The sequence below is a fragment of the Aquibacillus sediminis genome (genome assembly GCF_005870085.1).
GTDB lineage: Bacteria > Bacillota > Bacilli > Bacillales > Amphibacillaceae > Aquibacillus_E > Aquibacillus_E sediminis.
This window is the reverse complement of record NZ_SZNM01000001.1, coordinates 115,344-173,014: the sequence shown is the minus strand read 5'-3', so window position 1 is coordinate 173,014 and position 57,671 is coordinate 115,344. Positions and strand designations below refer to the sequence as shown.

The following is a 57,671-nucleotide window of genomic DNA, read 5'->3' as shown; positions in this document are numbered from 1 at the left end:
TTCTTTTTCCAAAGGAAAAGAAACTTTTGACGGTTCTTTTTATGGTATCGATGGTAAAAAGACACCATTAAGTAACAAAGAAGAGGTTGATCAAGTATTAAATCAGTTGAAAGGTACTGAATTTAAAGTTGAAAACGTAAAGAAAAAAGAGAGAAAACGAAATCCTTCTGCACCGTTTACAACGTCATCCTTGCAACAAGAGGCTGCAAGAAAATTAAACTTTAGAGCTAGAAAAACGATGATGGTAGCACAACAATTATATGAAGGAATCGATTTAGGCCGTAAAGAAGGCGGGATAACTGGTTTAATTACGTATATGAGAACAGACTCAACACGAATTTCCGAAACCGCTAAAACAGATGCAGCCAATTATATTAAAGAAAACTTTGGAGAAGAATATTTGGGTAGTGTGAAGAAAGGAAAAAAATCAGAAGGTGCACAAGATGCACACGAAGCCGTTCGTCCTACTTCTACTTTTCGCGATCCAAAGTCACTAAAAAGTGTCTTATCTCGTGATCAATATCGTCTTTACAAATTGATTTGGGATCGTTTCGTTGCTAGCTTAATGGCACCAGCAATAATGGATACAATGACCGTACATTTAGAGAACGAGGGAGTTCAGTTTAGGGCTTCCGGTTCCAAAATAAAATTCAAAGGTTTTATGAAAGTGTATATAGAAGGTAGCGATGATAATAAAAAAGAAGAAGATAAACTCCTTCCAGATATGGAAGAGGGAGAATATGTGGAAGCTGCAGAGATTCAGCCAAACCAGCATTTCACTCAACCACCTCCACGTTATACGGAAGCAAGGTTAGTAAAAACAATGGAGGAACAAGGAATTGGGCGTCCTTCTACTTATGCACCTACATTAGATACGATTCAACGTAGAGGGTATGTTACGTTGGACAATCGTCGGTTTGTTCCAACAGAATTAGGTGAAATAGTAAATGGGGTAATGAAAGAGTTTTTCCCTGAAATCATCAACCTTGATTTTACCGTCAAAATGGAAGAGGATTTAGATTCAATCGAAGAAGGTAAAGCCGAATGGATCAATATTATCGATGAATTTTACCAAGGTTTTGAAAAGCGGTTAGAAGTAGCCGAAGAGGAAATGGAAAAAATTGAAATCAAAGATGAGCCAGCAGGAATTGATTGTGAAAACTGTGGACATGAAATGGTTTATAAAATGGGAAGGTACGGGAAATTTATGGCATGTTCGAATTTTCCAGAATGTCGTAACACCAAACCAATCCTTAAAGAGATTGGGGTGAAATGTCCCGACTGTAAAGATGGTAATATAGTAGAAAGAAAAACAAAAAAACGTCGTACATTTTATGGTTGTGATAACTACCCTGAATGCGAATTTTTATCATGGGATAAGCCAATCTCTAGACCTTGTCCAAAATGTGATTCGTTATTAGTTGAAAAGAAAAAGAAAAAAGGGACGCAAATTCACTGTACTAAATGTGATTATCAAGAAGAACCGCAAACATAAAGTTAAAAGAGGTTATCCTTAATTGGATTAGTTCTCTCCTATTATAAAAGTGATAGGGGGGAGGAATCCTATAAAGGATGACCGTTTTTTATGTTTGTGTAAAGATCGGATGAAAAAAGTCGTCTCATGAACATAGGATTCCTAATAAGATGGTGCTGCTTAATGGTATTGAGTTTGTTCTAAAGAATAACAACTATAAAATATTAGTCAAAATGTTTAGAAATCTTTTTTTGAGGAATAATAAGAAGTAACATACTATCATTGTTTATAATTGAAACAAACTTAATTTCGATATTGACAATGGTTGGTATTAAAGCTATAATTTCTCTTTGGTAAGCTTAAGTACTTGACAGTGCCTATTCAAAACCTTTTTCTTGAATCTGATTAAAGTGTCAACCATATTATTATCACACATTGAAATTTATAAAAACGTAAGAAATTCACTTAATACATAGGATATTTCAGAATTTTGTTACAATTTTGCAAATTATATTGCGAAATACTGCAAAATTATGATACGATTTAATCGCCTTGGAGAGGTGAGTAGATGGAATGTTTTGAAAAATGTAAAAATGAATTTATTAATTATTTGCAAGTAGAAAAAAATGCAGCTGTTTTAACGATAGAGCATTATGTGAAAGATTTGACAAGCTTTTTTAGTTTTTTAGAACGACAAGGAATCCATTACTTACAAGACGTTACGTATCAAACAATGCGAGTATTTTTAACAGAACTCTATCAAAAACAACTATCACCAAGAAGTATATCAAGGCAAGTTTCAAGTATTCGGAGTTTCTATAGGTATTTAGAAAGAGAAGGAATAGTTGAAACAAATCCGGTTCACCATGTAACCATACCTAAAGCGGGGCAGCCAGTTCCTAACTTTTTTTATGAACAAGAACTGGAAAAACTTTTTGCCGTAAGTGATTTAAATACACCTTTGGGTCAACGAAATCAAGCACTTTTAGAGTTGATGTATGCAACGGGTATACGTGTGAGTGAGTGTGTAGGATTAACAATACCAGAATTAGACTTCGATATGGAAACAATCTTAGTTTCCGGTAAAGGAAAAAAAGAAAGGTATATACCATTTGGTCAGTTCGCACACACAGCAGTTAAAGCTTACATGAATGACGGTCGACCAAAGTTGTTAAAAAAGGGAAATCACGAAACCAATAGGCTTTTCTTAAATGCAAAAGGTACACCTCTTTCACCAAGAGGTGTGCGATATGTGTTAAATCAAATGGTGAAAGATGCTGCGATGACAGAAAATATACATCCACATAAGTTGAGACATACTTTCGCAACACATATGCTAAATAATGGCGCTGACCTTAGAGCAGTGCAAGAGTTATTAGGTCATGAAAATCTATCATCAACTCAAATTTATACACATGTAACGAAGAGTCGTTTACGAAATATTTACATGGATAACCATCCAAGAGCTAATCATCGAAAACAACCATAATGAGGTGAAATTATGAGCGAACAATTCCATGCCACAACAATCTTTGCTGTTCAACATAATGGTCAATGTGCAATGAGTGGCGATGGGCAAGTGACATTAGGAAATGCAGTGGTAATGAAACATAAAGCAAAGAAAGTTCGTAGATTATTTAAAGGTCAAGTGTTAGCTGGCTTTGCAGGTTCAGTTGCTGATGCATTCACTTTGTTTGAAAAATTTGAAGGGAAATTAGAAGCCTATAATGGAAACCTATCTCGTGCAGCCGTTGAACTTGCAAAGGAATGGCGAAGTGACAAAGTGCTACGAAAATTAGAGGCAATGTTAATTGTGATGAATAAACAGGAAATGTTACTTGTGTCAGGGACTGGTGAAGTGATTGAACCAGATGATGGAATTCTTGCTATTGGATCAGGTGGTAATTTCGCTTTAAGTGCTGGCAGGGCTTTAAAGCGGCACGCTACGAACTTAACGGCGGAAGAAATTGCTAGAACATCTCTAGAAATTGCTGGAGAGGTTTGTGTTTTCACAAATGATAATATAACTCTAGAGGTTATTGATTGAGGATAAGGAGGATTAGGTAATGTCAATAAGCATGACTCCTAAGCAAATAGTAGAACAACTTGATCAATATATTATTGGGCAACACAATGCGAAAAAATCAGTAGCGATTGCTTTAAGAAACCGATATAGAAGAATGCAATTGGCAGACAATCTGCGTGATGAAATTGTACCCAAAAATATACTAATGATCGGTCCGACCGGTGTAGGGAAAACAGAAGTTGCAAGAAGATTGGCGAAACTGGTTGGTGCCCCTTTTGTAAAAGTAGAAGCGACAAAGTTTACAGAAGTTGGCTATGTTGGGCGAGATGTTGAATCAATGGTCCGTGATTTGGTTGAAATGTCAGTGCGTATGGTGAAAGAAGAAAAAATGGAAGGTGTCATGGATAAAGCGAAAGAGTTAGCTAATAAAAAATTAGTTAAAGTGATCGTCCCTGAAGCGAAAAAGCAAAACTCATTTAAAAACCCTTTAGAAATGTTTTTTTCACCACAAGCAGAAGAAACAGATACACAAGATCATGATCCATCTAATCAAGAAATTGAGAATAAACGAAAAAGAATTGAACATCAATTAGCATTAGGAGAACTTGAAGACAAAATCGTAACAATCGAAGTTGATGAGCAATCCAATTCGATGTTTGATATGCTACAAGGTTCGGGAATGGAACAAATGGGAATGAATATGCAAGATGCGTTTAGTCAATTCATGCCATCTAAGAAAAAGAAGCGTCGTTTACCTGTTTCTGAAGCACGAAAAGTATTAACACAGCAAGAAGCGCAAAAATTAATTGATATGGATGAAGTGGCCCAGGAAGCAATTACAAAAGTAGAACAATCAGGAATTATTTTTATTGATGAAATAGATAAAGTAGCTGGAAAAAGTGACCAATCTGCTAATGTGTCAAGAGAAGGTGTGCAACGTGATATTTTACCAATTGTGGAAGGCTCGACAGTTGTTACCAAACATGGTCCAGTAAAAACTGACCACGTATTATTTGTTGCGGCCGGTGCCTTTCACATGGCCAAACCTTCTGACTTAATCCCTGAACTACAAGGGCGGTTTCCGATTCGTATTGAATTTGAGAATTTGACCATTGAGGACTTCAAGAAAATACTAATTGAACCTTCTAATGCTTTGTTAAAACAATATCAAGCATTATTAAAAACTGAGGGTATAAATGTTGTATTTACAGACGACGCTATTACAAAACTGGCAGAAGTTGCCTATGAGGTGAACCAGGATACGGATAATATAGGTGCGCGAAGACTACACACCATTCTTGAGAAATTGCTCGAGGAACTATCTTTTGAAGCACCAGATATAACAATGGAAACAATTGAGATTACACGAACATATGTGGAAGACAAATTAAGTTCTATAGCTAAAAATAAGGATTTAAGTCAATATATACTATAACAGGAGAAAGTGATTGGAGGAGCATCATGGAACTATTAGAACGTGCTAGAAAAATTAATTCAATGTTACAAAAAGCTACAGGAAAGTCTGTTAACTTTAATGATATGTCAGCAACATTAAGAGACACCATTACTGCTAATGTATTTATTGTAAGTCGAAGAGGAAAGTTATTAGGATTTGCCATTAATCAACAAATAGAAAATGAAAGAATGAAGACAATGTTAGAAGAAAGGCAGTTTCCTGAAGAGTACACAGATAGCTTATTTACTATTCAGGAAACAACTGCAAACCTTGATATTGAAAGTAAGTTCACCGCTTTTCCAGTAGAAAATAAAGAATTATTTAAAACGGGTTTAACAACGATTGTACCAATTATTGGTGGTGGCGAACGATTAGGTACATTAGTGTTAAGTCGTTTGACAGAAAGTTTCAGCGAAGATGATCTATTATTAGCTGAGTACGGTGCTACTGTGGTTGGAATGGAAATTCTACATGAAAAAACAGAAGAAATCGAATTAGAAGCTAGAAGTAAAGCTGTTGTGCAAATGGCAATTAGTTCTTTATCTTACAGTGAACTTGAAGCAATCGAACATATCTTTGATGAATTAGATGGTAACGAAGGTTTATTAGTTGCAAGTAAAATTGCAGACCGTGTAGGTATTACGAGATCAGTGATTGTTAATGCCCTTCGGAAATTAGAGAGTGCTGGTGTGATTGAATCGCGATCATTAGGTATGAAAGGCACTTATATTAAAGTGTTAAATGGCAAGTTTTTACTTGAGTTACAAAAGTTAAAATCTTCATAGCTTAATAAAAAAGACATTCCTTTATACATTAAAGGAATGTCTTTTCCTTTGCTCCTGTTGTACATCCCATTTAGTTTAGTTGAGCCTTTGTTCTTCATACCAAAAATGGTGGTTTTAGGTAAATGTGATATTAGGCTACTAATTGTTACAGTTATATGTCATAATTGTTACACCGGCGTTTTTCGACAAAAAATAACACGTAATTACCTGTCACTTAGTGCGATAGTCCTTGTAATTCTAACAATTCATCGACAATAGTCACGTTTTGTCGAAACATCCTAGACACACTAGTTGTAATAATTTAAAATACTTGAAGATGATGGGTAATTTATGACTTTAATTAGAGATTGGATGGGATAGACATGTCCTTTTTTGGTAATACAATAAACACCTTACAACAATCGTTGGACTATGCATCTGTGAAAAACCAAACCATTTCAAACAATATCGCGAATGTCGATACTCCAAATTATAAAGCTAAAAATGTAACATTTAAAAATGTGTTAGATGAGAAAGTTGCAAATAACTTTCAAGCCAAAGTGACGCATCCTAAACATATTAAGTTTGGTGATGGTGATGGTGAACAACCATATCAGATTATTTCCAATCCAGGCACTACATATAACAATAATGGAAATAATGTCGATATTGACAAAGAGATGTCCAACTTGGCTAAAAACCAAATCTATTACCAAAGTCTTGTTGATCGAATGAATGGAAAGTTTAATAGTCTTCAGACTGTTATAAAAGGAGGGAGATAATCGTGAGTATCTTTAATGCATTGAATACGAGTTCTAGTGCTTTAACTGCACAGCGTTTACGAATGGATACTATCTCTTCTAACATTGCGAATGCGGAAACAACTAGAGCAACCATCAATGAAGATGGAGAATATGAACCATACCGAAGAAAAATGGTTTCTTTTGAACCCCGGGACCATCAATTTTCCTCCATTTTACAAAGGGCACGGACTGGTAATAATACTGCTGGTTCAGGTGTTCGAGTTCGAGAAATAACTGAGGATGCAGAACCGTTTAAAATGGTATTTAATCCTAATCATCCTGATGCGAACGAGGATGGCTATGTTCAATTACCAAATGTTGATCCGTTAAAAGAAATGGTTGATCTAATGAGTGCAACAAGATCGTATGAAGCAAATGTTACCTCGGTTAACGCAACTAAAAGTATGCTGATGAAAGCTTTGGAGATAGGTAAATAGGGAGTGAGGATTGTATGACAGTTCAAAATATAAATATGTTACAACAACCACTGGTAACTATGAATAATCATCAAAATCAAAAAGTTACCCCTGCAGAAGCACAAACTAATTTTTCAACTAGTTTAAAAACAGCTATTGATCACTTGAATCGCGCGCAGGTTACATCAGATAAAAAAACGGAGGCTCTTGCAAAAGGTGAGATAGATGACTTACATGACGTTATGATTACTGCTCAAAAGTCGAGTTTAACCCTTCAAACGGCGGTTGAAGTGCAACGCAAGGCTGTTGACGCTTATAACGAAATCATGAGAATGCAAGTATGATGGATAGTCATTAAAGCTTCCTTGTTCTAAATTAGTTTGTTTTTTTGGAGGCGAAAGATGAAACAGCAAATAGATTTATATAAAGAAAAAATATTAAACTTTTGGTCAACTCGATCACGCTCTCAAAAAAGAATGTATATTCTATCATTGGTCTTATTTCTTTTTATCGTTATAGGTGGGAGCTTCTTTTTTAGTGGATCGAATATGACACCATTATATAACAATTTATCATTACAAGAGGTCGGACAGATTAAAGAAGAACTTGATTCGCGGGGGGTTAATTATGAATTGGACCAATCCGGGACCGCTATTAATGTTCCTAAAGATCAAGTGGATTCGCTGTTAGTAGAATTGGCAGCTCAAGGTATTCCAAACAGCGGAAACATTGATTATTCTTTTTTTAGTGAGAATACTTCATGGGGAATGACAGATAATGAATTTGATATGATTCAATTGGATACGATGCAATCAGAACTGGCGAACTTAATGACTCGGATTGATGGAATTGAGAACGCTGAAGTGATGATTAACAAACCGCAAGAACCTGTTTTTGTGAGTGAACAAACAGCAGAGGCGTCCGCATCAATTGTGTTGAACACTAAGCCAGGATATCAATTTCAAGATGAGCAGATAAATTCTTTGTATCATCTTGTCTCAAAAACAATCCCAAACCTGTCTACTGATAATATCGTCATCATGAACCAAAACTTTGAGTATTTTGACTTAAATAATTCAAATTCATTCACGAGTGGGGATTCTTACGAAACGCAACAGAATATCAAACGTGATATTGAACGAGATATCCAGCGTCGTGTTCAACAGATGATCGGTACGATGGTCGGTCCGGATAAAGTAATCGCATCAGTAACCGCCGATATTGATTTCACACAGGAAAATAGAGTTGAACAATTGGTAGAAGGCGTTGACGAAGATGGAGTCGAAGGTTTACCGGTAAGCATCGAAACCATTCAAGAAACTTATACCGGAAATAATCCGCCAATTGGTGGTGAAGTGAACGGTGAAGAGGATATAGCGAATTACACGGGGGAGAATGGCGATGGTGATCAAGGTGATTACGAATTAGTTAAGGAATCGGTTAACAATGAGTATAACCGAATTCGGAGAGACATTGTCGAAAGCCCTTATAAAATTCGCGACCTTGGTATTCAAGTTGCTGTCGACAATACAAAAGACCCAGTTGAAAACAGTGAAGAAGTAGAATATTTAACTGCTGAAGAACAAACCACAGTGGAAGAAGGAATTTCTTCGATGCTGGATTCTATTGTAACGACAACTGTTGATAAACAATATGGTCAAGTAGTTGATACAGAAGGAAAGGTTTCGATTGTTTTCCAAGAATTTAGTGATAAACCAACGATGTCATCACCCCCAGTTATGACGATTCCAACATGGGTTTATGGAGTAGGAGCTTTATTGCTCGTTGCAATCTTAGGTTTGATTTGGCAATTAATAAAACGCAAGAAAGTTGAAGATGAGGATGCAGTCTATACCGAGTCATTCCACCAACAAGAAAATGAAATGGAAATTCCAGATATTGAAGATCAGCAAGAAACGGAATCATCAATGAGAAGGAAGCAACTTGAAAAAATGGCCACAGATCAACCAGATGAATTTGCAAAACTATTACGGAGCTGGATAGCAGAGGACTAAGGGGGAGTGATTATGGCTAGACAACAAGGTTCACTATCAGGTAAGCAAAAAGCAGCAATACTATTAATTTCGATGGGGCCAGAAGTGTCAGCACAAGTTTACAAACATTTAACAGAAGAAGAGATTGAAAAGTTAACACTAGAAATTTCTTCTGTGAAAAAAGTTGACCCTAGTCAAAAGGAAGAAATAATGGAACAATTCCATCAAATTGCGCTTGCTCAAGATTATATCTCTCAGGGCGGGATAGGTTATGCGAAATCGATTTTAGAAAAGGCATTAGGAGAGCAGGATGCGTCAAATATTATTAATCGTTTAACATCATCGTTACAAGTGAAACCATTTGATTTCGCTAAAAAAGCTGATCCAATGCAAATCTTAAACTTTATCCAAAATGAACATCCGCAAACAATTGCTTTAGTATTATCGTACTTGGATGCAGCTCAATCGAGCCAAATTTTGTCTGAGTTGCCACAAGAAATGCAGGCAGATGTTGCCAAACGTATTGCTCTAATGGACTCCACTTCACCAGAGATTATATATGAAGTGGAACAAATTTTAGAAAAGAAGCTATCTACAACGGTTACTCAGGATTATACTCAAACAGGTGGTATACCAGCTGTTGTTGAAGTTCTTAATGGTGTAGATCGTAGTACGGAAAGGACCATTCTTGATGCTTTAGAAATTCAAGATCCTGAATTAGCAGAAGAAATTAAGAAACGGATGTTTGTATTCGAAGATATTGTTACATTAGATAATCGTGCGATACAGCGTGTTATTAGAGAAGTAGAAAATGATGATTTACGTCTATCCTTAAAGGTTGCGAGTGAAGAGGTTAAAGAAATTGTCTTTAGTAATATGTCTAACCGGATGGCTGAAACATTTAAAGAAGAGATGGAGTTTATGGGGCCTGTACGACTGCGGGATGTGGAAGAAGCGCAAACTCGCATTGTTTCTGTTATTAGAAGATTAGAAGATGTTGGTGAAATTGTCATCGCACGTGGTGGAGGGGATGATATTATTGTCTAACTTGCATTCGGGAGATGAACATAACAAAAAGGTTATCGGTATAAAACCAATCCAAACAGTGTCAACACCTCTTGAGCAATCCAACACGGATTATGAAGATTCCGTTCCATCAGAAGTGGAGCAACAAATCAAAGAGCTCCACCTACAAGCCAAACAAGAAATAGACAAAGCAAAAAAACAGGCGAAGGAAATAGTTGATCAAGCGAAAAGTCAAATTGATCAAGAGAAACAAGACTGGCAACAGGAAAAACAAGAATGGATTCGACAAGCAAGTGAAAATGGTTTTACCGAGGGGTTTGAAGCTGGAAAACAGCAAGGATTTGAACAATATCAGCAAATGTTAGATCAAGCAACACAACTTATCGATTTAGCGAAGACTGACTATCAACATACCATTGATCAAAGTGAAGACTTGATTCTAGAATTAGGATTAAGGGCGGCTTCGAAAATCTTACATGTACAGTTAGAAAACAATACTACAATGGTTGAACTAGTCAGAGACGTGTTGAAGGAAGTTAAGGAACAACCATTGGTTAATGTAGTAACCAATCCTGAAGATTATTCAATCATACTCGAATACAAGGATGAACTAGTACCGATTATGAAAGGTAGCGGAGAACTATATATTTACCCTGATTCGGGGTTAACCAAAGGTGATTGTATTGTCGAAACACCTTATGGAAAAATTGATGTGAGCATCGATAGTCAATTAAACGAATTGAGGAATAAATTATTTGAGCTTGCACAGGGGGGAAATCGTGAACATTCAAGGATATCTTGATGCCATCGAACAACTTGATACCTATAAACGATATGGGAAAATTCATCGCGTGGTCGGTCTTATGATAGAATCACAGGGCCCGGAAGTAAGTATTGGAGATGTTTGCTATATACACACGGTGAAAAAACAAAAAATCCCAGCAGAAGTTGTAGGATTTAGTGAGCAAAAAGTTCTACTGATGCCATTTTCTTCTATTAAAGATATTAGTCCTGGATGCATGGTAGAAGCAACTGGACAGTCGCTTACGGTGAAAGTTGGGAAAGGGTTGATAGGAAAAGTGATTGACTCCTTGGGGTCTCCTCTAGACGAAACACCTCTACCCAAAGGATTGAATTCTTATCCAGCTGAACAATCACCGCCTAATCCGTTACAGCGCCCGACAATTGCTGAGCCTGTTCAAGTAGGCGTAAGATCAATCGATACACTATTAACAGTAGGTAAAGGTCAACGTGTTGGTATTTTTGCTGGGACTGGTGTAGGAAAAAGTACATTACTAGGCATGATTGCTAGAAACAGTAACGCAGATGTTAACGTGATAGCACTGATTGGTGAACGTGGGAGAGAAGTAAGAGAGTTTATTGAAAAAGACCTTGGGGAAGAAGGTTTAAAAAAATCGGTTGTCGTTGTTGCAACCTCTGATCAACCTGCCTTAATGCGAATTAAAGGGGCTTTCACTGCAACAGCAATATGTGAGTATTTTAGAGATCAAGGGCTACAAGTCAACCTATTGATGGATTCTGTTACCCGTGTGGCGATGGCTCAGCGTGAAGTTGGACTTGCCATCGGCGAACCACCCACAACCAAGGGCTATACACCTTCAGTTTTTGCATTATTGCCTAGTTTGTTAGAACGGACTGGTACAAGTAAACAAGGCACAATTACTGCATTTTATACCGTATTGGTTGATGGAGATGACATGAATGAACCAATTGCCGACACGGCTAGAGGGATTCTGGATGGTCACTTTGTATTAGATCGAAAATTAGCAGAACAAGGTCTGTTCCCTGCTATCAATATATTAAAATCTGTTAGTAGAGTAATGCCAAATATTACGTCAAAACAAGAACAACAATATGCACAAAAAGTCCGTTCTCTATTAGCGACCTATGAGGAAAATCATGAATTAATCCAGATTGGTGCTTATAAGCGTGGCACAAGTCGTGAAATAGATGAGGCTATCAAGTATCATCCTAAAATTACGACTTTCCTAAAACAAACAACAGATGAGGTAGTGACAAGGGAACAATCACTTCAAAACTTAACGGATCTCATAAGTGGGAGTGTTAGTTAATGGCTGACATTGAGACATTTCAAAAGTTATTAGTTGTGCGCGAAAGAGATAAGAATCTTGCAAAAAAAAATTACCAACAATCAGTACAATTCTTTGAAAACTTAGCATCTGAACTTTATCAGTTACTAAAAAATAAGGAAGATGCTGAGAAGGAGTATCAGCAACAATTAGCTAATACAAGTTCTGTAACAATGTTGTCGCATTATTCTTTATATATACAAAGAATAAAAACAAAGATCGGGGAGTTACAATCTTCTGTTAATCAAGCTAGACAAGAAATGAACGATAAACAACAACAACTGACAGAGGCACATATTGAAGTGAAAAAATTTGAAAAAATAATTGAGAAGAAGAGACAAACCGCCACTTTTAAACAGAAACACGAAGAGAATAAATTTATGGATGAAATTACTGTTACACAGTTTATAAATAGTAAAAGATAGGTGAGGGTTATGGCTAGAAATTCGGTTGGTAAGGAAAAGAATAAAGCTGGTGTTTTTCAATGGTTTCTTGTTATCGTGATTCCTCTCCTATTTGCAATCGTATTGGCGATTATCATCTTATCTGTTGCAGGTGTAGATGTGAAAAAACACGCCGAAAACTATGCAAATAATGTACCTTTTATTTCAGGTATAGTAACAACCAATGACGAAAAAATTTATGAACAACAACAAGAAAAATTAAATGACCAACTAAAAGAGAAAAATGAAGAGATCCGGCAACTGAATGGACAGATTCAAGCCAAAGACGGAACAATCGATGATTTAAACGCAGAAGTAGATCAATTAAATGAAGAACTAACACAACAAACACAAGCAAACGAAGATCGTGATGAATTGGTTCAAGAAATTGCAACATCATTTAAAGAAATGGATCCAGAAGCAGCAGCACCAATTATAAACAGTTTAGATAATGAATTATCATTACTTATTTTAAAATCAGTCTCCAGTCAAGAACGGGGACAAATTCTAAGTGAAATGGCTCCAGAAGATGCTGCACAATTAACGAATAATCTCTTAAACTAGTTTGAAAGGCTTTGAAAGGAGGTGAAAAATAAGTGAATGGTATTCAATTTATGTACTCACAGCCAATCCAACAGAACCATCAACCAAAATCGAACAAGGCCGACAGATCTGAATCCGATTCTTTTATGAATTTATTAAGGCAACAAAATAAAAATACGGATAATAGTGATGAAACGGGAAGTTCTAGTTTAACTAGTATGCTTGATCAAATAGAAAGTCTTATAAAAAATATGGCTAATGAGAACAAAGAGAATTTATCTGCAGACATGGAACAACTCTCGAACATGATAAATCAGTTAAGTGAATGGCTTGATGGAGGAGAGTTAACGATAACAGAAGTGAGTGAACTGCTTCATACTGCAGCACAGAATGTTTTAACTCCTGAAGACATTCAAGCATTGCTTGTAAATATAACTGAAAATCAACAAGAGGGTAGTTATTCAGAATCCAAACAGGAGCCACCAATTAAAAACACAATGCTGAACGAAGGATATTTACTGTTTCATAATCAATCAAAACTAGAAGCTTCTAGCAACCAATCAATTGATCAACAAACAATTGCAGAACAATTCTCACAATTGAAGGAAGAGGCTAAGGCATTAATCAAGCAATTTGATACTAATAGTCAGCTTTCAAGGTCAGAGCAAATGAAACTGTTAAAGGTAATGCAACAATGGATTTCACTAGAACAAGCATCTGGCCAAACTACGTCTAATATGATTCAGCAAGGATCAGGCAGTGGCTCTAAAGAGGAGCAGGTTTGGAAACAAATGTTAAATGTTTATCAAATGCGTAACGACCTTCAATCACACAATAAATATCAAGCAAACTCAAGTTTGACTGGTAGTGATATAAGCAAAATGTTAAAGGCTGCGTTAGCTCGATATTCTAATCAAGATGCACCAATTGATAACAATGCTGGCAAAAACACTAATGAGCAGTCGAATAATGGTAATCAGTTTGTATTACAGAATGCAAGCACAAATGGAGCAACTCCGTTCGCTGATGTAAATCTGACTAGTATGCAACAGTCTAAAGTAGAGCAGTTTGTTGTGCATGCAAACCAAACCTCTAATAGTCAAGCAGTTTCACAAGAGAAATTGTTGAATGAGATACAATCTATTATTAAATCTAGTAAATTTTTATCAAATAACGGAACAAACCAACTACACCTTAAACTTCGTCCAGAAAACTTAGGTGATATGATGGTGAAGATGATGCAAGTGAATGGTGAGATGATTGTGAAAATTACAGTTAATTCGCAAATGGCGAAGGATATGTTAGAAGGAAACATGCAACAATTAAGACATATGTTTTCACCACAACAAGTAGTTGTAGAAAAACAGGATATGACTAACCTGCAGCAAGATACTTATCAACCAGAGAAACAAGATCAACATCAATCATTTAATCAATCTAATCAAGAAGATACACAAGATGATTCAAGTAAACAACAAGAAGATGAACAACAAGAGCAAAGTTTCCGTCAAATTTTGTTGAATGAGAAAGTGTAGGTGTCGTTAATGACCAAGATAGACCCATCCTTATATTTGAACAATCAACCAAGAGGCACGACTAATTCAGAGCTAGGAAAAGATGAATTTTTAAAAATCTTGATGACACAATTGCAAAATCAAGATCCGTCGAACCCAATGGAAGATAAAGAGTTTATTGCCCAAATGGCAAACTTTTCAACACTAGAACAAATGACAAATATGTCTTCTTCAATGGATAAACTAGTCGAAAATCAATCCATGTCACCAATTCTTCAATACAGTCACTTAATTGGAAAAGAAGTATCCTATTACAGGGTAGATAAAGAAACAGGTGATGTGAAGGAACCCAAAGAAATGATTACGAGTGTTGTGAAATCAGTTAGTCAGAATGAAGGGCAGGCTGTGTTAGAGTTAGGAAATGACACGAAGATTCAATCGAATGATATAGTCAAAGTGAATGAAGCTCCAAAGCAAGAGCCAATGGAGAATGAAGAGAATAATGAAGCTTCAACTGAATAAAGGAAGGTGAGATGTGATGGATCATCGGATTCAACAATTACATCAACCAACACTGCTTCCAAATGTAAAAACACCTAGAAATGAAAAACAGAAAACACCCGTATCGTTTAAAGATGTTTTGTCACAGGAACAAGATATTAAGGTGAGCAAACATGCCTCTGAACGATTATCGGCTAGGAACATCGAAATAAATGATAATCAATGGCAGAAGATATCTGAAAAGATTGGGGAAGCAAAGCAAAAGGGTGTAACAGATTCCCTTGTGATCACAAATGATGCGGCACTATTAGTAAGTGCAAAAAATAATACTGTTGTTACAGCTATGAACCGTTCTGAAGCGATGAGTAAAATATTTACAAATATTAACGGAACAATTTTAATTGATGAATAGGCTGGACCCATAAAGGGAAGCCGTTGAGTTGCTGAATGAGAGATGCAACTACATAAAAAGATGGAGGGATGATATCAATGTTACGATCAATGTATGCTGGTATTTCTGGTATGAAAGGTTCGCAAACCAAGTTAGATGTTATAGGTAATAATATTGCCAATGTAAATACTTCGGGTTATAAAAAAGGGCGAGTTACTTTTCAAGATATGATGAGTCAAACGATTTCTGGAGCAGAGGGCCCTTTAGGAGATAATGCTCGAGGAGGGATTAATCCTAAACAAGTAGGTCTAGGTACTCAAATAGGAAGCATTGATAATATCCAAACACAAGGGAACAGACAAACAACGGATCGCACCTTGGATTTAGCGTTAGAGGGTGACGGAATGTTTGTTTTAGGTGAGAACCTAGAATTTAACAATAATGGTGAAGTCGAAATTGATCCCGATAATGATCCTTCTACAAAACTTAGTTATTCACGATCTGGTAACTTTTATCTTGATGAAGAAGGTTACATTGTGAATCCAGATGGTAAATATTTATTAGGTGATGCTGATATTTATGATCAAGATGAGGATCCTGATGGGACGTTAGATGGTATAGGAAGAATCAGAGTGCCTGAAGATGCGGAAAGTTTTAGCATTCAAAGTGATGGTACTGTTAGTTATGTCGATAATTCAGGCGATGTGAACGAAGCTGGTCAAATTAGACTTGCTAATTTTTCTAATCCAGGCGGACTTGAAAAACAAGGTTCAAATACCTTCCAATGGACTGAAAATGCTGGTGAAAATGTTACAGAGTTAGCTGATTTAAGGGAGCCCGGACAAGATGGAGCAGCTACTATTGTTTCTGGTGCACTAGAAATGTCAAACGTTGATTTAGCAGAAGAGTTTACAGAAATGATCACTTCTCAAAGAGGATTTCAAGCGAATACGAAAATTATTACGACTTCTGATGAGATCTTACAAGAATTAGTAAATCTTAAACGATAAATAAAGGAGGTGGGGAGTTGGACCCTGTCTAACTCCCTCCATTCATGATCCAAGTTACCCGTTTAAATGGAGAGACGTTTATGTTAAATGCATTATATATTGAACAAGTCCAATCGTTTCCAGATACGACCATCACTTTAACAAACAGCAAGAAATTAGTTGTCAAGGAGACAGAAAAAGAAATATTTTTTTTAGTAACGAGATTCTATCAAATGATTGGGTTACAAGGGTCCAAAATAGAAACAGGTGATAAAGAGTGAGTCCCAAATTATTTAAAGTTATGGTGTCTATTTTAGTAGTCCTTACCATTGCCGGGGTTGTATCATTAGTTCTTATTTTAAATGGATCTGCAAAAGGTAATGGTGAATTGTCTTTAGATAAGAAGGTAGAGTATTCCTTTACAACTTCCGAGATGAATACAGATTTAAAAGATGGTAGTTTTGTTCGAATCCAATTTCAATTTATGATGGACAGCAAGAAGGCAAAGGAAGAAATTCAAAAACGTGAATTTCAAATAAAAAATATTTTAATCAAACAGTCCGTTTCAATGACTGAACAAGACTTTCGGGGTGGCTTAACCGAACTTGAAGAAAAGATGAAAACAGAAATTAATAAATTAATGAATGATGGAAAAGTAGAAGAAGTTTATATCATAAGTAAAATATTACAATAAACTTTTGGTAAAGCTCCCTACATGGAGGTGAGATGACTTGGCGGAAGAAGTTCTATCGCAAAATGAAATTGATGCACTATTATCTGCTCTTTCATCTGGGGAAATGGATGCCAATCAATTAAAGCAAGAAGAAAATGATAAAAAAATTAGGGACTATGACTTTAAACGAGCATTACGATTCTCAAAAGATCAGATTCGAAGTATTTCAAGGATTCATGATAATTTTTCGAGATTGTTAACGACTTATTTCTCTGCACAATTAAGAACATATGTAAGTATTTCTGTTGCATCTGTTGATCAAGTCCCATATGAAGAATTCATACGATCAATACCGACTAAAACGATTTTAAATATTTATAGTGTAGCGCCATTAAGTGGGAGAATTATATTTGAGTTTAACCCTAATATTGCCTATGCCATGCTAGATCGGATGTTAGGAGGTAAAGGGTCTAGTGTCAATAAGATTGAAAACTTAACAGAAATTGAATCTACTATTATGACTCAGTTATTTGAAAGAGCATTAGATAATTTAAAAGAAGCTTGGAGTAGTATGATTGATATTGACCCTCTATTGGAAGACTTTGAGATTAATCCTCAATTTTTACAATTAGTCTCACCTAACGAAACAGTCGTTGTTGTTTCATTGAATACTACGATTGGAGAAAGCAGTGGGATGATTAATATTTGTATCCCACATGTCGTTTTAGAACCGATTATACCGAAGCTATCTGTTCATTATTGGATGCAAAATGAAGGAACAAAAGAAAGTAAACCAGAAGAATATGAAAATTTAACTGCTGGTATTGAAGAGGCCGTAGTAGATGTAAGTGCTCAGCTTGGACAGTCGAAAATAACGATAGATGAGCTATTAAACCTTAATAAGAATGATATTATTGAATTGGAACAACCGATAGATGCACCGCTTAACTTATTGGTTGATCAACAACCGAAGTTCCTAGTACAACCAGGAAAGAAAAAGAAGAAACTAGCAGTACAAATTATTGATGAAGTTGCAACTAAGGGGGGCTAGCAATGAACGATGGTATGTTATCTCAAGAGGAAATTGATGCATTACTAAAAAGTACGGAAGAAGATGATCCGTCACTAGAACAAAACGAAGCTGTTACGGAATTAAATACGGATGACTATCTGACAACAATAGAACAAGATGCTTTAGGAGAAATTGGAAATATTTCATTTGGTAGTTCTGCAACCACGTTATCAACTCTATTGAATCAAAAGGTAGATATAACGACACCAAAAACAGCTATAATAGAGCAGAATAAATTAAGTGAAAAGTTCCCACAACCACATGTTGGATTGGAAGTGAAATATACAGAAGGTTTTTCTGGCACAAATTTGTTTGTCTTACAAACAAAGGATGCCGCAATTATTGCTGATTTAATGTTAGGTGGCAATGGAGAAGTCACATCAGATGAACTAACAGATATTTCGTTAAGCGCTGTACAGGAAGCGATGAATCAAATGATGGGGACCGCTGCAACAAGCATGTCAACTGTATTTAATAAGCGAGTGGATATTTCCCCACCTACGGCTAGTTTGATGGATAATGTTGAATCAAAAATTAATCATTTACCTGAAGAAGATGTACTCGTAGAAGTATCTTTTCAACTAAAAATTGGTAATTTAATTGATTCACATATTATGCAATTATTACCTGTATCTTTTGCTAAAAGTTTAGTGAATGAATTAATGGGTTCTCCTGCTGAAGAGTCCGTACAATCGAACACAGCAGATTCATTTCAGGAATCACCTAAACAAGTAGAAAAACAATATCAGCAGATGTCAGAAAAACAAACACATCAAATGCATCAGCAGACAACAATGCAAGCACAAGAACAACCTAAACAAGAACCTAAACATATAGGAGCAACTTCGGCTCCAGACTCCCAAGTGCAAACAGCTGCCTTTTCTAGCTTTTCAGACGAACAGTTGCCAACGAAAGAAAAGCGCAATTTAGATATGCTACTCGATATTCCATTGAATGTAACGGTCGAACTAGGGCGTACTCAAAAATCTGTTAAAGATATTTTGGAAATGTCATCAGGGTCGATTATAGAATTGGACAAACTAGCAGGAGAACCCGTTGATATTCATGTTAACAACAAATTAATCGCCAAAGGTGAAGTAGTTGTAATTGAAGAAAACTTTGGTGTTCGTGTTACGGATATTGTTAGTCAATCAGATCGATTAAAAAAATTAAACTAACCAAAGAAAGGAAGATTCAGATTGGGGAAAAGAATATTAATTGTTGATGATGCAGCATTCATGAGAATGATGATTAAAGATATTTTAGTGAAAAATGGCTATGAAGTAGTAGGTGAAGCACAAGATGGTGTGCAAGCAGTTGAGAAATATGAAGAATTAACACCAGATTTAGTAACGTTGGACATTACAATGCCTGAAAAAGATGGGATAACCGCACTAAAGGAAATTAAAGCTATAAATCCAGATGCTAAAATTATAATGTGTTCTGCAATGGGACAACAAGCGATGGTTATTGATGCGATTCAAGCCGGTGCAAAAGACTTTATTGTTAAACCGTTTCAAGCAGACCGTGTCATCGAAGCCATACAAAAAGCTTTAGATTGATTTAGGTGTTTGCGATGCTAAAAAAAACTATCATGCTTTTTTTGTTTATGTTCCTAATAGGTGGAATACTTGATTGCTTTACTACCAACGGATATGCCTCAACGACGGTGGATGAATGGTTCAATGATCCACCGGTCGACAATCAAGATGAGGAAACAGGTGTCGAAGTCGAAGGGGATGAGGAGAGTACGCAACAAGGTTCAGAGCCTAGTACTAATCTTGCTAAGTTATTTGTTCAACTTATTTTTGCTTTAGCAATTGTCATTGGACTTATTTATGGATTACTTAAATTTATTGGAAACAAAAGTAAAATGTATCAAAAAGTACGAGCATTAGAAAATGTCGGCGGGATTTCTTTAGGTTCGAATAAATCATTGCAAGTTGTACGAATAGGTGAGCGTTATTATGTTATTGGTGTTGGTGATGATGTTGAGTTGTTATCAGAAATTACCGATGAAGAAACAATAAACGAGTTGATGTCAAACGATAACACATCGGATTTCAATCCACGTACTTTTCTTGCTAGTTTCTTCCCAAAAAAAGAAGATGATGATCATAGCTCAAATAAGTCATCAAGTGATTATCCGAAGTTATTTAAAAATGAATTAAATCAAATGATAGAAGATCGTAAAAAACTAACGGAACGATTGAGAAGTAAGGAAGATTCCAATGAATGAATTTGTAGATATTTTTTCCAACTCAGATCCTGAAAATGTCTCAACCTCTGTAAGATTATTATTATTGATGACCGTCTTTTCATTAGCACCGAGTATATTAATTTTAATGACAAGTTTCACACGCATTCTTATTGTACTATCCTTTGTTCGAACATCTCTAGCAACACAGCAGATGCCACCGAATCAAGTGTTAATTGGAATTGCGTTATTTTTAACCTTTTTTATCATGGCACCAACCTTTAGCGAAATCAATGAAGAAGCTATTGCTCCTCTCTTTAATGAAGAAATTACATTAGATGAGGCCTATGATCAGGCTGCACAACCAGTAAAAGAATTTATGGCGAAGCATACTAGACAAAAGGACTTAGCATTGTTTATGAATTATTCACAAATGGAAAAGCCGGAGACAATACAAGATATCCCGCTGACAACTTTAGTTCCAGCTTTTGCGATCAGTGAACTAAAAACAGCCTTTCAGATGGGATTTATGATTTTTGTTCCGTTCTTGGTTATTGATATGGCCGTAGCAAGTGTACTAATGTCGATGGGGATGATGATGCTACCACCAGTTATGATTTCGTTGCCATTTAAAATACTTTTATTTGTTCTTGTGGATGGTTGGTACTTAGTTACTCATTCACTACTCGGTGGTTTCTAGTCGTAGGATTGTCTTATAGCAACAGTGGAAAGGGGAAAACGAAGTGAGCGGTGAATTTGTAATATCTTTAGCAGAACAAGGCATTTATACCGTTCTAATGGTAGTGGGCCCATTGCTTTTGTTAGCACTTGCTGTGGGGTTATTAGTCAGTATATTCCAAGCAACCACACAAATCCAAGAACAAACGTTGGCATTTATTCCTAAAATCGTTGCCGTATTAGTAGGATTAATATTTTTTGGACCTTGGATGCTTACGAGAATGGTAGAATTTACGAGCAATATATTTCAGAATCTTAATCAGTTTGTAGGTTGAAAACATGCTAGAATTAATCAATATTAACGCTCTACCCGCATTTCTATTAATCTTTATTCGGGTAACTTCTTTTTTCGTAACGCTCCCTATATTTTCTTATCGGAATGTACCGACACATTTTAAAGTAGGTTTTGGATTTTTTTTAGCATGGATTATGTTTTATACGTTAGAAATTCCAACTATTCCATTAGATGAGCAATTTGTACTTTTATTGTTGAAAGAAGTATTAGTAGGATTGATGCTAGGTTTAATAGCCTATATCGTTTTATCTGCTATCCAAATTGCTGGTGGATTTATTGATTTTCAGATGGGATTCGCCATTGCAAACGTTATGGACCCTCAAACAGGGGTGCAAAGCCCTTTAATTGGTCAATATTATTATACGGCCTCATTATTGTTTTTATTAGCGGTAAATGGACACCATTTGTTGATTGACGGTATCTTTTATAGTTATCAAACCATCCCCTTAACGGCTTTTATTCCGTTTGGTAATGAACAAATAGCTGTTTTTATTATGCAAACATTTAACGAAATGTTTATTATTGCATTTCAAATGGCCATTCCGATCGTCGGGTGTTTATTTTTAGTAGATGTTGCTTTAGGGATCATTGCGAGGACTGTTCCCCAATTAAATGTTTTCGTTGTTGGCTTACCATTAAAGATACTTGTATCCTTTGTTGCCATCTTTGTGTCGATGCCTATTTATATGTTATTAGCAAGAAATTTATTTGAAACAATGTTACAAACAATGAGAGGACTTATGCAATTATTTGGAGGTGCTTAGCGTGTATTTACAGCTTGATTTGCAATTTTTTGCAGGTGAAAAAACAGAAAAGGCAACTCCAAAGAAACGTCAAGACTCACGAAAAAAAGGTCAAGTTGCCAAAAGTCAGGATGTAAATACCGCTATCTTGTTGTTTTTTGTATTTATCTTATTCATTGTGATTGGCGGCTATTTGAAAGATAATTTCACAGCTATTTATCAAAAGTTTTTTACGGAATATATTAATTGGGACGTGACAGAAGATTCTGTACACCAAGTATTTGTAGAAAACACGTTCGCAGTTGCTAAAGTAGTGGCGCCAATAATGGCGATAGCTATTGTGGCAGGACTTGCTTCTAACTTTTTGCAGATTGGGTTTTTATTTACAACAGAGCCTTTAAAAATGAAGTTAAATAAAATCGATCCGATACAAGGTGCTAAAAGGATTTTCTCTGCTCGAGCACTAGTTGAATTAGTAAAATCTTTATTAAAAATAGCGGTTGTTGGAACGATAACGTTTTCCATTCTTTGGATGCGTAAAGATCAGATGTTTATGTTGGGTGGTAAAGATATAAATGGTTCGTTGGCGTTCTTTGGGGAAACGACGATCCTTATGGGAATAGCATCAGCTATCGCTTTGCTAATCATCTCTGTGATTGATTATACGTACCAACGATATGATTTCGAAAAAAATATACGAATGTCAAAAAATGATATTAAAGATGAACATAAAAATATTGAAGGGGATCCGCAAATTAAAGGAAAAATTAAAGAAAAACAACGACAAATTGCAATGCGAAGAATGATGAGTGAGATTCCAGATGCTGACGTTGTTATTACTAACCCAACTCACTATGCGATTGCGATTAAGTATGACGAACAAAAAGCGGATGCTCCTTATGTTGTTGCTAAAGGTGTGGATTATGTTGCCTTCCGTATTCGGGAGATAGCTAAAGCAAATGAGGTAATGTTAGTAGAAAATCGACCTTTAGCAAGAGCATTATATGATGGTGTTGAAATTGGTCAAGTGATTGGTGAGGAGTATTTCCAAGCGGTAGCAGAAATCCTTGCTTATGTCTATCAATTGGAAAAAAAGTTATAGAGGGTACGAACTTATAGAGAGAAATACATGAGGTGAAAACATGAAAGCTAAAGACTTATCGGTATTATTAGGTGTTATATTAATTATTATTATGCTTGTGATCCCATTACCAGGATGGTTATTAAGTATTTTTATATTAACAAATATATCTTTAGCTCTTATCGTGATACTTGTTGCGATGAATACTACAGAGACGTTGCAGTTTTCGATCTTTCCATCTTTATTATTATTATTAACTTTGTTTCGCCTCGGTTTAAATGTGTCCACTACACGGTCTATCCTATCTGAAGGACAAGCTGGTGGTGTTGTCGAAACGTTCGGTACATTCGTTATTGGTGATAATCCTTTGGTTGGTTTTGTTGTCTTTGCAATTCTTGTTATTATTCAATTCTTAGTAATTACCAAAGGTAGTGAAAGAGTATCAGAAGTATCTGCAAGGTTTACATTAGATGCGATGCCAGGGAAACAAATGAGTATCGATGCCGACCTGAATGCAGGTTTGATTAATGAATATCAAGCCAAAGAACGTCGTGAAAAAATTGAACATGAAGCTGATTTCTATGGTTCAATGGATGGTGCTAGTAAATTTGTGAAAGGGGATGCGATTGCTGGAATTGTCATTGTTCTCATCAATATTGTGTTTGGCTTAATTATTGGTATGGCCCAAATGGGTATGAGTTTTGGAGAAGCAATTAGTACCTATATGCAGCTAACGGTTGGAGACGGATTAGTCAGTCAGATCCCAGCGTTACTTATCTCAACGGCAACTGGTATTGTTGTTACCAGGGTTGCAAGTGATGGAAACTTAGGTAGTGACGTTACAGCCCAGCTATTCAGATATCCCAAATTATTATACATTGCAGCTGGAACCATTTTCTTATTAGGGTTAACGCCAATTAATTTTCTATTAACATCCTTAATTGCAGGTATTCTAGCATTTGGGGCTTATTGGTTGTCAAGACCTACTACTGCTGATCCAGTGGAAACCGTTCAGGAAGAAGAACAAGAAGAAAGCGAGCAAATGAAGGCGCCTGAAAATGTTGTTGGTTTATTAAGTATGGACCCGATTGAATTTGAGTTTGGCTATGCGTTAATTCCGCTAGCAGATACCAATCAAGGTGGCGATTTGTTAGACCGTGTTGTCATGATTCGGAGACAATTAGCAATTGAAATGGGTATTGTCATTCCGGTCGTGCGAATTCGAGACAATATTCAGTTGAATCCGAATGAATATCGTTTAAAGATTAAAGGAAATGAAGTGGCTAAAGGGGAACTTTTATTGGATCATTACCTTGCGATGAGTCCTGGTATTGAAGAGGATAGTATTGAAGGAATTGATACAACAGAGCCTGCTTTTGGTCTACCAGCAAAATGGATTAGTGAAGAATGGAAAGATGACGCAGAATTATCAGGATATACAGTTGTTGATCCACCGTCAGTTGTTTCCACTCATATTACCGAGTTAATCAAAAAGCATGCTCATGTATTACTTGGTCGACAAGAAACAAAACAATTAATCGATCATTTAAAAGAAACTTATCCAATTCTAGTTGAAGAAGTAACACCAGAGCCATTGTCAATTGGAGATGTACAAAAAGTGTTAGCAAAATTACTAAGAGAAAATATCTCAATCCGAAATCTACCGATTATTTTCGAAACACTTGCTGACTTTGGCAAAATGACGAATGACACGGATCTTCTGACAGAATATGCGAGACAATCCCTAGCAACACAAATAACAAAACAGTATGCACAACAGGAACAACTCAAAGTTATTACAATATCTCAAGAAGTGGAACAAATGGTAGCTGAACATATTCAACAAACAGAACATGGGTCATACTTAGCTCTTGATCCAGAGTCACAGCAGGTGATTATCCGTTCTGTATCTGAAAGTGTGGAACAGTTAACATTACAAGAGGAAACACCAATTATTTTATGTTCACCGTCAATTCGAATGTATGTGAAACAATTGATTGAACGATTTTTTCCACAAGTAGTTGTGTTATCTTATAACGAATTAGAGCCAAATCTAGAAGTACAAAGTGTTGGGGTGGTGAATGTTGCATGAAGGTAAAAAAGTTTGTGGCTCCTACGATGCCAGAGGTAATGAAACATGTTCGCAAAGAATTAGGTGCTGATGCAGTGATTCTCAATTCAAAAGTAGTACACAAAGGTGGTTTTCTCGGATTATTTAAAAAGAGAAACATAGAAGTGATTGCTGCTCTTGATCCTCAGCCAGCCAAAGTTCAACCAAAGGAGTCGGCTAACTTTGAAAAGCGAAATGTAGCTCAATCGTTCCCATCGGTTAGTAAGCCAGATAGTAATGGGAATGCGCAAGTATTAAATGAAGTAAGAGAATTACGAAAGTGGATGGAAAAGAGCACATTTAACCAAGATAACTTATATCCAGTTTCCTTCCAATTCGTCTACGATCGGTTAGTGAGTCAAGAAGTAAAACCAGAACTCGCTAAACAAATAATCGACCCATTAATGGTGGCGGACGATAACGTCTCTTCCGAATTAGAGGTGGAGGCAATTACAACAATGGTTTGTAATGAAATAGAAAAACAGTTACAAGGTAGGGAGTTTGTTGGTATAGATTACAGTAAAAAGATCATTCACTTAGTCGGTCCAACAGGTGTAGGTAAAACGACAACGATAGCGAAACTTGCTGCTAATAGTGTTTTGAAAGATAATAAACGAGTTGCTTTCATAACAACAGATACGTATCGAATTGCTGCAATTGATCAATTGAAGACTTATTCTAAGATTTTAAATATTCCTTTAGAAATTGCTTATTCATTAGAGGATTATCAAAAAGCCTGTGATAAATTTAGAGATTATGATTTAATTCTGGTGGATACAGCTGGAAGAAACTTTAGAAACCAAAAATATGTTGAAGAATTACAACAAATGACCAATTATAAACAAGAGGTAGATACGTACCTAGTTCTATCTTTAACAACTAGATCGAATGATTTAGAAGAGATTGTACAACAATTTCAACATGTACCGATTAAACAGTTTGTTTTTACCAAGAAAGACGAAACACGCACTTATGGTTCGATCTTAAACTTATGTTTAGAGAAAGGAATCGGTGTTGCCTATATTACAACAGGACAAGATGTACCTGATGATATAGCCAATACAACTGTTCCTGAAATTTGTCAAATGATAGTTGGTGAACCTGTTGATGAATGATCAAGCAGCAAAATTAAGAAAACGAATCGAACAATTAAAAGCATATAGACAGGCCAAAACAATTGCAGTTATTAGTGGTAAAGGAGGCGTTGGGAAATCAAATTTTGCTTTGAATTTCTCCTTAACACTATCTAAAAACCAACATAAAGTGTTGTTATTTGATTTAGATATCGGAATGGGCAATGTTGACATACTATTAGGTTTGACCCCTAAGTATTCGATTGTGGATATGTTTGACAAACAGCTATCCATTGATGATGTTGTGGAGATAGCTCCCAACAATTTATCGTATATTGCAGCTGGATCCGGATTGAATGAAATTTTTTCAATAGATGAGGCAAAATTTGAATACTTTCTTAAGCAATTGAACGATCTGATTCACAGTTATGACTATATAGTATTTGATATGGGTGCTGGTGTCACGCAGCAAAGTATCTATTTTATGTTAGCTGCAGATGAGTGTATAATAGTAACAACACCAGAACCCACATCATTAACAGATGCATACGCCATGATTAAGCATGTTACCCATAAAAACAATCAACTTCCACTATTTTTATTAGTTAATCGAGCAATTAACCAAAAAAATGGTCAACAAACGATGCAACGCCTGCAACAAGTTGTCAATAAGTTTTTAGCACGAGATCTTGCACCATTAGGGATCTTACCTGATGATCACACGGTCATGAAAGCTGTCACAAGTCAAACACCTTTTACGTTATATGATCCACATGCACATATTACACGTGCAATGAATCAGATTGTTGATCAATATATAACGAATACAATTAATGTGAATAAAAAAGTTCCTTTCACTTTTATTAACAAACTTAAACAATTTATTAAAGAAAGGTAGTCTTGTATGGATAAAATAAATGTTTTAGTGGTGGATGACTCAGCATTTATGCGAAAAATGATCACTGACATTTTGAACGGGGACCCTCAACTTCATGTAGTTGGAACAGCTAGAAATGGTCAGGACGCATTAAAAAAAATACCCTCTTTACTCCCTGATGTGATCACACTTGATGTAGAAATGCCTGTTATGGATGGATTGGAAACACTCGGACAAATTATGAGCCAATTTTCTATCCCTGTGATTATGTTATCAAGTGTAACAAAAAGAGGAGCTGAAAAAACCATTCAAGCTATTTCTCTAGGTGCCATCGACTTTATAACGAAACCATCGGGATCCATTTCACTAGATATTCAATCGATACAAGCTGAAATTACTACCAAGGTGATTGCTGCGGCTAAATCTAAAGTATCCTCACCCACAGTTAATGACAGTATACAGCTACCGCAATCTAAGCATCAACCAATAGACAGAAGTCATCCGATTGGTAAAAAAGTGATTGTGGCGATTGGTACTTCTACTGGAGGTCCAAGAGCCCTGCAACAAGTACTTACCCATTTACCACAAAACTTCCCAGCCCCTATTGCAATTGTTCAACATATGCCTAAGGGTTTTACGAAGTCGCTAGCAGAAAGGCTTGATTCACTATCCGATATTCATGTTAAGGAAGCTGAAAATGGAGAAGTGTTAGTTAAGGGAACCGCATACATTGCGCCCGGTGGCTATCACTTAGGCGTCAAGCAAATGGGGAGATCATTAATAGCTGAGGTTTATCAATCTGAACTAAGAAATGGCCACCAGCCTTCTGTTGACGTTTTATTTGAAAGTTTAGCACAACAAAAGGTATCTCAAGTATTTGCTGTTGTAATGACGGGGATGGGAGCAGATGGTTCAAAGGGGTTACATACGTTAAAGAAACTTAAACGTGATAGCTTCATAATGAGTGAATCTAACAAAACGGCTGTTGTTTACGGAATGCCCCAAGCGGCTGTGAAAACTAATTTAGTGAATGAAATAGTAGATTTGGACAAAATTTGTAGCGTTTTGGTCGAGAAAATAAACGTTTGAAAGGATAAAGCTGATGACTTATATAGACCAACTATCAAATTATCATTTAGATGTTCTTAAAGAAATAGGGAATATTGGTTCCGGAAATGCAACAACTTCTTTATCAAAATTATTAAATAGAAGAGTAGAAATGAAAGTACCTTCTGTCCGATTACTTGATTTTAATGAAATGATGGATATTGTTGGTGGGGCTGAGGAAATCGTAGTTTCTATATTTCTAAGGTTATCAGGTGATTTTCCTGGTAACATGTTTTTTGTTCTTTCTCCAACGCAAGCAGAATCTTTTGTTCATAAAATAACTGGTGATGTGCAATTTTCATTCGATGATCTTGATGAAATAGGATTATCAGCTATACAAGAGTTAGGTAACATATTAGCTGGCTCCTATTTATCAGCTTTATCTGATTTTACGAAATTGGCGATTCATCCATCCGTACCTTCCTTGACAATGGATATGGCAGGAGCTGTATTAACACAAGGCTTAATAGAATTATCACAGGAAAGTGATTACGCCATCATTATTGATACAATTATTAAAGATCATGACTCCAATCACGATTCAACCAACGGTCATTTTTTCCTATTACCAGATCCAGGGGCATTCAGTAAATTATTTGATGCATTAGGTGTTAGTGAATGAATGCTACAGTGGTAAAAGTGGGAATTGCAGATTTAAAAGTGGCGAAATCACCAGAATTATTACGTACATCTGGTCTGGGATCATGTGTCGGGGTTGTCATTTATGACTTATCATCGAAAATAGCAGGGCTTGCTCATATTATGTTACCAAGTTCTGAACTTTCGAAAGATAAAAACCAAAATCAAATGAAATATGCGGATACAGCAATCGATTTACTTGTGCAATTATTAATCGATCAAGGCGCAAAGACTTATGCAATGAAATCAAAGTTAGCAGGTGGAGCACAAATGTTTACATTTACTTCATCCAATGACACATTGAGAGTGGGAAAAAGGAATACAGAGGCTGTTCTTAAGCGTTTGGAAAAACATCGCATCCCAGTTATTGCAAAAGATGTTGGAGGAAATAGTGGGAGAACAATTGAATTTAATACGGATACTGGAATGTTAAAAATTAAAACAGTAAACCAAGGAATAGGTGAAATATAGGGAATGAATTCGTAAATCGTTTGCGCTTTTATTACCAAACTTTTTAAACGTCTTTTAATAGGTACTGACGAGGTGATTCGATGTCCAATAAAACATCAAGAAAAGATCAACAATTATGGGAAACATGGATGAAAGATAAAAATAATAATGATACTGCGAATCAATTAATTGAATGCTATCTTTATTTAGTTAATTACCACGTTGAAAGGATAGCTGTTCATTTACCTAATAGTGTAAGTAAGGATGACTTAAAAAGCTTAGGGCTATTTGGATTATATGATGCATTATACAAATTTGATACATCAAGGGATCTTAAGTTTGATACGTATGCTTCTTTTCGTATCCGAGGAGCGATCATGGACGGATTACGTAAAGAAGATTGGTTACCTAGATCAATACGAGATAAAGCGAAATCAATTGAGCGTATGTCACATAAACTTGAACAACAACTTCAACGCGAACCAACCTCAAAGGAAATTGCAACCGAATTACAGATGAGTCCAAATGATGTAGAAGAAATCATAAAAGATACACTATGTGCGAACCTTATGTCAATGGAAGAGAAACCGAGTGATCACCATGATTATAAAGAGGGGATTGGTTATTTAATCCCTAATGATGAAAAGAAAAATCCTGAAAATCTAGTAACGAATCAAGAAGATATAGTAGAATTAGAAGAAGCAATTCAAACATTGAATGCGAATGAACAATTAGTTCTTAGCCTGTTCTATAAAGAGGAGTTATCACTAACTGAGATTGGACATGTGTTAGAACTGACGACATCAAGGATTTCACAAATTCATAAACAAGCACTGTTTAAGCTAAGAACTAGATTACCCCGTTAAAATGTTTGAAAATTGATAACAGGGGGATTAGTTATGCAACGTGTAGATGAAATATTTCAATTAAGCCTTTCAAAAGATTTGATGTCCGCTTCACTTGAACTAAAAGAAATAAGCAATCCGTTAACTATTAACGTGACGAAAGGTGAGATAGTAGCATACTTAAAAAATCACAACATTATTTATGGTTTGTTGGATTCAGAAATTGAAAAAATAGTCGATGGTATTCAACCGCATGAATTTCCAATTATAGTTGCAAAAGGTCTTCCCCAAAAACATGGTAAAAACGGACAAATTCATTACTCGGATGTGAAGACAACGAACCTTGTCAATAAAAACCAAAAGCGAAATTTTAGAGATGTAATGATAATTCCTTCTGTTCAAACAGGTGATCAGATTGCACATATTACACCACCAACAAACGGGACAGAAGGAATGGATATTTGCGGAAATATAATTCAGGCAACACCTGGAAAACCTATAAGTATAAAACCTGGAAAGAATGTCAGCTATAATAAAAAGAACCGTGTCTTTGAGGCTACACAAAATGGTCAATTATCGATTAAACATAATCGAATTCATGTTTATCCCTCCTACGAAGTTCATGGCGACTTAGATATGAAAACAGGTAATATAGATTTTGTTGGTTCTGTGACGATTCATGGGAACATACCGACTGGTTATTCTATAACAGCTGCGGGAGATGTGACCATTGAGGGTTTAGTGGAGGCCGCTTCTATAACAGCAGGAGGCAGTATTTATATATCTGAAGGGTTTGTAGGATTAGGAAAAGGAAAACTAATAGCAGGTCAGGATATAAAAGTGAATGATATAAATCAAGGAACAGTCGAAGCGGATGGTAACCTTTATGTCGGAAAATCGATTATACATAGCCATTGCATTGCTAAAAAATCGATCTATTGTCAAAATGGGAACATAATCGGCGGAATTGTTTCAGCTGGAAAACGAATAGAAGCAAAAAATATAGGTAATAAATTAGGGACAAAAACATTGATAGCTATAGGAATTAATAAAAAAGCACAACAGATGGAACAACAACTCATCCAGGAAAAAAAAGAATTGATCGAAACTGAGCAAAAGTTAGTCAAATTAGGTGATCAACTAATAAAAAAACATGCCTTAAGTGGATTGAATCAAAAGGAAAAACTCCTGTTGATAAAGCAACAACGATCAATAAGAGTAACGAAGAAGCAATTGGAAGAAAAACAAGAAGACCTTGTAAATCTAAAAATGATCATGAGTAATCAAGAGGATTTACACCTTGTTGTGAAAGGAACCATTTACCCAAATGTTGAATTATCTTTACATAAGTATAGGAAGTATATTCATACTGTCTATCATTATGTAAAAGCAATCCTAGACAATCAAGAAATTACAATTCATTCGCTTTAATAGCATTTTACTTTAAAAATAAAGGATGCGATATAATGAGTTGGAAATCGGTCGAAATGCAAGTTGCTCTTCCGCGCACACAAGATGCGGGTAAATTACAAGAACAAATGGATCAAAGGGGACAGCAAACACAACATTTACTAGCAAAAGATCAAATTGAACTTGACACAAAAAAACGAAAACGAGTGAATGATTATCAACAAAAGGATGATGTGAACAATAAGCCCCAACGCAATAGGGAAGTGGATCGAGGCACATCGAACACTAATGAGACAAATCAACATGATGAGGAGTTAAACCATCCTTATCTCGGTAAACAAATTGATATTAATGGTTAAAGAGGGATATGATGGTAACATTTATATTGGTGATTAGCTTAATTTTGCACCTCATGACGTTTATTATCATTCGAGTCATGATGACGAAATTAAAGCGAGCAGATCAATTAGCAAAGAAACAAACCCAATCGATGAAGGAAATAGAAGAATTATTCTCGGTATACCTAGTAGAATTAAAAGAGGAAAATCAAAAGCTATTAGATCATTTTCCTGTTAAAGAGCATCAACAACAATCGAGTGAAGAAGATATTATGGAGAAAAAAGCAACAGCGGTGAAGCGTTCTTCTTCCACAGTTCAACGAACCTATAGTTCAAAAGAGAATAAGCGTGACACAAGTCTAAGTAACCAACCAAATAACTATCAACCGCCTCTAATAAATGATAAAGAGGATATTGTCGAACAATCTACTTCGGCAACTGTTTACTCATTATATGATCAAGGATATTCTGTCAATGATATTGCAAAAAAATTAGATTGTGGGAAAACGGAAGTCGAGTTAATGTTAAAATTCTATCGGAAAAACTCATAAAATTGCTTGATTGCTCGAATTATATATGGTATATTTATTTTCGGTGTTAATCACACACGCCTGTGGATTAGGTAAGAGGTGCTAGTCGAATGATTAGTTCTTACGTAAAGATGAAGCAGACGGAGGATAAACCAAAAAATAGGAGGAAAAAAGAATGGCAGTTATTTCAATGAAACAGCTACTTGAAGCTGGTGTGCATTTCGGACACCAAACTCGTCGCTGGAATCCAAAAATGAAGAAATATATCTTCACAGAGCGTAATGGTATTTATATCATCGACCTTCAAAAAACAGTGAAAAAGGTTGATGAAGCGTACAACTATATTAAGGACGTTGCTGCTGATGGTGGTACTGTTCTATTTGTAGGTACTAAAAAACAAGCACAAGAATCTGTTAAAGATGAAGCAATTCGTTCAGGTATGTACTTTGTTAACCAACGTTGGTTAGGTGGTACACTAACAAACTTTGAAACAATCCGTAAACGTATTAATCGTCTTAAAGACATTAAGCGTATGGAAGAAGATGGAACATTTGATGTTCTTCCAAAGAAAGAAGTAGTTGGCTTACTTAAAGAGAAAGAAAGACTAGTTAAATTCCTTGGTGGAATTGAAGATATGAAGAAATTACCAGATGTTATGTTCATTATCGATCCGCGTAAAGAGCGTATTGCGGTAGCTGAGGCACACAAATTAAATATTCCAATCGTAGGAATTGTTGATACAAACTGTGATCCTGATGAGATCGATTATGTGATCCCAGCGAATGATGATGCAATTCGTGCTGTGAAACTTCTTACTTCTAAAATGGCTGATGCTATCCTAGAAGCGAAACAAGGAGAAGTAACAGAAGAGGCTGAAGTAGAACAAGCAACTGAAACCGTACAAGAGTAACAAAGGTTTTAAAGGGTGATAAGAGGGGAACCTTTTATCACCTTTTTTAAAGAATCTTAGGTTGGATATTTTTCCTAAATCAATGAAAAAATGTAAGATTTAACCCACACAAGAATGACGTTGGCACAATTCGGAAATAAATAACATAGATACGAACTGACACATACATGAACCAACATCCCATTCATATGATAATAGGTTAGATTTAAACAAGGAGGAAATGAAAATGGCAGTAACTGCAAAAATGGTAAAAGAACTTCGTGAAAAAACTGGTGCTGGAATGATGGATTGTAAAAAAGCTTTAACAGAAACAGATGGTGACATCGATAAAGCGGTTGATTACTTACGTGAAAAAGGTATTTCAAAAGCGGCTAAAAAAGCAGACCGTATTGCTGCAGAAGGTTCTACACATGTGGAAGTAGAAGGAAATACAGCAGTACTACTAGAAATGAACTGTGAAACAGACTTTGTTACAAAAAATGACCAGTTCAAAGACCTTTTAAGTGAATTAGGTAAGCACTTAGTAAGTCAAAAACCTGAATCTGTTGAAGATGCATTGAAACAAAATCTTCATGGTGATGGAGAAACATTAGAAGAGTATATCAATTCTAATATTGCGAAAATCGGTGAGAAATTATCTCTTCGTCGTTTCACAATCATGGAGAAATCAGATAATGATGCATTTGGTCCATATATCCATATGGGTGGTAGCATCGGTTCACTAGTTCTATTAGAAGGTACGACAGATGAAGCAGCAGCTAAAGATGTTGCGATGCATATTGCAGCTGTAAACCCTCGTTATGTTTCTCGTGACGCTGTATCTGAAGAAGAAGTTGAAAGAGAACGCGAAGTTTTAAAAACACAAGCACTAAACGAAGGCAAACCAGAACATATTGTTGAAAAAATGGTAGAAGGTCGTCTTAGCAAATTCTTCGAAGAAATCTGCTTGTTAGAGCAAAGCTTCGTTAAAGACCCTGACCAAAAGGTTAAACAAGTAGTAGAAAGTAAAGGAGCTACTGTTAAAGGCTTTGTACGTTACCAAGTAGGTGAAGGAATGGAAAAAAGAGAAGATAACTTTGCTGAAGAAGTAATGAGCCAAGTTAAAAAATAATTGAGTTGAAAAGGGGACACAGTGTGTTCCCTATTTTCAAATAGGGGTAGAAGAACTTACTAAAAATTTGTACGAACATGCTACAAAGTCAAAAGTAAGTCTTATGAAAAATTAACTACATATTTTACTGGAGGTAATTATGACAACTGCTCGCTACCGTAGAATTGTGTTAAAATTAAGTGGAGAAGCATTAAGTGGTGATCAAGGATATGGGATTGAGCCTCAAGTTATTCAATCCATTGCCCACCAAGTCAAAGAAGTTGCTGAGTTAGGTGTGGAAGTAGCTGTCGTTGTTGGTGGAGGTAACATTTGGCGTGGTAAAGTTGGTAGTGAGATGGGAATGGATCGCGCTAATGCTGATTATATGGGGATGCTAGCAACTGTAATGAACTCACTAGCATTACAAGATAGTTTGGAAAATGTTGGAATCCCAACTCGAGTACAAACATCGATCGAGATGCGCCAAGTTGCAGAACCATATATTCGAAGAAAAGCAATTAGGCATTTAGAAAAGAAACGTGTTGTAATTTTTGCAGCGGGAACTGGGAATCCATATTTCTCAACAGATACCACTGCAGCATTAAGAGCTGCAGAAGTAGAAGCAAATGTTATTTTAATGGCAAAGAATAACGTTGATGGTGTTTATACGGATGATCCGAAACTTAATAAAAGTGCTGTTAAATACGAAGAATTGTCCTATTTAGAAGTATTAAATGAAGGATTAGGCGTGATGGACTCAACTGCGTCCTCACTTTGTATGGATAATGATATTTCATTACTTGTGTTCTCAATCACAGAGGAAGGGAATATTAAACGAGCAGTAACAGGCGAAAAAATTGGAACTTTAATAAGGGGGAAATAAGCATGTCTGATCAATTAATTAAAGAAACAAGCTCAAAGATGTCACAAGCAGTTCAAGCATTTTCTAAACAACTAGCAACCGTTAGGACAGGTAGAGCAACACCTTCGATCCTTGACAGTGTTGTCGTTGATTACTATGGCGCAACAACACCATTAAACCAGTTAGCTACCATCTCTGCACCAGAAGCACGTTTGTTAGTGATTACACCATTCGATAAATCTGCTGTAAACGATATTGAAAAAGGGATTCAAAAAGCTGATTTAGGCTTGTCTCCATCTAGTGATGGGAATGTTATTCGAATTAACATTCCAGCTTTAACAGAGGAACGTCGTAAAGATTTAGTTAAAGTTGTAGGTAAATATGCTGAAGAAGCAAAAGTTCAAGTGAGAAATATTCGTAGAGATTCTAATGATCAACTGAAAAAAGACGAAAAAAATGGCGATATTACGAAAGATGATCTAAAGGCTTATCAAGATGATGTGCAGAAAGAAACAGATAATCATATTAACCAGATCGATAAGCTTGCAGAAGAAAAAGAACAACAAATCATGGAAGTATAAGGTATTCCCATGTAAATAATAATAAGTTTGAATGGAGACCCTCTTAACCAAAAGGGGGTTTTTGCACGTTAAAGAGAATTGTTCCTCATCATTTTGAATAGTATTACGAAAAGGGGACTTTTTCTTTTTGCGAAAAAGTATTATACTTGCTCGTGTACCTATTCAAAATGATCGGCTTATATATGGAGGATTAGTATGGCCAAGATTAGACTTCCTTTTTTTAATAAAAAAAATGATAAGGAATTAAACTTATTGCCAAATGGTAAAATTCCCGAACACGTAGCCATTATAATGGATGGAAATGGTCGTTGGGCTAAAAAACGTGGATTACCAAGAGTTGCAGGGCATAAACAAGGAATGGATACTGTCAAGACGATTGTGAAGGTTGCAAATAAACATAAGATTAAAGTGCTTACACTTTATGCCTTTTCAACGGAAAATTGGAAACGTCCAAAGTCGGAAGTGGATTTTATTATGAAACTTCCTAAGGAGTTTTTAAATACATATTTACCAGATTTAATGAAAGAGAATGTACAAATTCGTACAATTGGCGATGATGGTCAATTACCACAACATACAATAGAGGCAGTTAAGTATGCCAAAGAGCGAACAAAAGGAAATACTGGATTAATCCTAAATTTTGCCTTAAATTATGGTAGTAGGTATGAAATGGTCGAAGCAATGAAACAATTAGTAATGGATGTTGAGGATCAAAAGTTGCAGATTGATGATATTAACGAAAGTTTGTTTGAAGACTACTTATATACTAAAAATATAAGTGATCCTGATTTATTGATAAGAACTAGTGGTGAACAACGTCTAAGTAACTTTTTATTATGGCAAGCTGCTTATTCAGAATTTTGGTTTACGGATGTGTTATGGCCAGATTTTAGTGCAGAAAAGTTTGAAGAAGCATTGTTCGATTATCAAAATAGAAAACGTCGCTTCGGGTCGATATAAGGTGTGAAAATATGAAAATAAGAATTATTACTGCTATTATTGCCATTGCCTTGTTTTTTCCAATCGTATTTTATGGAAATTGGCCTTTTTATCTTATTATGTATGTAATTGGATCAATTGGCGTATTAGAACTTTTAAAGATGAGAAAGCAAAACATTTATCCCGTACCTACCATTATTACCTTGTTATTGTTATGGTCTTTACTTTTCCCTTATAGTGACAACATAATGATAGGAAACTTTCATTTTACAAAAGTAGAGATCACATTATTAGTGGTATTATTGCTCTTATCCTATACTGTACTACTAAAAAATAAATTTACTTTTGAAGATGCAGGTTTTTTCGTTTTATCAGCTATTTATGTAGGACTTGGTTTTTTTTATTTCATTCAAACAAGAGATGCCGACCAAGGCCTTATCTATATTTTTTACGGGATATTAGTTATATTAGCAACAGATACAGGAGCATATTTTTTTGGACGAGCTTTTGGAAAAAGGAAGTTATGGCCTGAAATAAGTCCTAATAAAACAATAGAAGGTGCAGTTGGTGGTATTCTTCTATCATGTATCATAGCTATTATCTTTCATAGCTTTGTACCTGTTCACTCTTCGACATTCGTCGTTTTAATTGTGACAATTTTAGCGTCTGCTTTTGGACAGATTGGTGATCTTGTTGAGTCAGCTTTTAAAAGGCATTACGAAGTGAAAGATTCCGGGAAAATTTTACCAGGGCATGGTGGAATCTTAGATCGCTTTGATAGTTGGCTGTTTGTATTTCCATTATTGCATTTTATTCAATTTTTTTCATAGGATGAATAGATATAGGAGCGTAAACAAATGAAAAACATAGCATTGTTAGGAGCTACTGGGTCAATAGGTTTACAAACGGTTGATGTGATCCGTCAACATCCAGAACAATTTAAACTGTATGCAATTGCTTTTGGGAGAAACATCAAACATGCTATCCCAATTATACAGGAATTTAAGCCTAAAAAAATTGTTGTACAAGATCAAGAAACAAAGGAAAAACTACAGCATCGTGTGGATGGTGCTCGTATTATTGTTGGGAACGAGGGAATGGTTGACATAAGTATAGATCGTTATACAGATGTATTGGTAAATGCCGTGATGGGGAGTGTAGGTTTACAAGCTACATTAAGTGCAATTCGTGAACACAAGCAGGTTGCTATCGCGAATAAAGAAACATTAGTTACGGCTGGACATTTGGTTATGGATGAAGTTCGAAAGCATCATGTTACACTTTTACCGGTTGATAGTGAACATTCCGCTATTTTTCAATGTTTAAACGGTGAACACGAAAAAACGATTCATAAAATTATTTTAACAGCTTCTGGTGGAAGCTTTCGTGACAAGACTAGAGATGAAATTGCTAATGTAACCGTAAAGGATGCGTTAAACCATCCAAATTGGAATATGGGTGCAAAAATCACAATTGATTCTGCTACCATGATGAATAAAGGTTTAGAAGTAATTGAAGCGCATTGGTTATTTGATCTTGCTTATGACCAAATTGATGTGATTCAACATAAAGAAAGTGTTATCCATTCCATGGTTGAATATATTGATCGAAGTGTTATTGCTCAGTTAGGGTCTCCAGATATGAAAGTACCCATTCAGTATGCTCTTACCTATCCAACACGACTTGACCTTTCACAGACAAAACGATTAAACTTATCGGAAATAGGACAACTTCATTTTAATGAAATGGACATGGAACGATTCCCTTGCCTTCAAATGGCTTATGATGCTGGCAGGAAAGGTGGCACCATGCCAACTGTTTTAAACGCGGCAAATGAAATGGCTGTCGAACTATTTCTTAGAGAAAAGATATCCTTTTTACAAATAGAGGATTTTATCCAACGAGCTATGCAAGAGCATCAAGTTATAAAGTCACCTGACCTAGAAACTATTTTAGCGTTGGATCAACAAACACGACAGCAAGTGATTTCCTATTTAAATTAAAAGGAGAGTGCTAATTTGAATACCATCATTGCCTTTATTTTAATGTTTGGTCTACTCGTGTTTGTTCATGAGTTTGGTCATTTTATTTTTGCTAAACGTGCAGGAATGCTTGTACGTGAGTTTGCAATTGGGTTTGGTCCCAAAGTCTTTTCTTTTACCAAAAATGAAACATTATATACCATTAGATTGCTCCCAATGGGTGGATATGTACGAGTTGCAGGTGAAGATCCAGAGATTATTGATTTAAAACCTGGACAACATATTGGACTTGAATTTACGGAAGATGGTAAAGTAAGTAAAATAATAGTGAATAATAAATCGAAACACCCCAATGCTCACGTGATTGAAGTAGAATACGCAGACCTAGATCATCGGTTACGGATAGAGGGATATGAAGTAGATGAAGATGAAAGACTATCTTTTGATGTTGATCGACAGGCTGTATTTGTACTGGATGAAACAGAAACACAAATCGCTCCTTATGATAGACAATTTGCTTCTAAAACAATTGGACAACGTGCGATGCAATTATTCGCGGGTCCAATGATGAATTTTATTTTAACCATTGTTATTTTTGCAATACTTGGGTTTATAAATGGGATTCCAGCTGATACTGCACGAATCGGTGATGTAGTGGAAGATAGTCCTGCACAGGAAGCAGGATTCCAATCAGGTGACGAAGTGGTACAAATTGAAGGTACCCCAATAAATAAGTGGGAACAATTTCAACAAATTGTCCAAAATCATCCTGGTGAGGAATTAGGAATGACAGTAAATCGTAATGGCGAAAGAATTGATTTGGCAGTGGTACCTAATAGTGTAGAAGCTCAAGATATGGAAATTGGCCAAGTTGGCGTAACAGCTGAACTAGAAAAATCAGTAATAAAATCTATTCCGTATAGTATTGAAGAAACTTATTTTTGGGGTAAATTGATCCTTACTAATTTAGGAATGTTGGTAACAGGACAGTTTTCCATTGATATGTTATCAGGTCCTGTTGGAATTTATGATGCAACAGACCAAGTGGTAAAAACAGGGTTTATGAATTTCTTGACATGGACTGCTGCATTAAGTGTTAACTTAGGAATCATTAATCTATTACCATTACCAGCATTAGACGGTGGTAGGTTGCTGTTTGTTGGCGTTGAGGCTGTTCGTGGGAAACCAATTGATCCACAAAAAGAAGGTGTGGTTCACTTTATAGGTTTTGCTTTACTGATGTTACTAATGATTGTTGTCACATGGAATGACATACAACGACTATTTTTGTAAAAGGCTTAGTTAAATTAGTTTAAAGAGGATCTTTCCTCCTTTTTAAACACGCACTAAAAGATATGGAGTGAATATAGGATGAAACAAAGTCAATCGCTTATACCAACACTTAAGGAAGTACCTGCAGGAGCAGATATAAAAAGTCATCAATTATTACTCAGAGCAGGTTTCATCCGACAAACTGCTTCTGGTGTCTATAGCTATTTACCATTAGGAAAACGAGTGTTGCGGAAAATAGAAGAGATCGTAAGGGAAGAAATGGATCAAGCTGGTGCAAATGAAATGTTAATGCCTGCCTTACAACCAGCAGAGATTTGGAAAGAAACAGGTAGATGGGATGTTTATGGTCCTGAACTGATGCGACTGCAGGATCGCCATGAAAGAGAATTTGCTTTAGGACCAACACATGAAGAAGTAATCACTAGTCTAGTGAAAGATGAAGTGAAAAGTTATAAAAAATTACCACTGACCCTATACCAAATTCAAACAAAATATCGGGACGAACAACGCCCTCGATTCGGTTTATTACGAGGACGTGAATTTGTCATGAAAGATGCATACTCCTTTCATGAAACATATGAGAGTTTAGATGAATCCTACCAACTCATGTATGACACCTACTCTAAAATATTTAATAGGTGTGGATTAGACTTTCGTCCTGTTATTGCAGATTCAGGTGCAATGGGTGGGAAAGATACCCATGAATTTATGGCGCTTTCTGATGTTGGTGAGGATACGATCGCTTATTCCGATACATCAGATTATGCTGCGAATATTGAAATGGCTGAAGTAACTCCAAACTATGAAAAACCTACTACTTCATTAAAAGAAATAGAAAAAGTTGAAACACCTAACCAAAAAACAATGCAGGAAGTTGCTGACTACTTGGAACATAGTCTTAGTGAAGGTCTTAAGGCGCTAATGTTTAAAGTAGATGAGAAGTTAGTGCTTGTCGTAACAAGAGGCGATCACGAAGTGAATGATATAAAATTAAAAAATCTCTATCAAGCAAGTATGGTGGAGTTAGCAACTGAACATGAAACCAAACAACTTTTAGGAGCTGGCTTCGGTTCATTAGGACCAGTTGGTGTCAGTGATAAGGTGGAAGTTGTAGCAGATCATGCTGTAGAATATGTTATGAATGCATCCTGTGGTGCGAATGAAGATGGCTATCACTTTATTAATGTAAATCCAGGTCGTGATTTCACGGTAGCCAAATATGCTGATTTGCGTTTTATTCAAGAAGGTGACCCCTCTCCAGACGGACAAGGAGTCGTGAAGTTTGCAAGAGGTATTGAAATTGGACAAGTATTTAAGTTGGGCGATTTTTATGCTGATCAACTTGGTGCTTTATATTTAGATGATCAAGGTAAATCGAAGACGATGATCATGGGTTGTTATGGTATTGGTGTGTCACGTGTACTTGCGGCAATTGTAGAACAATTCCATGATGAAAATGGGATTACATGGCCAGATGTGATTGCACCATTCCAGGTCCATCTATTGACTATCAATGCCAAAAAGGAAGAACAATCACAACTTGCGGACAAGTTATATCAGATGTTACAAACATCAGGAATCGAAGTGTTATATGACGATCGAAAAGAACGAGCAGGTGTCAAATTTGCTGATAGTGATTTAATAGGAATTCCGTATCGAATTACTGTTGGCAAACGTGCTAGTGAAGGGTATGTGGAATTTAAGCACCGCTCAACTGGAGAGCAATTAGAAGTACATGAGTCAAACATAATGGAGACTATAAATAAAATGATGAAGAAATAGGAAATAAACCCTTGTCGTATTAATGATGACAAGGGTTTTAATTAGTAGTAAAATAGATTGAGGAAAATCTCCACTAATGGAGACTGGTTACGGGGAGGAACATGTATGGATATATCCAACAACAAGAAACTGAAATTACTTCTTCAACAAATAGAAATGCCAGAAGAATACATTCAAGACTATTTTGAAGATGGGGCTTTAGCAAAACTTGAAGTATTCACCCAAAATAAAGAATGGCATTTTCATATTAACCTTTCTAAAGTACTACCACCTCAAGTTTATCGTGTATTTTCTATGAAATTACAGGAAAACTTTTCTCACATTGCGCTTGTTAATTGGACATTGTATACAAATGATCAAACACTCAGTGAACAAGGTATTTGTGATTATTGGCAAAACTTCATCACAACGGTTAAGGATATGTCCCCGGCGTATAAGGACCTTGTTCATCAACAAAAGCCCCGTATTCAAGGGAATAAGTTGATGTTAACAGCTAGAAATGAAGCAGAAGCAAGTGCTCTTAAAAGACGGTTAGAACCAGCATTTAAACAGTATTGCCATCAAGTAGGTGCTGCTAACTTCACACTTGAAGTTGATGTAAAAACGCAACTAACGGAAATCGAGAAGTTCCGTGAACAGAAGGCAATAGAAGATCAAAAACTGGTTCAACAGGCAGTAAAAGACAAAGAGGAACGTGCTAAACAAAAGACAGATAACCAAAGTGACGGTCCAATCATGCTTGGATATCCAATTAAAGAGGAACCAGTAGCGATGGAAACGATTCTTGAAGAAGAACGTCGGATGGTAATTCAAGGTTATATTTTTGATGTAGATGTTAGAGAACTACGGTCAGGAAGGCATTTGCTTATTATTAAAGCAACGGATTATACAAGTTCGTTTTCAATTAAAATGTTCTCGAAAGGGGACCAAGACGCAGAAAAGTTCCAACAAATAAAAGCAGGAATGTGGATAAAAGCTCGAGGTAGTATCCAAACAGACTCATTTACAAACGAATTAACTATGATGACAACTGATATTAATGAAATCACACCTAAAACCAGACATGATGAAGCGCCAGAAGGAGAGAAAAGAGTAGAACTACATGCCCATACGACAATGAGTCAAATGGATGCCGTTGTATCAGCTTCTAAACTAGTAGAACAAGCGGCTAAGTGGGGGCATCCAGCCATCGCTATTACAGATCATGCTGTCGCTCAATCTTATCCTGAAGCATATGCGGCAGGTACGAAGCATGATATTAAGGTTATCTACGGGGTAGAGGCGAATATTGTCGATGACGGTGTGCCTATTGCTTATAATGAAGCTGATGTTTCGTTAGAAGATGCAACATATGTAGTGTTTGACGTGGAAACGACTGGACTCTCTGCTGTTTATGACACGATCATTGAACTTGCAGCGGTGAAGGTGAAAGGCGGCGATATTGTTGATCGATTCGAATCCTTTGCCAATCCACATCATCCATTGTCGCAAACAACGATCGATTTAACTGGAATTACCGATGATATGGTGAAAGATGCTCCTGAAGTAGATCAAGTACTAAAGGATTTCCATGAATGGATGGGAAATGATATTTTGGTAGCCCATAATGCAAGTTTTGACATGGGATTCCTCAATCAAGGTTTCCAAAAAATTGACTATGAAAAGGCCAGTAATCCAGTGATCGATACGTTAGAATTAGCAAGATATTTATACCCAGAATTAAAAAATCACCGTTTAAATACGTTATGTAAAAAATTAGATATTGAGCTAACTCAGCATCACCGCGCGATTTATGATGCAGAGGCTACTGGTTATTTATTATGGAAGTTAGTAAAAGAAGCAGCAAAGAATGATATAACAAACCATAATCAATTTAATAAACATATGGGGGAAGGAAATGCGTACCAACGTTCACGACCATTCCACGCAACATTGTTGGCACAGAATGAAGTTGGTTTGAAAAATATTTATAAACTTGTTTCTCTCGCACATATTGATTACTTTTATCGTGTTCCTAGAATACCAAGGTCTAAACTACAAGCCTTTCGTGAAGGTATATTAGTTGGTTCTGGATGTGATAAAGGCGAAGTATTTGAAACGATGATGCAAAAGTCTCAAGAGGAAGCAGAGAAGGTTGCTGACTTTTATGATTATATCGAGGTACAACCGCCATCTAATTACTACCATTTACTTGAAAAAGAACTTGTGCAAAATGAAGCACAAATTTATGATATTTTGAAAAACTTAGTCGAAATGGCGGAACGGATTGGAAAACCATGTGTGGCAACAGGAAACACCCATTATATCGAACCACATGATAAAATGTATCGCCAAATACTAATATCATCGCAAAGTGGAAATCCATTAAGTAGGCAGACATTGCCTGATGTCCATTTCCGTACAACAAATGAAATGATTGAGAGTTTTCATTTTCTGAAACCAGAAAAGGCAGAAGAAATTGTTGTGACAAATACACAAAAAATTGCTGAAGAAATTGAAAATGTTAAGCCTGTAAAAGAAGATCTCTACACCCCAAATATTGAAGGTGCTGATCAAGAAATCAGGGATTTAAGTTATAACTTCGCTAAAAACTTGTATGGAGACCCTATACCTGAACTTGTGGTAAATCGAATGGAAAAAGAATTAGAAAGTATTATTGGGCATGGTTTTGCTGTTATTTATTTAATTTCACAGAAACTGGTAAAGAAATCATTAGATGATGGTTATTTAGTTGGTTCACGTGGCTCAGTAGGCTCGTCACTAATTGCCACTTTCACAGAAATCACGGAAGTTAATCCATTACCACCACATTATGTATGCCCGAATTGCCAATACAATGAGTTTTTTAATGATGGGTCGGTAGGAAGTGGATTTGATTTGCCTGACAGAGATTGTCCAAAATGTGGAACAAGTCTCAAAAAAGATGGACAAGATATACCGTTTGAAACGTTCTTAGGATTTAAAGGGGATAAAGTACCCGATATTGATCTAAACTTTTCTGGAGCTTATCAACCGCGAGCACACCACTATACGAAAGTATTGTTTGGTGAAGATAAAGTATACCGTGCAGGAACGATTGGTACTGTCGCAGAAAAAACCGCTTATGGTTTTGTCAAAGGATATGCTAGTGATCATCAAATGCAAATAAAAAATGTCGAAGTCGATCGACTTGTGCAAGGTTGTACAGGAGTGAAGCGAACAACAGGACAACACCCTGGTGGGATTATTGTTGTACCTGATGATAAAGAAATTTATGATTTTTCACCAATTCAATACCCTGCAGATGATCGGAATTCGGAATGGAAGACAACCCATTTTGATTTCCATTCGATTCACGATAATTTATTAAAGCTAGATATTCTTGGACATGATGATCCGACCGTTATTCGGATGTTGCAAGATTTAAGTGGTATTGATCCACAAACAATTCCGACAGATGACGAAGAAGTAATGAAAATATTCTCCGGTCCTGAAGTATTAGGAGTTACCTCAGATCAAATCATGTGTAAAACAGGAACACTTGGAGTTCCTGAATTTGGAACCAATTTTGTAAGACAAATGCTAGAGGATACCAAACCAAAGACATTTGCTGAGCTAGTCATTATTTCGGGTTTATCTCATGGCACAGACGTTTGGTTAGGCAATGCACAGGACCTTATTAATGACGGGATTTGTGAATTACCAGATGTTATCGGTTGTCGTGATGATATTATGGTCTATTTATTGCACAAAGGACTAGATGCTTCCTTAGCTTTTAAGATTATGGAATTTGTTCGAAAAGGGAAAGGTCTACAAGATGAGTGGATTGTAGAAATGAAGAAACATGGTGTACCAGATTGGTATATTGAATCGTGTAAAAAAATTAAATATATGTTCCCAAAGGCTCACGCAGCCGCATATGTTTTGATGGCTATTCGGATTGCTTATTTTAAAGTTCATTATCCAATATTCTTTTATGCTGCTTACTTTTCAGTGCGAGCAGGTGACTTCGATTTAGATACAATGGTAAAAGGATCGGATGCTATACGGAAAAGAATTGAAGAAATTGCTGCAAAAGGATATGACGCTTCACCAAAAGAAAAAAGTTTATCAACAGTATTGGAAATTGCCCTTGAAATGAACGAAAGAGGCTTTTCGTTCCAAAAAGTGGATTTATACCGCTCGAGTGCGACAGATTTTATTGTGGACGGGGACACACTAATTCCTCCGTTTAATGCGGTGGATGGCTTAGGGACAAACGCAGCATTGAATATTGTGAAAGCAAGAGAAGAAGGGGAATTTTTATCTAAAGAGGATCTAAGAGAACGTAGTCGCATATCTAAGACTGTGCTTGAATATTTAGACAACCATGGATGTTTAGAAGGAATGGCAGATGCGAACCAGTTATCATTGTTTTAGTAAATAGTTAACAAATCAGAAAGAAATGTCGATCATTGTAACAATTCCTAAGAATAGCATAATCTTGCAATATTTTGGAACTTGTGGTATATTTTTTGTGGTAAGCAATGATACGTTCGAAAGAAAGAGTGGGGGCACCCCACTCTTTCTTCATACTTATTTCCTTTAAACTTGACTCCCTAGAGAAGAAATTTCCATGGGATTAGGATTGAATTGTTTCCCCTTGCCTATAGATTGTGGCAAGGGGTTTGTAATTCATGACGTTCCGTTCATTTTACTAAATGAAAGCTATTTAATTGAATATACTAACATCAATAACTTCAATCTAGGTGCAGGAGATTTATTATGAGGAACTTCATAAAGGAGGGTATAGATTGAGTAAAGTAATTGAACAGACAGAAATGTTAGTCCAACCAATACTGACAGATATGAATTTAGAACTTGTTGATATTGAATTTGAAAAAGAAGGAAAGAATTGGTTTTTACGTGTCTTTGTCGATAAAGATGGCGGCGTTGATATTGAGGAATGTGGGCAAGTATCCGAACAATTAAGCGAGAAGTTAGATGCACAGGATCCTGTTACATTTCCCTATTTCCTTGAAGTCTCCTCTCCAGGTGCAGAGAGGCCTTTAAAAAAACAAGCTGACTTTCAGAAAAATATTGGGAAGTCGATACATGTTAAACTATATGAACCGATCGATGGCGAGAAAGAGTTTCAAGGTGAGTTAAAAGCTATTGAAAATGATATGGTGACGTTAGAAATTAAAATAAAAACAAGAAAAAAGACCGTCGAAATACCATATCAGAAAATCGCAAAAGCCCGATTGGCAGTAACTTTTAATTAAGGGGGAAAAAACGTGAGCAGTGAGCTTTTTGATGCGATTCAATATTTGGAGAAGGAAAAAGGAATTGATAAAGATATTCTTATGGAAGCCCTTGAGGCTGCACTGATTTCTGCCTATAAAAAGAATTTTAAATCAGCAACTAATGTTCGTGTTGATTTAAATGAAGAATCTGGATCGATGCATGTATTTGCTCGAAAAGATGTGGTAGAAGAAGTCGAAGATACTCAACAACAGATTTCTCTAGACGAAGCACATACCATTAATCCTAATTATGAATTAGGTGATGTGATTGAAATAGAAGTCACGCCTAAAGACTTTGGTAGAATTGCGGCACAAGCTGCAAAACAAGTTGTAACACAACGTGTGCGTGAAGCAGAGCGGGGTGTTATCTTTAATGAATATGTGGATCGTGAAGAAGATGTAATGACTGGTATTATTCAACGGAAAGATAATCGATTTGTTTATGTACATTTAGGTAAGGTAGAGGCACGTTTACCTGAGAGTGAACAAATGCCAAATGAAGAGTATCATGTACATGATCGCATTAAAGTGTTTGTTACAAAAGTGGAAAGCACGAACAAAGGGCCACAAATATTTATTTCAAGAACACATCCAGGGTTACTTAAACGGTTATTTGAAATGGAAGTTCCAGAAATTTATGATGGAACAGTTGAAATATTGTCGGTAGCTCGTGAAGCAGGTGATCGTTCAAAAATATCTGTTCATGCAGAAAATCCAGAAGTAGATCCTGTAGGGTCTTGTGTTGGCCAACGTGGTCAAAGAGTACAAACGATTGTTGATGAATTAAAAGGTGAGAAAATCGATATTGTTGAGTACTCCGAGGATCCAGTTGTGTATGTTTCCAATGCATTAAGCCCTTCTAAAGTTGTCGAAGTGTTAGTAGATGAAGAAGAAAAAGCTACAACAGTTATAGTTCCAGATTATCAATTATCACTTGCGATTGGAAAAAGAGGACAAAATGCACGTCTTGCAGCAAAATTAACAGGTTGGAAAATTGATATTAAGAGTGAATCTGAAGCACGTGAAGAGGGGTTATTAACCCAATCATCAGAGGAAGAAATTAGTGACGACACTTATTCTGAGGTCGATGAAGATCTATTCGAATAAGGGGGAAACAAACAATGGCACGTAAAAACAAAAAAATACCACTACGAAAATGTGTGGTTACACAAGAGATGATGCCGAAACAGGAGTTAATTCGCGTGGTACGCAACAAAGATGGTGAAGTCTTTGTTGATGAAACGGGGAAAAAAAATGGCCGTGGGGCTTATTTAACTAAAAGTACGGATGTCATTGCATCTGCACAAAGAAATAAAATATTGGAACGTCATCTAAATGCGCAAATTGACGATTCAATTTACGAACAATTACAAATGATTGTAGAGGGTAAGAAAATTGAGTAAGGGTTATCTGAATTTGATAGGGCTTGCGTACCGTGCGAAAAAATGCACATTGGGAGAGGAGTCCATCATACGCGATATTCAGAAAAGAAAGGCGAAACTTGTACTTTTAGCTAGTGATACAGGACCACAGACTAGAAAAAAAATAGTTGATAAATGTTCTTATTATCAAATTCCTTTACGGATTGTAGATGATCGTGATACGATTTCACAAGCTATTGGAAAAACAGGTCGTGTTGCTGTCGCTATCTTAGATACAGGATTCGCCACTAAAATTACATCGTTACTCGATGAATCTATTCGGGGGTGAACGTATGAGTAAAACGCGCGTTTATGAATATGCAAAGGAAAAGAATGTATCTAGTAAGGAAGTTATTAATAAGTTAAAAGAATTACAAATTGAAGTATCTAATCATATGTCAACAATCTCAGATCAAACAAGAGAAAAATTAGACCAAGCATTTAATACAAATCATTCGAATACAAAATCGAATAATCAAGGTCAAACAAATACTAATAATAATAAGAAAAATTCCCAACCTAAGAACAACAAGAGTAAAACAAATAAAAAACAACAAACAACACAAAAAGGTAAGGGAAATAAACATATGAAAAATAATGATAAAAAACAAACTAATAATCAAGCGAAGCAGCAAGAAGCGGTAACAAAAATAACATATTCTGGAACATTAACCGTTGGAGATCTTGCGGAAAAATTAAATAAAGATGCAAGTGAAATTATTAAAAAGCTAATGTTTCTTGGTGTGATGGCAACAAAAAACCAGGATCTTGATGCAGATTCCATCGAGCTTATTTGTGAAGAATACGGTGTCGAGGTTGAACAAAAAGTAGAACTTGATGAAACAGATTTAGATAATTTCATTGAAGAAGATCATGAGGAAGATTTAGAAGAGCGTCCAGCCGTGATCACCATTATGGGACACGTTGACCATGGTAAAACAACACTACTTGATGCGATTCGTCACACCAAAGTGACGGAAGGTGAAGCTGGGGGGATTACCCAGCATATCGGTGCCTATCAAATCGAAGCGAATGATAAGAAGCTTACTTTCTTAGACACACCAGGGCACGCTGCTTTTACTAGTATGCGTTCACGTGGTGCACAAGTCACAGATATTGCAATACTTGTTGTTGCGGCTGATGATGGGGTTATGCCACAAACGGTTGAAGCAATTAACCACGCCAAAGCTGCAGAGGTTCCAATTATTGTCGCGGTGAACAAAATGGATAAAGAAGGGGCAAATCCAGACCGAGTGATGCAGGAATTAACAGAGCATGAATTAATTCCTGAAGACTGGGGTGGTAGTACGATCTTTGTTAATCTTTCTGCTATCAAACATGAGGGAATTGATGATTTAATTGAAATGATTCAACTAGTTGCAGAAGTGGAAGAATTAAAAGCGAATCCTAACCGTAATGCGAGCGGAACGGTTATTGAGGCTGAGTTAGACAAAGGCCGTGGTTCGGTTGCAACATTACTTGTACAAAACGGTACATTAAAAGTTCAAGATCCGATTGTCGTTGGCAATACATTTGGACGCGTACGTGCGATGGTCAATGATTTGGGTCGCCGTGTGCAAACTGCTGGTCCATCGACACCAGTGGAGATTACAGGGCTAAATGAAGTGCCTCAAGCCGGGGACCAGTTTATCGTGTTCAACGATGAGAAAAAAGCTCGTCAAATTGGTGAAGCACGTCAACAAAAACAAATTGAAGAAAAACGCGGAGATAAAGCGAAAGTTAGCCTAGATGATCTATTTGAACAAATTAAACAAGGTGATGTAAAAGATATTAATCTTATTGTGAAAGCAGATGTTCAAGGTTCTGCTGAAGCACTAGCCTCATCCCTTGAGAAAATTGATGTCGAAGGTGTAAAAGTAAATATTATTCATACAGGTGTAGGTGCGATTACCGAATCAGATATTATTTTAGCATCTGCTTCCAATGCGATTGTGATTGGTTTCAATGTCAGACCTGATGTAAACGCGAAAAAAGCAGCAGAAACTGAAGATGTTGATGTAAGGCTGCACCGTATTATTTACAAAGTAATAGAAGAAATTGAGTCCGCAATGAAAGGTATGCTTGACCCTGAATACCAAGAGAAAATTATTGGGCAAGCAGAAGTACGAGAAATATTTAAAGTCTCTAGAATCGGGACCATTGCAGGAAGCTATGTAACAGAAGGTAAAATCACTCGTGATGCTGGAGTCCGTGTGATTCGAGATGGAATTGTCATCTATGAAGGCGAAATCGATACACTGAAACGGTTTAAGGATGATGCCAAAGAAGTCGCTACAAACTATGAGTGTGGTATCACAATAGAGAAATTTAATGATATTAAAGAAGGCGACATATTAGAAGCATATATAATGGAAGAAATTAAACCTGTATGATTTTGTATGTAGAAGTAGAGTGCTTTATTTATGAAGCACAGTCATTAAAACAAAAACGTTCTGTTATAAAAAGAATAATAACAAGGATACAAAATGACTATAATATTGCTATAAGTGAAATAGCTTATCAAGACTTGTGGCAACGAACGCAATTTGGTTTAGTGACAATTTCAAGTAGTAAGGTTCAATCTGAAAGGGTGATCCAACAAGCTCTAGACTTGATGGATTCCTTTCCAGAACTTGAACGCACATTGACAAATACGGAATGGTTATAATGATTCCATTGGTATGAAAACTTATATAACATTCCCTCAAATATAGAAGAGGTGGTCGTTAATGAGTGATATAAGAGCAAATCGAGTTGGCGAGCAAATGAAAAAAGAACTAGGGGACATCATAGGAAGAAAAATTAAGGATCCTCGTGTTGGATTTGTTACCGTAACGGATGTAGAGGTTACAGGTGACTTGCAACAAGCAAAGGTTTTTATTTCCGTTCTTGGAGAAGATAAACAAAAGCAAGATACATTAATTGGTCTTGCAAAAGCAAAAGGGTTTATACGCTCTGAAATTGGTAAACGAATTCGTTTAAGAAAAACTCCTGAATTGTTTTTTGAATTTGATGAAGCGATTGAAACAGGGAATCGTATTGAGCATATTTTACGTGAGTTAAATGAATCAAACGAATGAAGTAATTAGACAAAACCCTTGTTTTTAACAAGGGTTTTGTCTATTATTAAGGAAAATTAGCAGGTGGAGGGATCCATACATGGATGGTATACTACCCTTATGGAAGCCAAAAGGACTTACTTCTCATGACTGTGTAATCAAGATCAGAAAATTATTTAAGACTAAAAAAGTAGGACATACTGGTACACTAGATCCCGAAGTGGAGGGAGTGCTACCTATTTGTATTGGACAAGCAACAAAAATTGTACCGTATCTAACGGAAACAACCAAAACATATATTGCAGAAATTTCGATAGGTAAAGCAACGGAAACAGAAGATGCACAAGGTAACGTAATAGAACAGCAGGAGATAGGTGAACAATTGGCTAAATCAGATATTGAACAAGTTTTACAAAACTTTGTTGGGAATATTGACCAGACACCACCTATGTATTCAGCTGTTAAAGTGAATGGGAAAAAATTATATGAATATGCAAGAGAAGGGAAAACAATTGAACGCCCACAGCGTACTGTGGTGATTCATCATCTAACGCTACTATCGGATGTAGAGCGAAAAAGTGAAACAGATTACAGATTTATGTTTGAAGTGAATTGTTCAAAAGGAACGTACATACGTACATTATGTGTCGATATAGGAAAAGCTTTAGGTTTCCCGGCTCATATGTCTAATTTAGTTCGAACACAAACAGGCTCCTTTCATAAGGCAAATACATATACATTTGCTCAAGTGGAACAAGCAACAGAACTAGATAAGCACAATCAGTTGCTCTCCCCCATCTCTCAAGGATTAGAGCATCTTGATACGTGGCAAGTAGATGCAAATTTGAAAGAAAAGGTATTACATGGACAAAAACTACATGTACCGAAGCAACCACTAAAAACCGATCCATTTAAAGTGGAATATAATGGACATTTATTAGCGATTTATCAAAATCATCCAAACAAAAGCGAATTGATCAAACCAGTTAAAGTGTTTCAAATGGAATAAAGAAAGTAGGTGAACATAGTGGAAACAATTAGATTAAGTTATCCACATCAATTACCGAAAGATCAAATCCCGGCATCTGTAGCTGCTATTGGTTTTTTTGATGGTATCCATCAAGGACATAGGCAAGTTATTCAAACTGCAATGAACAAAGCGAAGGAACTCAATGTTAAGAGTAGTGTGATTACTTTTTCTCCACATCCATCTGTAGTATTAAAACAGGAAAACAAACATGTAAACTATATTACACCCTTAGTCGAGAAACAAGAAATATTGAGAGCACTTGGTGTCGAGCGCTTATATGTGATAACGTTTAATGAAACACTATCACAGGTTGCTCCAGCACAATTTATTGATCACTTTATTCTTGATTTAAATATAAAGCATTTAGTTGCTGGGTTTGATTTCACATATGGACATAAAGGAAAGGGATCGATGGAAACGATTGCTGATCATGCAAAAGGTAGGTTTCAATATACTGTTATTGAAAAACAGACAAACAATGGTCAGAAAATTAGCTCCACAATAATTCGGGAATATATGGAAAATGGACAAGTTGATAAAGTTACTGAATTACTGGGGCGGGCGTTAACAGTGAGAGGTGTAGTGAATGAAGGAGACAAACGTGGGCGTACAATCGGTTATCCAACCGCAAATATAAGGCCATCGGCAAACTATTTATTGCCTAAGGTTGGGGTCTATGCAGTTGTCGTTAAATTTGACGGAAAAACTTATCCCGGTATGGCGAATTTAGGTTATAAACCCACTTTTCATGAAAATGTCGAAAAACCATCTATTGAAGTTCATATTTTTGATTATAAAGGGGATTTATATGGGCAAGAATTAATAATAGAATGGAAAAAATTCATTCGTGAAGAAAAAAAGTTTAATGGAATTGAGGAATTAGTAACCCAATTAAAAGAGGATGAGACAAAAATCCGCTCAGTTTTACAAGAAGAATAAATTTACTCTTGCATTTTCACAAAAAAAGTTGTAATCTTAATTACGGAAACCATCCGCTTGGCAATGCGAAGTACTCCGACGCTTGCTAGGGGAATGGGGATTTAAACATTATAGGAGGTGAACAGGATGGCAATCACACAAGAACGTAAAAATGAAATCATTAATGAGTACAAAACTCATGATACCGACACTGGATCTCCAGAGGTACAAATCGCTGTCCTAACGGAAGAAATTACAAACTTGAACGAGCACTTACGTGTTCACAAGAAAGATCACCACTCACGTCGTGGTCTATTAAAAATGGTAGGTAAACGTCGTAACTTATTAAACTACCTACGTGCAAAAGACGTAACACGTTATCGTGAACTTATTAAAAAACTTGGTTTACGTCGTTAATGTACTTAAAAGCGGGAGTATTCCCGCTTTTTCTGTACACAAAAATAGGTACATAGAGCTTTTCCTTGAGGATCAATCGGCTGAGAATTAAAAATTAGTTTAAACATTTCATAATCTTGGCTTTTTTGAACATCCTCATAAACAAGGGCACTCTTTTATTATTTACCTTGAGAGGAGTACAAGAAGTATGGCAGAAGAAAAGAAAGTATTCTCCACCGAAATAGCTGGTCAACCATTTACGGTTGAAATTGGAGAATTGGCTAAGCAAGCAAACGGAGCTTGCATGGTTCAATATGGTGATACATCTGTATTAGCTACAGCAACAGGCTCAAATGAACCAAAAGATTTACCGTTTTTTCCACTAACAGTGAACTATGAAGAGCGACTTTATGCTGTTGGTAAAATCCCTGGAGGTTTCATTAAACGAGAAGGACGTCCAAGTGAAAAGGCAATTTTAACGTCACGTTTAATTGACCGTCCAATTCGTCCATTGTTTCCTGATGGCTATCGTAATGAGGTGCAAGTCATCAGTACGGTAATGAGTGTAGACCAAAATAATCCATCTGAAATTGCAGCGATGATCGGTTCATCTCTTGCACTAGGTATTTCAGATATTCCGTTTGCAGGACCAATTGCAGGGGTTATTGTTGGAAGAGTGGACGGACAGTTCGTGATCAATCCAACGATTGAACAAGAAGAGAAGAGTGACATTCACCTAACCGTTGCAGGTACGAAAGATGCGATTAACATGGTAGAGGCTGGGGCAGATGAGGTTCCAGAAGAAGTAATGTTAGAAGCAATTATGTTTGGGCATGAAGAAATCAAAAGACTTGTTGCATTCCAAGAAGAAATAATTGCTGAAGTTGGAAAAGAGAAGATGGAAGTTACTTTGTTTGAGTTAGATGAAGCAATTACCACGGAAGTAGAAACTAAAGCAAAAGCGGATCTAGTTCAAGCAATTCAAGTGCAAGAAAAACATGCACGTGAAGAAGCGATTGAAACGGTTAAGAAACAGATTGTTGCTGAATATGAGGAAGCAGAAGAATCGACTATTAACCAAGTTAAGGGAGTTCTTGACAAGATTGTTAAAGAAGAGGTTCGTCGACTTATTACAAAAGAAAACGTCAGACCTGATGGACGTCAAATTGATGAGATCCGTCCACTATCTTCTCGCATTGGTGTGTTACCAAGAACGCACGGTTCTGGGTTGTTTACCAGAGGTCAAACGCAAGCACTAAGCGTATGTACACTAGGAGCACTTGGTGATGTGCAAATTCTAGATGGTTTAGACTTAGAAGAATCTAAGCGTTTCATGCACCATTATAACTTCCCACAATTCAGTGTTGGAGAAACTGGCCCAATCAGAGGTCCTGGCCGAAGAGAAATTGGTCATGGTGCATTAGGTGAACGTGCACTAGAAAAAGTGGTACCTTCTGAAAAAGAGTTTCCATACACAATCCGTCTTGTTTCAGAAGTATTAGAATCAAACGGTTCTACTTCACAAGCAAGTATTTGTGCAAGTACATTGGCAATGATGGATGCAGGTGTACCTATTAAATCACCGGTAGCTGGAATTGCAATGGGGCTAGTGAAATCAGGAGAAGATTACACGATTTTAAGTGACATTCAAGGCATGGAAGACCATTTAGGTGATATGGACTTTAAAGTTGCTGGTACCTCTGAAGGTGTTACAGCGCTACAAATGGATATTAAGATCGAAGGACTTTCAAAAGAGATTTTAGAAGAAGCATTAACACAAGCACAAAAAGGTCGTATGCATATCTTAAATCACATGCTTGAAACGATCGGTCAACCAAAAGAGGAACTATCTCAATATGCACCGAAAATCTTAACAATGAGTGTTAACCCAGATAAAATTCGTGATGTTATTGGACCAAGTGGTAAGCAAATCAATAAGATCATCGAAGAAACTGGAGTGAAAATTGATATTGAGCAAGATGGTAAAGTGTTCATCTCCTCCACAGAAATGGATATGAATAAAAAGGCTCAAAAAATCATTGAAGATTTAGTTCGTGAAGTCCAAGCTGGTGAAATGTATCTAGGTACTGTTAAACGAATTGAAAAGTTCGGCGCTTTTGTTGAATTATACAAAGGCAAAGAAGGGCTTGTTCACATTTCTGAGTTAGCTGAGGAAAGAATTGGCAAAGTCGAAGATGTAGTATCGATTGGTGATAAAATTATGGTTAAAGTAAAAGAAATCGATAAACAAGGAAGAGTAAACTTGTCAAGAAAAGCTGTATTAAAGGAAGAAAAGGAAAAAAGCGAAAAATCCAAGTCCTAAAAAAGTAAGAAGCTGGCAAGCCAGTTTCTTTTTTTATGGCTTTTTTTAAATTAGAAGGTTATTCATAGTTGATAGAAACACCGACGTAACTCTTTTTTGTGAATTATACTTTTTCCTGATTAAAACTAAGTGCTATATGATCGCTTCGGTAGAATAGTTCGCTTTCCATGGGCACGGCCTCAGCTAACTTCGTAAAGAAGCCCACTTTACTAAGTGGATCTTCGGCTCGCGCTGTTCCCAAAGGAGTCTCCGTATTCTACCTACGCTGTAGTAGTTTTCTTATTAACGTCAGATAAGATACCTAAAGCAATAGCTTGGTCTGGGTGTATTATCCATGTGAAAAGTGATTCTGTGTTCATATAATCAAGCAAAAGGCTATGAAATATTACGATACACACACCATAGCGGAGGAAATACACGGACTCTCCTAGGGCCCGGCAAGGGTCATACAGGCGTTGTCCGACAAGGACGGTTTTAGCCTGTAATCCTTAATGTATCCTAGATGAGACCCCGCAGTGAGGGACGAATGAGGACAAGGAAGGCTTCGACAGCGACTCATCGCACGCAGAAAATTGGGCTTTATTTTCAAGGAGGCTCATTAGCCACCCATGGAAAGCGTAGTGTATTTCCGCAGCGGAAGTCTAGCACTTACCTTTTTAAAATTGCAGAAATTACGATGTACGTCGGAGTTTATGTTTTTTATGACATAATACCTTTCATTATTCAATGAAAGGATTATGATCATTATTTGTACGGGAAACGTTCTACCTTGTCCCATTTTTTCATAGGCTTATGTGAGGGGGGATAGTGTGAAACGTTTAGTAATTCAATTTATCGCATTTATCATTTTGGCTACTATTGCATTTCAACCAGAGTTAAATCCTTTTGCAATTAAAAGTGAGGATTCCTATTCGCAACCTTCAGAACCTGTTTTACATAAAGAAGAAATATATAATAAAATTAAACAGAAGAGTCAAGAACTTGAGGAACCTCCTCAAGATGCTAAAATAGATAATGTATGGAAAAAGATGCCAGGTTTAAATGGCCTTAAAATTAATATTGAAAAATCATATGAAAAGATGAGTGAAAATGGTGAATTCGATCAATCCTTATTAATATATGAACAGGTTGAGCCTGAAGTATCGTTAGAGGATTTACCACCTTCTCCAATTTACCGAGGACATCCTGATAA

60 protein-coding genes (2 of these 60 cut by a window edge) are annotated in these 57,671 nt (G+C 36.3%); all 60 read left to right on the top strand.

The window, feature by feature from the left end; all coding sequences use genetic code 11:
* Nucleotides 1-1,495: the 3' portion of a type I DNA topoisomerase gene (gene topA, locus FCI53_RS00810; protein WP_138414858.1), read on the top strand. The gene continues 584 nt to the left of window position 1, outside the view; 1,495 of the gene's 2,079 nt are visible here — the last part of the coding sequence; its start codon lies off the left edge, out of view; the stop codon is at nt 1,493-1,495.
* 547 nt (nt 1,496-2,042) lie between these two features.
* A complete protein-coding gene (gene xerC, locus FCI53_RS00805) occupies nt 2,043-2,963 on the top strand; it encodes a tyrosine recombinase XerC (protein ID WP_138414856.1) in 921 nt (306 codons plus the stop codon).
* A gap of 12 nt (nt 2,964-2,975) precedes the next feature.
* On the top strand, nt 2,976-3,521 hold the full coding sequence (hslV, locus tag FCI53_RS00800; RefSeq protein WP_138414854.1) for an ATP-dependent protease subunit HslV: 546 nt from the start codon (nt 2,976-2,978) through the stop codon (nt 3,519-3,521).
* Nucleotides 3,522-3,540: 19 nt separating this feature from the next.
* On the top strand, nt 3,541-4,935 hold the full coding sequence (gene hslU, locus FCI53_RS00795) for an ATP-dependent protease ATPase subunit HslU (protein WP_138414852.1): 1,395 nt from the start codon (nt 3,541-3,543) through the stop codon (nt 4,933-4,935).
* Nucleotides 4,936-4,961: 26 nt separating this feature from the next.
* A complete protein-coding gene (codY, locus tag FCI53_RS00790; RefSeq protein WP_138414850.1) occupies nt 4,962-5,741 on the top strand; it encodes a GTP-sensing pleiotropic transcriptional regulator CodY in 780 nt (259 codons plus the stop codon).
* Between the two features lie 362 nt (nt 5,742-6,103).
* Nucleotides 6,104-6,502 carry a flagellar basal body rod protein FlgB gene (gene flgB, locus FCI53_RS00785; RefSeq protein ID WP_138414848.1) on the top strand — a complete coding sequence of 133 codons (399 nt, stop codon included), beginning with the start codon at nt 6,104-6,106 and terminating at the stop codon, nt 6,500-6,502.
* A 2-nt stretch (nt 6,503-6,504) separates the two neighbouring features.
* A complete protein-coding gene (flgC, locus tag FCI53_RS00780) occupies nt 6,505-6,960 on the top strand; it encodes a flagellar basal body rod protein FlgC (protein WP_138414846.1) in 456 nt (151 codons plus the stop codon).
* Nucleotides 6,961-6,995: 35 nt separating this feature from the next.
* Nucleotides 6,996-7,283 carry a flagellar hook-basal body complex protein FliE gene (fliE, locus tag FCI53_RS00775; RefSeq protein ID WP_246049984.1) on the top strand — a complete coding sequence of 96 codons (288 nt, stop codon included), beginning with the start codon at nt 6,996-6,998 and terminating at the stop codon, nt 7,281-7,283.
* A 57-nt stretch (nt 7,284-7,340) separates the two neighbouring features.
* Nucleotides 7,341-8,954 (top strand): flagellar basal-body MS-ring/collar protein FliF, encoded by a 1,614-nt coding sequence (gene fliF, locus FCI53_RS00770; protein WP_138414842.1) that lies wholly within the window; start codon nt 7,341-7,343, stop codon nt 8,952-8,954.
* A 12-nt stretch (nt 8,955-8,966) separates the two neighbouring features.
* On the top strand, nt 8,967-9,980 hold the full coding sequence (fliG, locus tag FCI53_RS00765; protein WP_138414840.1) for a flagellar motor switch protein FliG: 1,014 nt from the start codon (nt 8,967-8,969) through the stop codon (nt 9,978-9,980).
* On the top strand, nt 9,973-10,761 hold the full coding sequence (gene fliH / locus FCI53_RS00760) for a flagellar assembly protein FliH (RefSeq protein WP_171038021.1): 789 nt from the start codon (nt 9,973-9,975) through the stop codon (nt 10,759-10,761). Before fliG ends, fliH begins: the two co-directional genes overlap by 8 nt.
* Nucleotides 10,739-12,052 (top strand): flagellar protein export ATPase FliI, encoded by a 1,314-nt coding sequence (gene fliI / locus FCI53_RS00755; protein ID WP_138414835.1) that lies wholly within the window; start codon nt 10,739-10,741, stop codon nt 12,050-12,052. The genes fliH and fliI overlap by 23 nt, the downstream gene beginning before the upstream one ends.
* Nucleotides 12,052-12,495, top strand: coding sequence for a flagellar export protein FliJ (gene fliJ, locus FCI53_RS00750; protein ID WP_138414833.1), 444 nt, complete (start codon nt 12,052-12,054; stop codon nt 12,493-12,495). Before fliI ends, fliJ begins: the two co-directional genes overlap by 1 nt.
* 9 nt (nt 12,496-12,504) lie before the next feature.
* Nucleotides 12,505-13,077 carry a MotE family protein gene (locus tag FCI53_RS00745; protein ID WP_138414831.1) on the top strand — a complete coding sequence of 191 codons (573 nt, stop codon included), beginning with the start codon at nt 12,505-12,507 and terminating at the stop codon, nt 13,075-13,077.
* Nucleotides 13,078-13,109: 32 nt separating this feature from the next.
* Complete coding sequence (locus tag FCI53_RS00740; protein WP_138414829.1) at nt 13,110-14,591, top strand: flagellar hook-length control protein FliK; 1,482 nt, start codon at nt 13,110-13,112, stop codon at nt 14,589-14,591.
* A 9-nt stretch (nt 14,592-14,600) separates the two neighbouring features.
* Nucleotides 14,601-15,092 (top strand): flagellar hook assembly protein FlgD, encoded by a 492-nt coding sequence (flgD, locus tag FCI53_RS00735; RefSeq protein WP_138414827.1) that lies wholly within the window; start codon nt 14,601-14,603, stop codon nt 15,090-15,092.
* Nucleotides 15,093-15,108: 16 nt separating this feature from the next.
* Complete coding sequence (locus tag FCI53_RS00730) at nt 15,109-15,483, top strand: TIGR02530 family flagellar biosynthesis protein (RefSeq protein WP_138414825.1); 375 nt, start codon at nt 15,109-15,111, stop codon at nt 15,481-15,483.
* A gap of 77 nt (nt 15,484-15,560) precedes the next feature.
* Nucleotides 15,561-16,472 (top strand): flagellar basal body rod protein FlgG, encoded by a 912-nt coding sequence (flgG, locus tag FCI53_RS00725; RefSeq protein WP_138414823.1) that lies wholly within the window; start codon nt 15,561-15,563, stop codon nt 16,470-16,472.
* A 44-nt stretch (nt 16,473-16,516) separates the two neighbouring features.
* A complete protein-coding gene (locus FCI53_RS00720) occupies nt 16,517-16,732 on the top strand; it encodes a flagellar FlbD family protein (RefSeq protein WP_138414821.1) in 216 nt (71 codons plus the stop codon).
* On the top strand, nt 16,729-17,145 hold the full coding sequence (gene fliL, locus FCI53_RS00715; protein WP_246049976.1) for a flagellar basal body-associated protein FliL: 417 nt from the start codon (nt 16,729-16,731) through the stop codon (nt 17,143-17,145). Before FCI53_RS00720 ends, fliL begins: the two co-directional genes overlap by 4 nt.
* 37 nt (nt 17,146-17,182) lie before the next feature.
* Nucleotides 17,183-18,175: a flagellar motor switch protein FliM gene (gene fliM / locus FCI53_RS00710; protein ID WP_138414819.1), complete on the top strand. Its 993-nt coding sequence runs from the start codon at nt 17,183-17,185 to the stop codon at nt 18,173-18,175.
* Between the two features lie 2 nt (nt 18,176-18,177).
* On the top strand, nt 18,178-19,374 hold the full coding sequence (gene fliY, locus FCI53_RS00705) for a flagellar motor switch phosphatase FliY (protein WP_138414817.1): 1,197 nt from the start codon (nt 18,178-18,180) through the stop codon (nt 19,372-19,374).
* 21 nt (nt 19,375-19,395) lie between these two features.
* Nucleotides 19,396-19,758 carry a response regulator gene (locus FCI53_RS00700; protein WP_138414815.1) on the top strand — a complete coding sequence of 121 codons (363 nt, stop codon included), beginning with the start codon at nt 19,396-19,398 and terminating at the stop codon, nt 19,756-19,758.
* Nucleotides 19,759-19,772: 14 nt separating this feature from the next.
* The gene (gene fliO / locus FCI53_RS00695; RefSeq protein ID WP_138414813.1) at nt 19,773-20,435 is read left to right on the top strand and encodes a flagellar biosynthetic protein FliO; all 663 of its coding nucleotides are present in this window, start codon (nt 19,773-19,775) and stop codon (nt 20,433-20,435) included.
* The gene (gene fliP, locus FCI53_RS00690) at nt 20,428-21,093 is read left to right on the top strand and encodes a flagellar type III secretion system pore protein FliP (protein WP_138414811.1); all 666 of its coding nucleotides are present in this window, start codon (nt 20,428-20,430) and stop codon (nt 21,091-21,093) included. The genes fliO and fliP overlap by 8 nt, the downstream gene beginning before the upstream one ends.
* A gap of 43 nt (nt 21,094-21,136) precedes the next feature.
* Nucleotides 21,137-21,406, top strand: a complete 270-nt coding sequence (fliQ, locus tag FCI53_RS00685) for a flagellar biosynthesis protein FliQ (protein WP_138414809.1) — start codon at nt 21,137-21,139, stop codon at nt 21,404-21,406.
* 4 nt (nt 21,407-21,410) lie between these two features.
* Nucleotides 21,411-22,190, top strand: coding sequence for a flagellar biosynthetic protein FliR (gene fliR, locus FCI53_RS00680; protein WP_138414807.1), 780 nt, complete (start codon nt 21,411-21,413; stop codon nt 22,188-22,190).
* Nucleotide 22,191: 1 nt separating this feature from the next.
* The gene (gene flhB / locus FCI53_RS00675) at nt 22,192-23,271 is read left to right on the top strand and encodes a flagellar biosynthesis protein FlhB (RefSeq protein ID WP_138414806.1); all 1,080 of its coding nucleotides are present in this window, start codon (nt 22,192-22,194) and stop codon (nt 23,269-23,271) included.
* Between the two features lie 40 nt (nt 23,272-23,311).
* Entirely contained in the window at nt 23,312-25,342 is a 2,031-nt protein-coding gene (gene flhA / locus FCI53_RS00670) for a flagellar biosynthesis protein FlhA (RefSeq protein WP_138414804.1), read from the top strand.
* A complete protein-coding gene (gene flhF, locus FCI53_RS00665; protein WP_138414802.1) occupies nt 25,339-26,475 on the top strand; it encodes a flagellar biosynthesis GTPase FlhF in 1,137 nt (378 codons plus the stop codon). The genes flhA and flhF overlap by 4 nt, the downstream gene beginning before the upstream one ends.
* Complete coding sequence (locus FCI53_RS00660) at nt 26,468-27,331, top strand: MinD/ParA family protein (RefSeq protein WP_138414801.1); 864 nt, start codon at nt 26,468-26,470, stop codon at nt 27,329-27,331. Before flhF ends, FCI53_RS00660 begins: the two co-directional genes overlap by 8 nt.
* Before the next feature lie 6 nt (nt 27,332-27,337).
* Nucleotides 27,338-28,399: a protein-glutamate methylesterase/protein-glutamine glutaminase gene (locus FCI53_RS00655; RefSeq protein ID WP_138414799.1), complete on the top strand. Its 1,062-nt coding sequence runs from the start codon at nt 27,338-27,340 to the stop codon at nt 28,397-28,399.
* A 13-nt stretch (nt 28,400-28,412) separates the two neighbouring features.
* Nucleotides 28,413-29,039, top strand: coding sequence for a chemotaxis protein CheC (locus tag FCI53_RS00650; RefSeq protein ID WP_138414797.1), 627 nt, complete (start codon nt 28,413-28,415; stop codon nt 29,037-29,039).
* Complete coding sequence (locus FCI53_RS00645) at nt 29,036-29,527, top strand: chemotaxis protein CheD (RefSeq protein WP_138414795.1); 492 nt, start codon at nt 29,036-29,038, stop codon at nt 29,525-29,527. The genes FCI53_RS00650 and FCI53_RS00645 overlap by 4 nt, the downstream gene beginning before the upstream one ends.
* Nucleotides 29,528-29,607: 80 nt before the next feature.
* A complete protein-coding gene (locus FCI53_RS00640; RefSeq protein ID WP_138414793.1) occupies nt 29,608-30,372 on the top strand; it encodes a FliA/WhiG family RNA polymerase sigma factor in 765 nt (254 codons plus the stop codon).
* A gap of 33 nt (nt 30,373-30,405) precedes the next feature.
* Nucleotides 30,406-31,782 carry a FapA family protein gene (locus FCI53_RS00635; protein WP_138414791.1) on the top strand — a complete coding sequence of 459 codons (1,377 nt, stop codon included), beginning with the start codon at nt 30,406-30,408 and terminating at the stop codon, nt 31,780-31,782.
* A gap of 35 nt (nt 31,783-31,817) precedes the next feature.
* Nucleotides 31,818-32,120 carry a hypothetical protein gene (locus tag FCI53_RS00630; RefSeq protein ID WP_138414789.1) on the top strand — a complete coding sequence of 101 codons (303 nt, stop codon included), beginning with the start codon at nt 31,818-31,820 and terminating at the stop codon, nt 32,118-32,120.
* A gap of 11 nt (nt 32,121-32,131) precedes the next feature.
* The gene (locus FCI53_RS00625) at nt 32,132-32,650 is read left to right on the top strand and encodes a DUF6115 domain-containing protein (RefSeq protein WP_138414787.1); all 519 of its coding nucleotides are present in this window, start codon (nt 32,132-32,134) and stop codon (nt 32,648-32,650) included.
* Nucleotides 32,651-32,804: 154 nt separating this feature from the next.
* Nucleotides 32,805-33,539: a 30S ribosomal protein S2 gene (gene rpsB, locus FCI53_RS00620; protein WP_138414785.1), complete on the top strand. Its 735-nt coding sequence runs from the start codon at nt 32,805-32,807 to the stop codon at nt 33,537-33,539.
* Between the two features lie 226 nt (nt 33,540-33,765).
* Nucleotides 33,766-34,650 carry a translation elongation factor Ts gene (gene tsf / locus FCI53_RS00615; RefSeq protein ID WP_138414783.1) on the top strand — a complete coding sequence of 295 codons (885 nt, stop codon included), beginning with the start codon at nt 33,766-33,768 and terminating at the stop codon, nt 34,648-34,650.
* 139 nt (nt 34,651-34,789) lie between these two features.
* Nucleotides 34,790-35,512, top strand: a complete 723-nt coding sequence (gene pyrH, locus FCI53_RS00610) for a UMP kinase (protein WP_138414781.1) — start codon at nt 34,790-34,792, stop codon at nt 35,510-35,512.
* A gap of 2 nt (nt 35,513-35,514) precedes the next feature.
* A complete protein-coding gene (gene frr, locus FCI53_RS00605) occupies nt 35,515-36,072 on the top strand; it encodes a ribosome recycling factor (RefSeq protein WP_138414779.1) in 558 nt (185 codons plus the stop codon).
* 195 nt (nt 36,073-36,267) lie between these two features.
* A complete protein-coding gene (locus tag FCI53_RS00600) occupies nt 36,268-37,032 on the top strand; it encodes an undecaprenyl pyrophosphate synthase (RefSeq protein ID WP_138414777.1) in 765 nt (254 codons plus the stop codon).
* Nucleotides 37,033-37,043: 11 nt separating this feature from the next.
* Nucleotides 37,044-37,841: a phosphatidate cytidylyltransferase gene (locus FCI53_RS00595; protein WP_138414775.1), complete on the top strand. Its 798-nt coding sequence runs from the start codon at nt 37,044-37,046 to the stop codon at nt 37,839-37,841.
* Between the two features lie 27 nt (nt 37,842-37,868).
* Nucleotides 37,869-39,014, top strand: a complete 1,146-nt coding sequence (gene dxr, locus FCI53_RS00590) for a 1-deoxy-D-xylulose-5-phosphate reductoisomerase (protein ID WP_138414772.1) — start codon at nt 37,869-37,871, stop codon at nt 39,012-39,014.
* A gap of 15 nt (nt 39,015-39,029) precedes the next feature.
* The gene (gene rseP / locus FCI53_RS00585) at nt 39,030-40,286 is read left to right on the top strand and encodes an RIP metalloprotease RseP (protein WP_138414770.1); all 1,257 of its coding nucleotides are present in this window, start codon (nt 39,030-39,032) and stop codon (nt 40,284-40,286) included.
* A gap of 78 nt (nt 40,287-40,364) precedes the next feature.
* The gene (locus tag FCI53_RS00580; RefSeq protein WP_138414769.1) at nt 40,365-42,068 is read left to right on the top strand and encodes a proline--tRNA ligase; all 1,704 of its coding nucleotides are present in this window, start codon (nt 40,365-40,367) and stop codon (nt 42,066-42,068) included.
* A 105-nt stretch (nt 42,069-42,173) separates the two neighbouring features.
* The gene (locus FCI53_RS00575; RefSeq protein WP_138414767.1) at nt 42,174-46,466 is read left to right on the top strand and encodes a PolC-type DNA polymerase III; all 4,293 of its coding nucleotides are present in this window, start codon (nt 42,174-42,176) and stop codon (nt 46,464-46,466) included.
* Between the two features lie 374 nt (nt 46,467-46,840).
* A complete protein-coding gene (rimP, locus tag FCI53_RS00570) occupies nt 46,841-47,311 on the top strand; it encodes a ribosome maturation factor RimP (RefSeq protein ID WP_138414765.1) in 471 nt (156 codons plus the stop codon).
* Nucleotides 47,312-47,323: 12 nt separating this feature from the next.
* The gene (gene nusA / locus FCI53_RS00565) at nt 47,324-48,439 is read left to right on the top strand and encodes a transcription termination factor NusA (RefSeq protein WP_138414763.1); all 1,116 of its coding nucleotides are present in this window, start codon (nt 47,324-47,326) and stop codon (nt 48,437-48,439) included.
* Nucleotides 48,440-48,453: 14 nt separating this feature from the next.
* Nucleotides 48,454-48,735, top strand: coding sequence for an RNase P modulator RnpM (rnpM, locus tag FCI53_RS00560; protein WP_138414761.1), 282 nt, complete (start codon nt 48,454-48,456; stop codon nt 48,733-48,735).
* Nucleotides 48,728-49,042, top strand: a complete 315-nt coding sequence (locus FCI53_RS00555; protein WP_138414759.1) for a YlxQ family RNA-binding protein — start codon at nt 48,728-48,730, stop codon at nt 49,040-49,042. Before rnpM ends, FCI53_RS00555 begins: the two co-directional genes overlap by 8 nt.
* A 4-nt stretch (nt 49,043-49,046) precedes the next feature.
* Complete coding sequence (infB, locus tag FCI53_RS00550; protein WP_138414757.1) at nt 49,047-51,146, top strand: translation initiation factor IF-2; 2,100 nt, start codon at nt 49,047-49,049, stop codon at nt 51,144-51,146.
* A complete protein-coding gene (locus tag FCI53_RS00545) occupies nt 51,143-51,421 on the top strand; it encodes a DUF503 domain-containing protein (RefSeq protein WP_138414756.1) in 279 nt (92 codons plus the stop codon). Before infB ends, FCI53_RS00545 begins: the two co-directional genes overlap by 4 nt.
* Nucleotides 51,422-51,482: 61 nt before the next feature.
* Nucleotides 51,483-51,833 carry a 30S ribosome-binding factor RbfA gene (gene rbfA / locus FCI53_RS00540; RefSeq protein WP_138414755.1) on the top strand — a complete coding sequence of 117 codons (351 nt, stop codon included), beginning with the start codon at nt 51,483-51,485 and terminating at the stop codon, nt 51,831-51,833.
* 79 nt (nt 51,834-51,912) lie between these two features.
* Entirely contained in the window at nt 51,913-52,821 is a 909-nt protein-coding gene (gene truB, locus FCI53_RS21645) for a tRNA pseudouridine(55) synthase TruB (RefSeq protein ID WP_210238478.1), read from the top strand.
* Between the two features lie 18 nt (nt 52,822-52,839).
* Nucleotides 52,840-53,781: a bifunctional riboflavin kinase/FAD synthetase gene (locus tag FCI53_RS21640; RefSeq protein ID WP_210238477.1), complete on the top strand. Its 942-nt coding sequence runs from the start codon at nt 52,840-52,842 to the stop codon at nt 53,779-53,781.
* 126 nt (nt 53,782-53,907) lie between these two features.
* Nucleotides 53,908-54,177 carry a 30S ribosomal protein S15 gene (gene rpsO / locus FCI53_RS00530; protein WP_138414753.1) on the top strand — a complete coding sequence of 90 codons (270 nt, stop codon included), beginning with the start codon at nt 53,908-53,910 and terminating at the stop codon, nt 54,175-54,177.
* Nucleotides 54,178-54,364: 187 nt separating this feature from the next.
* The gene (locus FCI53_RS00525) at nt 54,365-56,479 is read left to right on the top strand and encodes a polyribonucleotide nucleotidyltransferase (protein ID WP_138414751.1); all 2,115 of its coding nucleotides are present in this window, start codon (nt 54,365-54,367) and stop codon (nt 56,477-56,479) included.
* Between the two features lie 809 nt (nt 56,480-57,288).
* A protein-coding gene (locus FCI53_RS00520) for a polysaccharide deacetylase family protein (protein ID WP_138414749.1) crosses the window boundary here: on the top strand, nt 57,289-57,671 show its beginning. It continues 565 nt past the right edge of the window; the window shows 383 of its 948 coding nt (coding positions 1-383); it begins with the start codon at nt 57,289-57,291; the stop codon falls past the right edge of the window.

Bases quoted from the DNA above. Each gene is read 5' to 3' on its own strand.
- pyrH (WP_138414781.1), top strand. From the start codon at position 34,790: ATGACAACTGCTCGCTACCGTAGAATTGTGTTAAAATTAAGTGGAGAA.
- rpsO (WP_138414753.1), top strand. From the start codon at position 53,908: ATGGCAATCACACAAGAACGTAAAAATGAAATCATTAATGAGTACAAA.
- frr (WP_138414779.1), top strand. From the start codon at position 35,515: ATGTCTGATCAATTAATTAAAGAAACAAGCTCAAAGATGTCACAAGCA.
- FCI53_RS00640 (WP_138414793.1), top strand. From the start codon at position 29,608: ATGTCCAATAAAACATCAAGAAAAGATCAACAATTATGGGAAACATGG.
- dxr (WP_138414772.1), top strand. From the start codon at position 37,869: ATGAAAAACATAGCATTGTTAGGAGCTACTGGGTCAATAGGTTTACAA.
- FCI53_RS00660 (WP_138414801.1), top strand. From the start codon at position 26,468: ATGAATGATCAAGCAGCAAAATTAAGAAAACGAATCGAACAATTAAAA.
- FCI53_RS00595 (WP_138414775.1), top strand. From the start codon at position 37,044: ATGAAAATAAGAATTATTACTGCTATTATTGCCATTGCCTTGTTTTTT.
- rnpM (WP_138414761.1), top strand. From the start codon at position 48,454: ATGGCACGTAAAAACAAAAAAATACCACTACGAAAATGTGTGGTTACA.
- FCI53_RS00650 (WP_138414797.1), top strand. From the start codon at position 28,413: ATGACTTATATAGACCAACTATCAAATTATCATTTAGATGTTCTTAAA.
- FCI53_RS00730 (WP_138414825.1), top strand. From the start codon at position 15,109: ATGGATCATCGGATTCAACAATTACATCAACCAACACTGCTTCCAAAT.
- FCI53_RS00575 (WP_138414767.1), top strand. From the start codon at position 42,174: ATGGATATATCCAACAACAAGAAACTGAAATTACTTCTTCAACAAATA.
- FCI53_RS00745 (WP_138414831.1), top strand. From the start codon at position 12,505: ATGGCTAGAAATTCGGTTGGTAAGGAAAAGAATAAAGCTGGTGTTTTT.
- FCI53_RS00630 (WP_138414789.1), top strand. From the start codon at position 31,818: ATGAGTTGGAAATCGGTCGAAATGCAAGTTGCTCTTCCGCGCACACAA.
- hslU (WP_138414852.1), top strand. From the start codon at position 3,541: ATGTCAATAAGCATGACTCCTAAGCAAATAGTAGAACAACTTGATCAA.
- codY (WP_138414850.1), top strand. From the start codon at position 4,962: ATGGAACTATTAGAACGTGCTAGAAAAATTAATTCAATGTTACAAAAA.
- infB (WP_138414757.1), top strand. From the start codon at position 49,047: ATGAGTAAAACGCGCGTTTATGAATATGCAAAGGAAAAGAATGTATCT.
- flgG (WP_138414823.1), top strand. From the start codon at position 15,561: ATGTTACGATCAATGTATGCTGGTATTTCTGGTATGAAAGGTTCGCAA.
- fliE (WP_246049984.1), top strand. From the start codon at position 6,996: ATGTTACAACAACCACTGGTAACTATGAATAATCATCAAAATCAAAAA.
- flgB (WP_138414848.1), top strand. From the start codon at position 6,104: ATGTCCTTTTTTGGTAATACAATAAACACCTTACAACAATCGTTGGAC.
- FCI53_RS00580 (WP_138414769.1), top strand. From the start codon at position 40,365: ATGAAACAAAGTCAATCGCTTATACCAACACTTAAGGAAGTACCTGCA.
- FCI53_RS00625 (WP_138414787.1), top strand. From the start codon at position 32,132: ATGGTAACATTTATATTGGTGATTAGCTTAATTTTGCACCTCATGACG.
- FCI53_RS00720 (WP_138414821.1), top strand. From the start codon at position 16,517: ATGATCCAAGTTACCCGTTTAAATGGAGAGACGTTTATGTTAAATGCA.
- FCI53_RS00645 (WP_138414795.1), top strand. From the start codon at position 29,036: ATGAATGCTACAGTGGTAAAAGTGGGAATTGCAGATTTAAAAGTGGCG.
- FCI53_RS00635 (WP_138414791.1), top strand. From the start codon at position 30,406: ATGCAACGTGTAGATGAAATATTTCAATTAAGCCTTTCAAAAGATTTG.
- flhF (WP_138414802.1), top strand. From the start codon at position 25,339: ATGAAGGTAAAAAAGTTTGTGGCTCCTACGATGCCAGAGGTAATGAAA.
- tsf (WP_138414783.1), top strand. From the start codon at position 33,766: ATGGCAGTAACTGCAAAAATGGTAAAAGAACTTCGTGAAAAAACTGGT.
- fliG (WP_138414840.1), top strand. From the start codon at position 8,967: ATGGCTAGACAACAAGGTTCACTATCAGGTAAGCAAAAAGCAGCAATA.
- FCI53_RS00600 (WP_138414777.1), top strand. From the start codon at position 36,268: ATGGCCAAGATTAGACTTCCTTTTTTTAATAAAAAAAATGATAAGGAA.
- hslV (WP_138414854.1), top strand. From the start codon at position 2,976: ATGAGCGAACAATTCCATGCCACAACAATCTTTGCTGTTCAACATAAT.
- fliR (WP_138414807.1), top strand. From the start codon at position 21,411: ATGCTAGAATTAATCAATATTAACGCTCTACCCGCATTTCTATTAATC.
- rpsB (WP_138414785.1), top strand. From the start codon at position 32,805: ATGGCAGTTATTTCAATGAAACAGCTACTTGAAGCTGGTGTGCATTTC.
- fliY (WP_138414817.1), top strand. From the start codon at position 18,178: ATGAACGATGGTATGTTATCTCAAGAGGAAATTGATGCATTACTAAAA.
- truB (WP_210238478.1), top strand. From the start codon at position 51,913: ATGGATGGTATACTACCCTTATGGAAGCCAAAAGGACTTACTTCTCAT.
- FCI53_RS00545 (WP_138414756.1), top strand. From the start codon at position 51,143: ATGATTTTGTATGTAGAAGTAGAGTGCTTTATTTATGAAGCACAGTCA.
- flgD (WP_138414827.1), top strand. From the start codon at position 14,601: ATGACCAAGATAGACCCATCCTTATATTTGAACAATCAACCAAGAGGC.
- xerC (WP_138414856.1), top strand. From the start codon at position 2,043: ATGGAATGTTTTGAAAAATGTAAAAATGAATTTATTAATTATTTGCAA.
- FCI53_RS00525 (WP_138414751.1), top strand. From the start codon at position 54,365: ATGGCAGAAGAAAAGAAAGTATTCTCCACCGAAATAGCTGGTCAACCA.
- fliJ (WP_138414833.1), top strand. From the start codon at position 12,052: ATGGCTGACATTGAGACATTTCAAAAGTTATTAGTTGTGCGCGAAAGA.
- FCI53_RS00655 (WP_138414799.1), top strand. From the start codon at position 27,338: ATGGATAAAATAAATGTTTTAGTGGTGGATGACTCAGCATTTATGCGA.
- fliP (WP_138414811.1), top strand. From the start codon at position 20,428: ATGAATGAATTTGTAGATATTTTTTCCAACTCAGATCCTGAAAATGTC.
- fliO (WP_138414813.1), top strand. From the start codon at position 19,773: ATGCTAAAAAAAACTATCATGCTTTTTTTGTTTATGTTCCTAATAGGT.
- rbfA (WP_138414755.1), top strand. From the start codon at position 51,483: ATGAGTGATATAAGAGCAAATCGAGTTGGCGAGCAAATGAAAAAAGAA.
- flhA (WP_138414804.1), top strand. From the start codon at position 23,312: ATGAAAGCTAAAGACTTATCGGTATTATTAGGTGTTATATTAATTATT.
- fliF (WP_138414842.1), top strand. From the start codon at position 7,341: ATGAAACAGCAAATAGATTTATATAAAGAAAAAATATTAAACTTTTGG.